At 66.1% G+C, this 56,502-nt stretch carries 55 protein-coding genes and 1 tRNA gene (2 of these 56 running past the window's edge); 31 read left to right on the top strand and 25 right to left on the bottom strand.

What is annotated here, in order from left to right:
* The 3 genes from ROY82_01965 to ROY82_01955 form a co-directional block, all read right to left on the bottom strand.
* Positions 1–1,133, bottom strand: the 5' portion of a protein-coding gene (locus ROY82_01965) for an ABC transporter substrate-binding protein (GenBank protein MDT3681232.1). The gene continues 427 nt to the left of window position 1, outside the view; the window shows 1,133 of its 1,560 coding nt (coding positions 1–1,133); it begins with the start codon at positions 1,131–1,133; its stop codon lies beyond the left edge, outside the window.
* Positions 1,134–1,240: 107 nt separating this feature from the next.
* Positions 1,241–1,714, bottom strand: coding sequence for a hypothetical protein (locus ROY82_01960; GenBank protein MDT3681231.1), 474 nt, complete (start codon positions 1,712–1,714; stop codon positions 1,241–1,243).
* 67 nt (positions 1,715–1,781) lie between these two features.
* On the bottom strand, positions 1,782–2,825 hold the full coding sequence (locus tag ROY82_01955; GenBank protein ID MDT3681230.1) for a DMT family transporter: 1,044 nt from the start codon (positions 2,823–2,825) through the stop codon (positions 1,782–1,784).
* Positions 2,826–3,068: 243 nt separating this feature from the next.
* On the opposite strand from ROY82_01955, the gene dapB reads away from it, so the two are divergent.
* On the top strand, positions 3,069–3,875 hold the full coding sequence (gene dapB / locus ROY82_01950) for a 4-hydroxy-tetrahydrodipicolinate reductase (GenBank protein ID MDT3681229.1): 807 nt from the start codon (positions 3,069–3,071) through the stop codon (positions 3,873–3,875).
* A 47-nt stretch (positions 3,876–3,922) separates the two neighbouring features.
* Here dapB and ROY82_01945 read toward each other — a convergent pair whose 3' ends face one another.
* The 4 genes from ROY82_01945 to ROY82_01930 all read right to left on the bottom strand — a co-directional run bounded on the left by ROY82_01945 (position 3,923) and on the right by ROY82_01930 (position 7,761).
* Positions 3,923–5,083, bottom strand: coding sequence for an ABC transporter permease (locus ROY82_01945; protein MDT3681228.1), 1,161 nt, complete (start codon positions 5,081–5,083; stop codon positions 3,923–3,925).
* Positions 5,080–6,249, bottom strand: coding sequence for an ABC transporter permease (locus ROY82_01940; GenBank protein MDT3681227.1), 1,170 nt, complete (start codon positions 6,247–6,249; stop codon positions 5,080–5,082). The genes ROY82_01945 and ROY82_01940 overlap by 4 nt, the downstream gene beginning before the upstream one ends.
* A 2-nt stretch (positions 6,250–6,251) precedes the next feature.
* Complete coding sequence (locus ROY82_01935) at positions 6,252–7,214, bottom strand: ABC transporter ATP-binding protein (protein MDT3681226.1); 963 nt, start codon at positions 7,212–7,214, stop codon at positions 6,252–6,254.
* 106 nt (positions 7,215–7,320) lie between these two features.
* Positions 7,321–7,761, bottom strand: coding sequence for a VOC family protein (locus ROY82_01930; GenBank protein MDT3681225.1), 441 nt, complete (start codon positions 7,759–7,761; stop codon positions 7,321–7,323).
* On the opposite strand from ROY82_01930, the gene ROY82_01925 reads away from it, so the two are divergent.
* On the top strand, positions 7,739–8,905 hold the full coding sequence (locus ROY82_01925) for a MurR/RpiR family transcriptional regulator (protein MDT3681224.1): 1,167 nt from the start codon (positions 7,739–7,741) through the stop codon (positions 8,903–8,905). The genes ROY82_01930 and ROY82_01925 overlap by 23 nt on opposite strands.
* 20 nt (positions 8,906–8,925) lie before the next feature.
* Here the strand turns inward: ROY82_01925 and ROY82_01920 are convergent, their stop codons facing one another.
* The 4 genes from ROY82_01920 to ROY82_01905 form a co-directional block, all read right to left on the bottom strand.
* Positions 8,926–9,651, bottom strand: coding sequence for a gamma-glutamyl-gamma-aminobutyrate hydrolase family protein (locus ROY82_01920; GenBank protein MDT3681223.1), 726 nt, complete (start codon positions 9,649–9,651; stop codon positions 8,926–8,928).
* A complete protein-coding gene (locus ROY82_01915) occupies positions 9,648–10,547 on the bottom strand; it encodes an ABC transporter permease (protein MDT3681222.1) in 900 nt (299 codons plus the stop codon). The genes ROY82_01920 and ROY82_01915 overlap by 4 nt, the downstream gene beginning before the upstream one ends.
* A complete protein-coding gene (locus tag ROY82_01910) occupies positions 10,544–11,551 on the bottom strand; it encodes an ABC transporter permease (GenBank protein MDT3681221.1) in 1,008 nt (335 codons plus the stop codon). Before ROY82_01910 ends, ROY82_01915 begins: the two co-directional genes overlap by 4 nt.
* 63 nt (positions 11,552–11,614) lie before the next feature.
* The gene (locus tag ROY82_01905; protein ID MDT3681220.1) at positions 11,615–13,126 is read right to left on the bottom strand and encodes an ABC transporter substrate-binding protein; all 1,512 of its coding nucleotides are present in this window, start codon (positions 13,124–13,126) and stop codon (positions 11,615–11,617) included.
* A 261-nt stretch (positions 13,127–13,387) separates the two neighbouring features.
* Here ROY82_01905 and ROY82_01900 point away from each other — a divergent pair, with 261 nt between their 5' ends.
* Positions 13,388–15,295, top strand: a complete 1,908-nt coding sequence (locus ROY82_01900; protein MDT3681219.1) for an HD domain-containing phosphohydrolase — start codon at positions 13,388–13,390, stop codon at positions 15,293–15,295.
* A 95-nt stretch (positions 15,296–15,390) separates the two neighbouring features.
* Here the strand turns inward: ROY82_01900 and ROY82_01895 are convergent, their stop codons facing one another.
* Complete coding sequence (locus ROY82_01895; protein MDT3681218.1) at positions 15,391–16,839, bottom strand: serine hydrolase domain-containing protein; 1,449 nt, start codon at positions 16,837–16,839, stop codon at positions 15,391–15,393.
* A gap of 161 nt (positions 16,840–17,000) precedes the next feature.
* Complete coding sequence (locus ROY82_01890; protein ID MDT3681217.1) at positions 17,001–17,186, bottom strand: hypothetical protein; 186 nt, start codon at positions 17,184–17,186, stop codon at positions 17,001–17,003.
* Positions 17,187–17,944: 758 nt separating this feature from the next.
* On the opposite strand from ROY82_01890, the gene ROY82_01885 reads away from it, so the two are divergent.
* On the top strand, positions 17,945–18,337 hold the full coding sequence (locus ROY82_01885) for a hypothetical protein (protein MDT3681216.1): 393 nt from the start codon (positions 17,945–17,947) through the stop codon (positions 18,335–18,337).
* Positions 18,338–18,362: 25 nt separating this feature from the next.
* Positions 18,363–18,851 (top strand): hypothetical protein, encoded by a 489-nt coding sequence (locus tag ROY82_01880; protein MDT3681215.1) that lies wholly within the window; start codon positions 18,363–18,365, stop codon positions 18,849–18,851.
* Positions 18,852–19,307: 456 nt separating this feature from the next.
* Here ROY82_01880 and ROY82_01875 read toward each other — a convergent pair whose 3' ends face one another.
* Positions 19,308–19,715: a hypothetical protein gene (locus tag ROY82_01875; protein ID MDT3681214.1), complete on the bottom strand. Its 408-nt coding sequence runs from the start codon at positions 19,713–19,715 to the stop codon at positions 19,308–19,310.
* A gap of 727 nt (positions 19,716–20,442) precedes the next feature.
* Here ROY82_01875 and ROY82_01870 point away from each other — a divergent pair.
* Both ROY82_01870 and ROY82_01865 read left to right on the top strand, forming a co-directional pair.
* Positions 20,443–22,317: a site-specific DNA-methyltransferase gene (locus ROY82_01870; GenBank protein MDT3681213.1), complete on the top strand. Its 1,875-nt coding sequence runs from the start codon at positions 20,443–20,445 to the stop codon at positions 22,315–22,317.
* A gap of 2 nt (positions 22,318–22,319) precedes the next feature.
* The gene (locus ROY82_01865) at positions 22,320–24,956 is read left to right on the top strand and encodes a DEAD/DEAH box helicase family protein (GenBank protein ID MDT3681212.1); all 2,637 of its coding nucleotides are present in this window, start codon (positions 22,320–22,322) and stop codon (positions 24,954–24,956) included.
* A 285-nt stretch (positions 24,957–25,241) separates the two neighbouring features.
* Here the strand turns inward: ROY82_01865 and ROY82_01860 are convergent, their stop codons facing one another.
* Positions 25,242–26,165 carry a toll/interleukin-1 receptor domain-containing protein gene (locus ROY82_01860; protein MDT3681211.1) on the bottom strand — a complete coding sequence of 308 codons (924 nt, stop codon included), beginning with the start codon at positions 26,163–26,165 and terminating at the stop codon, positions 25,242–25,244.
* 482 nt (positions 26,166–26,647) lie between these two features.
* Here ROY82_01860 and ROY82_01855 point away from each other — a divergent pair, with 482 nt between their 5' ends.
* From ROY82_01855 to ROY82_01840, 4 genes are all read left to right on the top strand, one after another.
* Positions 26,648–27,553 (top strand): ArdC family protein, encoded by a 906-nt coding sequence (locus ROY82_01855; GenBank protein ID MDT3681210.1) that lies wholly within the window; start codon positions 26,648–26,650, stop codon positions 27,551–27,553.
* A 119-nt stretch (positions 27,554–27,672) separates the two neighbouring features.
* Positions 27,673–28,011: a hypothetical protein gene (locus tag ROY82_01850; GenBank protein ID MDT3681209.1), complete on the top strand. Its 339-nt coding sequence runs from the start codon at positions 27,673–27,675 to the stop codon at positions 28,009–28,011.
* A complete protein-coding gene (locus ROY82_01845) occupies positions 28,008–28,463 on the top strand; it encodes a hypothetical protein (GenBank protein MDT3681208.1) in 456 nt (151 codons plus the stop codon). The genes ROY82_01850 and ROY82_01845 overlap by 4 nt, the downstream gene beginning before the upstream one ends.
* Before the next feature lie 20 nt (positions 28,464–28,483).
* Positions 28,484–29,146, top strand: coding sequence for a hypothetical protein (locus tag ROY82_01840; protein MDT3681207.1), 663 nt, complete (start codon positions 28,484–28,486; stop codon positions 29,144–29,146).
* A 17-nt stretch (positions 29,147–29,163) separates the two neighbouring features.
* On the opposite strand, the gene ROY82_01835 is transcribed toward ROY82_01840, so the two are convergent.
* Entirely contained in the window at positions 29,164–29,775 is a 612-nt protein-coding gene (locus tag ROY82_01835) for a hypothetical protein (GenBank protein MDT3681206.1), read from the bottom strand.
* Positions 29,776–30,214: 439 nt separating this feature from the next.
* On the opposite strand from ROY82_01835, the gene ROY82_01830 reads away from it, so the two are divergent.
* From ROY82_01830 to ROY82_01815, 4 genes are all read left to right on the top strand, one after another.
* Positions 30,215–30,412, top strand: a complete 198-nt coding sequence (locus ROY82_01830) for a helix-turn-helix domain-containing protein (protein ID MDT3681205.1) — start codon at positions 30,215–30,217, stop codon at positions 30,410–30,412.
* On the top strand, positions 30,409–32,172 hold the full coding sequence (locus ROY82_01825) for a YfjI family protein (GenBank protein MDT3681204.1): 1,764 nt from the start codon (positions 30,409–30,411) through the stop codon (positions 32,170–32,172). Before ROY82_01830 ends, ROY82_01825 begins: the two co-directional genes overlap by 4 nt.
* A gap of 105 nt (positions 32,173–32,277) precedes the next feature.
* Positions 32,278–32,754, top strand: coding sequence for a hypothetical protein (locus tag ROY82_01820; GenBank protein ID MDT3681203.1), 477 nt, complete (start codon positions 32,278–32,280; stop codon positions 32,752–32,754).
* Between the two features lie 88 nt (positions 32,755–32,842).
* On the top strand, positions 32,843–33,976 hold the full coding sequence (locus ROY82_01815; GenBank protein MDT3681202.1) for a site-specific integrase: 1,134 nt from the start codon (positions 32,843–32,845) through the stop codon (positions 33,974–33,976).
* A gap of 154 nt (positions 33,977–34,130) precedes the next feature.
* Here the strand turns inward: ROY82_01815 and ROY82_01810 are convergent.
* Positions 34,131–34,206 (bottom strand) — tRNA-Ala (locus tag ROY82_01810).
* 482 nt (positions 34,207–34,688) lie between these two features.
* Between ROY82_01810 and ROY82_01805 the strand changes: the two genes are divergently transcribed.
* Complete coding sequence (locus tag ROY82_01805; GenBank protein MDT3681201.1) at positions 34,689–36,023, top strand: hypothetical protein; 1,335 nt, start codon at positions 34,689–34,691, stop codon at positions 36,021–36,023.
* 146 nt (positions 36,024–36,169) lie between these two features.
* Here the strand turns inward: ROY82_01805 and rplS are convergent, their stop codons facing one another.
* Positions 36,170–36,583 (bottom strand): 50S ribosomal protein L19, encoded by a 414-nt coding sequence (gene rplS, locus ROY82_01800; GenBank protein MDT3681200.1) that lies wholly within the window; start codon positions 36,581–36,583, stop codon positions 36,170–36,172.
* A gap of 185 nt (positions 36,584–36,768) precedes the next feature.
* Complete coding sequence (locus ROY82_01795) at positions 36,769–37,236, bottom strand: TlpA disulfide reductase family protein (GenBank protein MDT3681199.1); 468 nt, start codon at positions 37,234–37,236, stop codon at positions 36,769–36,771.
* A 58-nt stretch (positions 37,237–37,294) separates the two neighbouring features.
* Between ROY82_01795 and ROY82_01790 the strand changes: the two genes are divergently transcribed.
* From ROY82_01790 to ROY82_01780, 3 genes are all read left to right on the top strand, one after another.
* The gene (locus ROY82_01790; protein ID MDT3681198.1) at positions 37,295–38,284 is read left to right on the top strand and encodes a VOC family protein; all 990 of its coding nucleotides are present in this window, start codon (positions 37,295–37,297) and stop codon (positions 38,282–38,284) included.
* Between the two features lie 75 nt (positions 38,285–38,359).
* Positions 38,360–40,027, top strand: coding sequence for a diguanylate cyclase (locus ROY82_01785; GenBank protein MDT3681197.1), 1,668 nt, complete (start codon positions 38,360–38,362; stop codon positions 40,025–40,027).
* A 7-nt stretch (positions 40,028–40,034) separates the two neighbouring features.
* Positions 40,035–41,123, top strand: coding sequence for a lysylphosphatidylglycerol synthase domain-containing protein (locus ROY82_01780; GenBank protein ID MDT3681196.1), 1,089 nt, complete (start codon positions 40,035–40,037; stop codon positions 41,121–41,123).
* Here ROY82_01780 and ROY82_01775 read toward each other — a convergent pair.
* The 3 genes from ROY82_01775 to ROY82_01765 are packed head-to-tail and all read right to left on the bottom strand — an operon-like array spanning position 41,120 to position 44,028.
* The gene (locus tag ROY82_01775; GenBank protein MDT3681195.1) at positions 41,120–42,184 is read right to left on the bottom strand and encodes an ABC transporter permease; all 1,065 of its coding nucleotides are present in this window, start codon (positions 42,182–42,184) and stop codon (positions 41,120–41,122) included. The genes ROY82_01780 and ROY82_01775 overlap by 4 nt on opposite strands.
* Complete coding sequence (locus ROY82_01770) at positions 42,181–42,963, bottom strand: ABC transporter ATP-binding protein (GenBank protein ID MDT3681194.1); 783 nt, start codon at positions 42,961–42,963, stop codon at positions 42,181–42,183. The genes ROY82_01775 and ROY82_01770 overlap by 4 nt, the downstream gene beginning before the upstream one ends.
* A gap of 21 nt (positions 42,964–42,984) precedes the next feature.
* The gene (locus tag ROY82_01765; protein ID MDT3681193.1) at positions 42,985–44,028 is read right to left on the bottom strand and encodes an NrtA/SsuA/CpmA family ABC transporter substrate-binding protein; all 1,044 of its coding nucleotides are present in this window, start codon (positions 44,026–44,028) and stop codon (positions 42,985–42,987) included.
* Between the two features lie 174 nt (positions 44,029–44,202).
* On the opposite strand from ROY82_01765, the gene ROY82_01760 reads away from it, so the two are divergent.
* The 12 genes from ROY82_01760 (at position 44,203) to tal (ending at position 54,149) form a co-directional block, all read left to right on the top strand.
* A complete protein-coding gene (locus ROY82_01760; GenBank protein MDT3681192.1) occupies positions 44,203–44,979 on the top strand; it encodes a cytochrome c biogenesis protein CcdA in 777 nt (258 codons plus the stop codon).
* Positions 44,976–45,671: a heme ABC exporter ATP-binding protein CcmA gene (gene ccmA / locus ROY82_01755; protein ID MDT3681191.1), complete on the top strand. Its 696-nt coding sequence runs from the start codon at positions 44,976–44,978 to the stop codon at positions 45,669–45,671. Before ROY82_01760 ends, ccmA begins: the two co-directional genes overlap by 4 nt.
* The gene (locus tag ROY82_01750) at positions 45,668–46,351 is read left to right on the top strand and encodes a heme exporter protein CcmB (protein MDT3681190.1); all 684 of its coding nucleotides are present in this window, start codon (positions 45,668–45,670) and stop codon (positions 46,349–46,351) included. Before ccmA ends, ROY82_01750 begins: the two co-directional genes overlap by 4 nt.
* Before the next feature lie 106 nt (positions 46,352–46,457).
* Positions 46,458–47,204 (top strand): cytochrome c biogenesis protein CcsA, encoded by a 747-nt coding sequence (gene ccsA, locus ROY82_01745; protein MDT3681189.1) that lies wholly within the window; start codon positions 46,458–46,460, stop codon positions 47,202–47,204.
* Positions 47,194–47,325 (top strand): hypothetical protein, encoded by a 132-nt coding sequence (locus tag ROY82_01740; GenBank protein ID MDT3681188.1) that lies wholly within the window; start codon positions 47,194–47,196, stop codon positions 47,323–47,325. Before ccsA ends, ROY82_01740 begins: the two co-directional genes overlap by 11 nt.
* Positions 47,322–47,750, top strand: coding sequence for a cytochrome c maturation protein CcmE (gene ccmE / locus ROY82_01735; protein MDT3681187.1), 429 nt, complete (start codon positions 47,322–47,324; stop codon positions 47,748–47,750). Before ROY82_01740 ends, ccmE begins: the two co-directional genes overlap by 4 nt.
* 15 nt (positions 47,751–47,765) lie before the next feature.
* On the top strand, positions 47,766–49,775 hold the full coding sequence (locus ROY82_01730) for a heme lyase CcmF/NrfE family subunit (GenBank protein ID MDT3681186.1): 2,010 nt from the start codon (positions 47,766–47,768) through the stop codon (positions 49,773–49,775).
* Positions 49,772–50,320, top strand: a complete 549-nt coding sequence (locus ROY82_01725; protein ID MDT3681185.1) for a TlpA disulfide reductase family protein — start codon at positions 49,772–49,774, stop codon at positions 50,318–50,320. Before ROY82_01730 ends, ROY82_01725 begins: the two co-directional genes overlap by 4 nt.
* Complete coding sequence (locus tag ROY82_01720) at positions 50,317–50,817, top strand: cytochrome c-type biogenesis protein CcmH (GenBank protein ID MDT3681184.1); 501 nt, start codon at positions 50,317–50,319, stop codon at positions 50,815–50,817. The genes ROY82_01725 and ROY82_01720 overlap by 4 nt, the downstream gene beginning before the upstream one ends.
* A complete protein-coding gene (locus tag ROY82_01715) occupies positions 50,817–52,349 on the top strand; it encodes a c-type cytochrome (protein MDT3681183.1) in 1,533 nt (510 codons plus the stop codon). The genes ROY82_01720 and ROY82_01715 overlap by 1 nt, the downstream gene beginning before the upstream one ends.
* Positions 52,346–52,945: a Rieske 2Fe-2S domain-containing protein gene (locus ROY82_01710; GenBank protein ID MDT3681182.1), complete on the top strand. Its 600-nt coding sequence runs from the start codon at positions 52,346–52,348 to the stop codon at positions 52,943–52,945. Before ROY82_01715 ends, ROY82_01710 begins: the two co-directional genes overlap by 4 nt.
* A gap of 73 nt (positions 52,946–53,018) precedes the next feature.
* Positions 53,019–54,149, top strand: a complete 1,131-nt coding sequence (gene tal / locus ROY82_01705; GenBank protein MDT3681181.1) for a transaldolase — start codon at positions 53,019–53,021, stop codon at positions 54,147–54,149.
* A gap of 22 nt (positions 54,150–54,171) precedes the next feature.
* Here tal and ROY82_01700 read toward each other — a convergent pair whose 3' ends face one another.
* The 3 genes in view from ROY82_01700 to ROY82_01690 are tightly spaced (at most 10 nt apart) and all read right to left on the bottom strand, a layout consistent with a single transcriptional unit that may run on beyond the window.
* Complete coding sequence (locus tag ROY82_01700) at positions 54,172–54,993, bottom strand: SURF1 family protein (protein MDT3681180.1); 822 nt, start codon at positions 54,991–54,993, stop codon at positions 54,172–54,174.
* A gap of 10 nt (positions 54,994–55,003) precedes the next feature.
* Positions 55,004–55,918, bottom strand: a complete 915-nt coding sequence (locus tag ROY82_01695) for a heme o synthase (protein MDT3681179.1) — start codon at positions 55,916–55,918, stop codon at positions 55,004–55,006.
* On the bottom strand, positions 55,915–56,502 hold the 3' portion of the coding sequence (locus ROY82_01690; GenBank protein ID MDT3681178.1) for a COX15/CtaA family protein. 384 nt of this gene lie beyond the right edge of the window; the window shows 588 of its 972 coding nt (coding positions 385–972); its start codon lies beyond the right edge, outside the window; the stop codon is at positions 55,915–55,917. The genes ROY82_01695 and ROY82_01690 overlap by 4 nt, the downstream gene beginning before the upstream one ends.

The raw sequence follows: 56,502 nt of genomic DNA, 5'->3' as shown, positions 1-56,502 counted from the left end.
ATGATGTCGCCGGCGGCCGCGAACGCGCCACGTGCGGAGTCGTACACGTAGCGCAGCTTGAGGCCCGTGACGCCCGCCTCGGCGAGCAGTTCCTTGGCCTTCGCCGGGTCGTAGGGGTAGAGGGTGCGGTAGTCGGTCGCCTCATCGTAGGCGTAGGGGAAGCCGGCGCCGAAGGGGCCCGAGCCGGCCTGGCCGAGGCCGCCCTGGGCCTGCTCGACGACCTGGTCGCGGTCGACCGCGTACATGATGGCCTGGCGCACGCGCGCGTCGTCGAGGCCGGGCGTGTTGGTGTTGATGAAGACGAAGTAGAGGGCGGGGATGGTGATGCCCGTCCAGGTGTTGATGTCCTTGTCGGCGGCCAGGCGCGGGAGATCGGCGGGCGGCATGTAGAAGCCCCACAGCAGGTCTGCCTCGCCGACCTCGAGCGCGGTGGAGCGCCCAACGTCTTGCGGCACGATGCGGAAGATGAGCTTGTCCAGCAGGGCGGGTTCCAGGTAGTAGTCGTCGTTGCGCACGATCTCGACGCGCTCGCCGCGCACCCAATCGGCGAACTTGAAGGGGCCGCTGCCGACGGGGGCGTTGTTGGCCGCGTTGGTGAGGGGGTCGGTGCCCTCGTAGAGGTGCTTCGGCAGCACGGGGGCGTCGAACACGGAGAGCAGGCTCAAGAGCGGCGCGTACGGTTCCTTGAGCGTGATGACCACGGTCTCGGCGTCCGGGGCCTCGATCGAGGCGATCTTGTCGTAGGCGGTCTTGAAGCGCCCGTGATTCGGGGCCTCTATCTCGACCATGGAGTAGACGACGTCGGCGCTGGTCACCGGGGTGCCGTCGTGGAAGTTCGCCTGCCGCAGCTTGAAGGTGTACGTGAGGTTGTCGTCCGACACGGTCCAGCTTTCGGCGAGGTCACCCTCGGGGCGGCCGCTAGCAGCAAGGCGTACCAGGCCGCTGAAGACGTTGGCGCCCACGGCGCCCACCGGGTAGCTGGTGCTGATGCCCGGGTTGAGGTGCTCGGGGTCGGATCCGAGAACGACGATGGCGGTGCCGCCCTTGACGGGCGTGTCCTGCGCCAGGGCCGGGGCGGCGAGCAGAAGCGCGGCGAGAACGAACAGCGCGCGCTTTGGGTTTAACCAGGGCATCGGGGGACCTACCTTTCGAGACGAGTGCGAGGTGGTGGGCTTTCTCACACAATCTAGCACCGGTGGCTCATGGCAGGTCCAGCGGCAAGGGCGGTCGAGAAGAACCCTCAGCGCCCCTTCAACCTGAAGACTTCGCGCCGGGGGTGATCTTCGATGTACGTGAACCACTCGGTCACGCTCAGGTCGCCGAGGTCGTTGTGCCTCACCGACGTGCTGGGATCGACGCCCAACCGAGCGAACTCCCGCGCGAGTTGGATGGACTCCTCGCGAGCACGGGCGAATCCGGCCTGAAGCTCGGCTAGCGTGCTGGCGGCCGGCATGCGGTAGCCGGCGTAGCGGTCCTCGACGAACGGTGCTCCCAGGGCCACACGCAGGCGGCTCTGGCTCCAACGCTCGATGCCCACCCAGTGGTTGAGCGCCTCGCGGTTGCCGGGTGTGTCGGTGGCGCGCATGATGCGCGGCAACAGCTCGTCGCGAGACGTCCCTAGGTTCACGGCCACCTGCTCGACAGTGAGCCCGCGTGCCCGGCGCTTGATGTAAGGCCTTAGGCCCGCCCCGATGAGCTTCTGGAGCAGGCTCATCGGCGGAGGGCCGGGGCCGACGGCGCGAGCGCACCTTCGCGCGCGCGGCCCGTGGGGCGTTCGTGCCTCATCGGCGGAGGGCAGGCGCCTGCGGGGCAGTAGCCTGCGGGGTAGTCGCCTGCGGCCCCTCAGCCGACGCCTGCACGGCGGGCAAGGGCTCTACCGCCGGCAAGGGCTCTACCGCCGGAAAGGCGCGGGGCAACGGCCTCGGCCGCTCGTCGAGCTTGACCAGCGTGACGCCTGCCAGGATGAGTAGCCCGCCGACGAGCTGCACCAGCCTTGGCAGCTCCGACAGGAGCAACCAGGCCCATAGGACGGCGAAGAGGACCTCGGAGAGGCCGACGAACGAGGCGAGCTTGGAACCCAGGCGTCGGCTCGCGAACACGCCCGTGAGGTAGGCGAAGGCGGCGGCGATCAGGCCCAGGCCGGCGACGTCCAGCCACCACGGCACGCCCACGCCGGCCAGCAACACGACGTCGGTGTTCCAGCGCATTGGCGTAAGCCCCACGGCGCCTGCGAGCAACAGGGCCAGTGCGCCGACGATCAGGCCCCCGGCCGCTACGACCAGCGGGGGCAGCCCGTGGCTGTTGTCGGCCGAGATAACGAAGAAGGTGGCCAACCCGAAGGCGGCAACGATGCCCCAGGACGCACCGACGAGGTCCACCGAAATGGCTCCGAACGCGTCGAGCACGAAGACGAGCCCGACGATCGCCAAGCCCGCACCCACGACCGTGAGCGGCCGTGGACGCTGACCGCGCCGCAACCACAGCCACCCGACGACCAGCACGGGTCCCAGGTACTCGAGGAGGAGTGCCACGGCCACGGAGAGGCGCTCGACGGCGAGGAAGTAGGCAAGCTGGCAACCCGCCACGGCGATCAACCCGAAGAGCAGCACGGTGGGCCAACCCCGCCGCAGCAGCTGCCAGCGGCCGCGCATGGTCAGGGCGGCGGGAACGACCAGCGCCAGGGCGCCGATGGCCACCCGCCACGTGACGGCCGCCGCCGGCGTCCAGCCGGACGCCAACAGGCCCTTGGCGAACGAGCCGGAGGTGCCGAACGCGGCGGCCGACGCGAGCGCCAGTAGTATTCCGAGCGGGAAGGATTGCTTCATCTGTTCCCTTAATCCTTAGCTGGACGCCACCCGTGGGAGCCGCGTCGTCTGGGAGGTGGGCGCCGAAGGGCGCTGTACGCCGCGCCTCGCTCACCAGCTTGCAACTCTACCCGTTACGGGCAAGCCGCCGTGTGTTAGCACGCGAAGCACGAGGCCGGGCGCGGGTACGAGATTCGGCGGCCGGCCTGGAAGTGGCCCATGGCCGCTAAGGGCAACGGACCCGGCCGCGTTAGTCTGAACTCCATGGACAAGATCAGAGTCTGCTTGGCAGGAGCCACCGGGTGGGCAGGCTCGGCCCTGGCGAGAGGGATGGCGAGAGCCGACGACATCGAGCTCGTGGCCGCGGTGTCGCGGTCGGCGGCCGGGAGGTCACTTGGCGAGGCGTTGGACGAGCCGGGACTGGCAGCAACCGTCTTTGCCAGTGCTGCCGAGGCGCTAAACGAACGCGCTTGCGACGTGTTCGTCGAGTACACCAAGCCCGAGGTGGCGAAGGCCAACGTCCTGGCCGCGCTGGCGCATGGGGCTCACGTGGTGGTCGGCACCTCGGGCCTGACGGACGAGGACTATGCCGAGATCGACGCGGCAGCCAGGGCCGCCGACCGCGGCGTTCTCGCGGTCGGCAACTTCTCCCTCACCGTCGTTCTACTGCAGAAGTTCGCCGAGACCGCCGCCAGGCTGATACCTCACTGGGAAGTCATCGATTACGCGGGGGCGGCCAAGGAGGACGCGCCCAGCGGTACTGCGCGCGAGCTCGCAGCGAGGCTTGGAGCCGCCGGCCGCAACGATCCTGCTATCCCGGTCAGCCGGACCGTGGGCGAGAGGGAGGCGCGTGGCGCGACGATAGGTGGCGCCCAGGTCCACTCGGTGCGCCTGCCCGGCTACACCGTGGGGGTCGAGGTGATATTCGGCCTGCCCGGCCAGCGACTGAGCATCCGACAGGACGCCGGAGCGTCTGCGGAGCCTTACGTCGACGGTGCGCTGTTGGCCGTTCGGCGGGTGGGGACCCTTCTGGGGCTGGCCCGAGGGTTGGACACCGTCATGGAGTTGTGAGCCGCGTCTAGCCGACCTTTTGTCGACACCCGAGCCGGAACCCTCGCTCAACCCTTGGTGAGCCCGACGCGAAGTCGCCACGCGGCCAGGGCGAACAGTACTGTGGCGAACGCAAGCAGGACGCCCACGTTGGGGAGCACGGTCGCTAAGTTGCCGCCCTGGCGCATGAGGACGTTCAGGGCGTCGACGGCCCACGCGTGGGGCACGGCGTTGGCGACGGACCGCATGGTCGGGCCGAAGAGCTCGAGCGGGAACATGCAGCCGCCCAGGGCCGCGAGCAGCAGGCCCGCCATGATCGCCACGCCGGACGCCTGCTGGCTGCTCGAGAACATGGCCCCGATCAGGGTGCCGGCGCCCGCCGCCACGGCGGCGAAGCAGAGGAGGATGACGAAGACCCCAAGCGGGTCGCCCCAGACCACGCCGACGAGGAGCGCCGAGGCGACCGCGATGTAGAGCCCCTGGAACAGCGTCACGAGGAAACGCCCGAAACCCTCGCCCAGCACTATGACGGCGGGGCTCGTGGGCGAAGCGAGCATGCGGTGGCTGACGCCCAGCCTGCGGCTGTCCACCAGGCTGGTGGCGCTGGTGAGCCCCGTGAGGAAGACGAAGAGGACGAGCTGGCTGGCGGCGGCGACGCCGAAGGCCGCGTAGCCGAACCCGGCAGGGCCTTCGTCAACGGAAGACACCCTCACGTTGACGGGCGGCACCCTGCGCGAGGCCTCGTCGATGGCGACGAAGGCCGACCCGATCGGCTCTTCGTAGCGCTTCGCAAGGTACGCCGCCGCCAGGGCCGGCGCACTAGCTTCGTCCAGCGCCGAGAGGACGTCGAAGCGGTAGCCCTCGCCCCCGCCTCCGGACCTGCCGTACAGCTCGGCCTGCGCCGTGAGTCCCTGTTCCAGGGTGGCGTCCAACTCAGCGGGCAGCGCCACGCCGACGACGAACCGGCCGCGCTCCACGCCGTCTCGCAGGGCGCCGGCGTCGTCCACGCGCGTCACGACCAGCCCTTCCTTCTCGGAGAGCGCTTCAAAGAACCTCTCGGCCACCTCGCCGGTGCCGACCACGCCGATGGTGGGCCGCGACTGGGCACCGAAGCTCATGCCGAGCACGAAGACCAGGCCGAGGGGCAGGAGCAGGGCGAAGAAGTAGTTGGAGCGGTCGCGGAAGAACCTGACGAGGTTCACTCGGCCCAGCGCGAAGACCTTGGTCATCGGTCCAGCCTCCGCCCCATGAGCGCCCAGCCGATACCGCCCGCCAGGGCCGCGAACGCGAGGATGGCGGCAACGTCGATGAGCACCCCCGCCGGACTGCCCGTGCCCGCGAGGTCGCCCAGCCCGCGCAGGAACCAGTAATGCGGCGACAGCCGGCTGAGGTACGAGAGCACCCCACCGCCCTCGGGCAGTGGCACGAAGACGCCGCCCAGGGCGCCCAGGACGACGGCGACGATAGCTTGCATGTTGCCGGCGGCCTCCGCGCTCCTGGCGACGCCCGCTACGGCCATCAGCACGCCGGCCGCGGCGGCCACCACACTCACGATCAGGAGCAGCACCCCGACGGGTTGGCCCCACTTGGCACCCATGATCGCCGTGCTCGCGCCCCACAGCACGAGCAGGCTGAGCACCCCGATCACGATGCTTCCCAACACCTTGCCCCCGATGATCGACCGCCGCTCGATCGGGGCGACGAGCAGCCTCGTCATGGTGCCGTCCTTCTCCTCGTCGAGGAGGCCCGCCACGCCCATCTGCACGATGAAGAAGACGAAGAACACGGCCATGCCGGCGGCGTAATAGGTGACCATGTCGAGCTGCCGCGCCGACGTGGGACGCTGGACCAACTGCACCGGCTGCGGCGCCGTGGCCAGCTGCGCTGCGATCAGGGGGCTCAACGCCACCCCGCCCTTCTCACCCACTGCCGCCACCGCCCATGAGGTGGCGCGCACCCTGGCGAGGTACGAGTCGGTGAGCGTCTCGGCCAGCCGGGCCGCGTAGTCGGCTCGGTTGGAGGTGACGACCAGAGCGGTGACCTCGGACCTGCCCAGGGCCCCCGAGAACCCGGCGGGCACCACCACAGCGGCCCCGACGTCTCCGGCACGCACGGCCTGGCGGGCCTCGTCCTCGTCCGATAAGCTCCGCCACGTGATCAGGCCGGCGTCCTGCGCCGCGCCGAGCACGGCACGCATTCCCGCCGAGGCGGCGCTTGCGTCCGCATCCACGTAGCCGATGACCGGCACGTTCGGGGTGCCCTGCGTAAGCGGGCCGATCAGGAGGTTGAAGACGAAGGCGATCGAGAGGGGTGCCAGCAGCCCGAAGATGAAGAAGGACCGATCCCGCAGCCGCTGCCGCAGGTCCTTGAGCGCGATGAGGAGGGCCGCCCGCACCGTCAGTCCCTGAGCGCCTTGCCCGTGAGCCTGAGGAATACCGCCTCGAGGTCCGGCTCGGTGACATCGATGCTGGAGACCGTCAGGCCGCGCTCGTCGAGGACGTGCATGAGCTTGGCCAAAAGGCGTGCGGCGCCGTTGGCGGTGACCTGCAGGCCGCCTTCGAGCACGTCCACGCGCGTCACGCCGGGAACGGTGCCCAGCCCCTCGGCGCCCGCCTGCAGGTCGCCCTCGGCGGTCACCCGCACCACGTCGTCGCCACCGATGATGGCGGCCAGCTCGCTCTTGGTGCCCTCGGCCACCAGTCGGCCCTCGTCCATGATGCCGATGCGGTCGCAGAGCCGCTCGGCCTCCTCCATGTAGTGAGTGGTGTATAGCACCGCCATGCCGCGCTCGGCGAGCCGCTCGACGCTCTCCATGATGGCGTTGCGAGATTGCGGGTCCACGCCTACCGTCGGCTCGTCGAGGATGAGCAGCTTGGGCGTGTGTATGAGTCCGGCAGCGATGTTGAGCCGCCGCTTCATGCCGCCCGAGTACTCCTTCACCAACTGGTTGGCGCGGTCGCTCAGGCCGACCATCTCCAATACCTCGTTGCCGCGAGCGCGCAACTCTGCGCCTCCGAGGGAGTACAGCCGCCCGAAGAAGTCGAGGTTCTCGCGCCCCGTCAGGTCGGGGTACAGGGCGAGCTCCTGTGGCACCAGGCCTATGCCGCTGCGACCCTCCACCGTGCGCGTGCCTACGGGTTGGCCGTCCAGTGTGACCGTGCCGCCGTCCTTCTTCAGGATGCCGGCGATCATCGAGATGCTAGTCGTCTTGCCGGCGCCGTTGGGGCCCAAGAGGCCATAGGTCTCCCCCGCGTGCACTTCGAAGCTCACGTCTTTCACGGCTTGAACGTTCCCGAAGCCGCGCCGCAACCGGCTGACCTCGAGCAGGGCCCGCGCGGGAACCGTAGGTGGCACTACCATTCATGCAGCTTAGACGCTCAACGCCCTGCCTGGATATCGCCCGTTCGTATGAGTTGCGGCCCTCTGGCCGGAGTAGGCCACGGATGGCGTCGTTCGCGCCCGGGAGCTACCGAGGTTCGTACGGATCCGTGGCCTGCAACAGCGACACGCCGATAGGGCCGGGGTTGTATGCAACTTCCCAAACGAAGCCGTCGGGATCGGTGAAATAGCCCGAGTAACCGCCCCAGTCGCGCTGCATTGCGGGCTTGAGGATGGCGCCGCCCGCCTCGACCGCCATAGCGAGCGCTGCGTCGACCGCTGCCGGAGATCCAACGTTGTGGGCGAGCGTGAAGGGCGACGCGCCTGGTCCCTCGCGTATGGCGCCGACCTCATCCTCGAATTCCTCCGCTCGCCAGAGTGACAGGACCAACGTTGGCGACAGGCGGATGAACAGGACCTCGCCCGACGCCTCGAAAGCGGGTTCCCAGCCGAGCCCGTCCACGTAGAAGGCCCGCGAGGCGCCGAGATCCGCCACCGCGAGCGTGATGAAGTTGACCCGAGCGTCCACGGGAACATTCTATTCGCGGTCGCGCCGCGGTCGGCTCCTGCTTCGACGCACCCGCGGGTGCGTCGAAGTTGCCACTCCCCTACGTGGATATTCCTTTAGGCTAGGCGGTATGGCGTCAAAGCCCAAGGCCGCTCGGGGCACATCGAAGAAACGCGGTGCAGCTCCCGGGCAACGAGGCGCGGAACAAGGTGCAGTTCCCGGGCGACCAGGTGACGGGCCCGATGCGGACGCCGCGGCCTCCGGTGCGGACGCCGCGGGCGCCGGTACGAACGCCGAAAACGCCGGCGCACCGACCGCCCATCAGTCTGCGGCCATACTCGACCGACTGGACCACACCGCCGAGGCCCTGACCCCCCAGGAGCGGCGGCTGGCTGCACACATGCTCGAGCACCTCGACCGCTGGGGCTACCTCTCGAGCACGGAGGTTGCTGCGGAGCTTGGTGTTCACCGCTCGACCATCGTGCGCTTCGCGCAGCACGTCGGTTTCCAGGGCTATCCAGAGCTTCAGGAGGCGGCGCGCGCCGCCTACCTGGAGGTGGTCTCGACACCTTCCGACCTGGTCCTCACCGATCCCGGCGCCGGCGGGAGCCGCCAGGTCCAGGCCGTGTACCACCGCGATCAAAGGAACCTGCAGCGCAGTTACGCCCACCTCGACCAGGATGCGCTCGAGGCCACCGCGGAGGGCCTGGCGAAGGGGCGACGGGTGGTCTTGTTCGGCCGGCGCTTCTCGTACCCGATAGCCCTGCATATGGCCTTGGTCCTGCGCACCATGCGCCAGCTGGTCGATGCGGCGCCTACGCCCGGTGGTGCCTCGGTCGACCAACTCTTCGACCTCGGTTCCGACGACTTCGTGCTCGTGGTCTCGCTCAGGCGCCATTCGCGCGAGGTGCAGCGGACACTTCGCTACCTGACCGCGGCGGGGGTGCCGGTGACGGTGCTGACCGATGCCAGCCCAGGCAACAACGTTCCACACGGCGCACGCATTCTCAGGGCCCACACCGGGAGCACTGGCGTGCTCGACTCGTACACGGCCCTCGTAAGCGTCAGCCACGTGCTGCTTACCTTGGTCGAGGCCGCCCTACCGGAGGCCTCGGAGAGGCTGGCCGCGGCCGAGCAGGCCTGGCAACACTTCAACCGGGACTGACGGGAGCGGCAGGGCCGCGCTCACGAACGAGCGGCGGCGGCCGCCACGAACGCCTCGAATATCCGGCGGAACGCGGGCTCTCGCTGCTCCAGCCACTCGGGGTGGAACTGTAGGCCGATGGCGAAGCCCTCGCTGGCCTCGATCGCCTCGACGAGCCCGTCGTCCGACCACGCCGCGACCCGCCAGCCGGGCGGCACTTCTTGTACGACCTGGCGGTGGAAGCTGTTCACGCGCGTTTCCTCGCCAAGCCAACCGGCCAGGCGCGACCCGGGCACGGTCCGAAGCCCATGCGTAGTAACGTCGCTCGGCTGGCTCTGGTAGTGGTCGGCGTCGCCCGCCTCGGCATCTAGGTTCCTGACGGGGGCGCCGCCGAGGGCCTCCAGCATCGTCTGGTGGCCGCGGCAGATCCCTAGGATGGGCAGGCGTTCGGCGCGGGCTGCTCGAACCAGCGCCACTTCGACATCGAAGCGAAGCGGGTTGGTCTGGCGCAGGCTGGGGTTGGGATTGTCGGCGAAGTACTGGCGCGGGAGGCTGCCGCCACCGCTCAAGAGCAGGCCATCGACGATGCTCACGACCTCGGCCGGAGGCGCCGCGGAGTCGGGGTGAGTCGGCAGAAGGAGTGGCAGGCCGCCCGCCTCCAGCACCGCTTCTGCGTAACGCGCGGTGAGTGAGAACCTGACCTCCGCTTGGTTGCGGCCTTCCGAGTGCTCCGCCATGTGGACGGTGATGCCGATGCGTGGCTTCATCGCTTGCCCCTTCGCTTCGGGTCGTAGATCTCCTGGAGGCGCTCGCCCAGGAGGTTGATCGCAAGTACCAGTATGAGAAGCGCTATGCCGGGGATCGTGCTGACCCACCAGGCGATGAACAGTACGTTCCTGCCGTCGGCGATCATCGAGCCCCAGGCCGGGATGTTGGGAGGGATGCCGACGCCGAGGAAGCTGAGCGAGGCCTCGAGCACCATGAAGTAGCCGACGCGTAGGGTCGCCAGCACCACCGTCGCGGGCAGCACGTTCGGCAGGACCTCCCTGAAAAGGGTACGCAGGCCGCGCTGGCCGAGTGCGCGCGATGCCTCCACGTACTCGAGCTGGGCCTGGTCCAGGGTCTGGCCGCGCGCCAGGCGGTAGAACTCCACCCAACCCTTGAGCGAGAGTGCTATCACCAGGTTCATGAAACCGGGCCCCAAGAACGCCATCATCCCGATGGCGAAAATCAGGTACGGGAACGCCAGGAGCAGCTCCGTCAGCCGCCCGGTGACGGCATCGAACCCGCCGCGGAAATAGCCGCCGAACGCGCCCAGGGCCGTACCGAACGTCGCGGTAATCGCCACCGTGATCATCCCGATCATGAGGCTGACTCGCGCGCCATAGATGGTGCGGCTCAAGATGTCGCGCCCGAGGGAGTCGGTACCGAACAGGTGCTCCAACGACGGGGGCCGCAGCCGTGCTCCGAGGGAGGTCGCGTCGGGCGCGTAAGGGGCGATCAGCGGCGCGAAGATGGCCATGACTATGTACAACGCCACCACCCCCATGCTGATCAGGCCCAGGGGCGTGCGCACTACCCGGCGCGCCAGCGCCAGCACGGCACCTAGCGGTCGGGGTCTGGGCGAGGCGGTGCCGGCGATCATCCGAGGGCTGCGCGTCATAACGCGATTCGGGGATTGAGAAGCGTGTAGAGGGCGTCGACCAGGAGGTTCACGCCCACGTACGTGAACGCGTACAGCATGACGGCAACCTGGACCACCACGTAATCACGGGCGAAGATGGAGCTGACCACTAGCCGGCCCATGCCGGGCCAGGCGAAAACCGTCTCGACGATCATGTTGCCCCCGAGCAGTTCACCGATCTGCAACCCGGCCACCGTGAGCGCGGGGATGAGGGCGTTCCTCAAGGCATGCTTGACGATGACGGCCATCTCGCGGAGCCCCTTGGCGCGCGCCGTGGTGACGTAGTCCTTATGCAGGGCCTCGATCATCGAGGCGCGCACCACGCGTGCCAGGACGGCGGAGAACACCACTCCGAGGGTCAGCGCGGGGAGGATCAGATGGGAGACGGCGTCACGGAAGGCGCGGAAGTCGCCCGCCAGTAGCGAGTCGATAAGTAGGAAGCCGGTACGGTGATCTACCATCAGCGTCGAACTGATGCGGCCGGACGTCGGCAAGAGGTGCGCCTCGACGGACAGCAGGAGGATCAGCAGCAAGCCGAACCAGAAGGCCGGCATGCTTACGCCTAGCAGCGCGCCCGACAAGACCGTGCGGTCCAGCCACGAGCCCTCTCGCAGCGCGCTGATGATCCCGACCGGCAGGGCGATGAGCATGGCGAAGAGGATGGAGGCGATGGTCAACTCGATCGTGGCCGGAAGCGTTTCGGCAATGAGCTTCACGACGGGTTGGTTCTTCACGAAGCTCATGCCGAAATCGCCCTGGACCAGACCGGTGAGGAACAACCACAGCTGGCGGTAGAGGGGCTCATCGAGGTTGAGCTGGTTCCTGAGGCTGTCTATCTGTTGCTGGGTGACCTGAGTGTCGCCCAGCATGATCTCTACCGGGTCGCCTGGCAGGAAGCGCAGGAAGAGGAACGCGATCACCGCCACCCCGATCGCGACCGGGATGGCGGAGAGCACTCGTTCTAGCAGTTTCAGCAGGCGCATTCGACTCCTTGGAACTTCAGTAAGGCGACGGCTCGGAGGTCTGTTGCGCCCTCCAACTAGATGCTACTTGACGTCGTACCCGGCCTCTTTCAGGAGTTCGCGCGCCTTCTCAGGATCGTACGGGTAAGGAGCGAGGTCGGCGTCGTAACCGAAGCCGCTGGGGAGGAACCCGGTGGCGAGGCGTTCACCGTAGCCCTGGTAGAGGTTCGTGAGGATGCTCTCCCAGTCGATGGCGTAGTTGATCGCCTTGCGGACGCGCACGTCGTCGAAGGGTGGCTTGGTGACGTCGAACTCCAGCTGGTAGGAGCGCGTGCCCAACGCCGTCATCACGGTGACGTTCGGCGCTCCGGTGAGGCGGGAAACCAGGTCGGGTGGGATGGCCTGAGCGATCTGGATCTCGCCTGACAACAGGGCCGCGATGCGCGTCGAGGGTTCCGGCATCATGCGGAACACGACGGTGGAAAGCTTGGGAGCGCCACGCCAGTGGCTGGGGTTGGCTTGGAGAACCACTTGAGAGTCGAGGCTGCCCCGCAGGAAGGTGAAGGCGCCGCTGCCGATGGGCGCGCTGGCGAAGCCGGCGTTGCCGACCTCGGTGATGTAGTCCTGCGGGACGATCTGGAAGTGCGTGAGCGCCTGAAGCAGCAGCTCCTGCGGGAAGGTCTTCTGGTAAACGAACCTGACGGTGAGGTCGTCGACCTTCTCGACGTGATCGAGCGGCCCGAGCAGCCCTGCGCGGGGGCTGCTGGCCCCGTCGATGGCGCCCTCGGTGAGGACCCGACCGAAGGTGAAGACGACGTCGTCGGCCGTCAGGGGCTCGCCGTTGGAGAAGGTGACTCCGGGAACGAGGTCGAACTCGAACGTAACGTCGTCCACCACGCGCCAGTCGGTCGCCAGACCAGGGCCGACCTGGCCCTCGCGCGAGGCAGTCGTCAGCGAATCGTAGATGTTCCTGAGCACGGCTTCGGTGTCGCGGTCCCGGTACATGGCGGGGTCGAACGTCACCAGCGCGTTGGTGCGCATGCCGACGACGACGCTGTCGCCGCCCTCGATGCTGACGCCGGCCATGTTCTCGCTGTTGTCGGCGGCAGGCGCCCAGCCCTTGACCTTGGTGGAAGCGGCCTCGATGGTCTGCAGCACGTATCCGAACGCCCAAGGCGCGTCGTTGAAGATCTGCCGCTGGGCCTCGTGATAGGCGTTGGCCCGCGTAGCGTCGTCAACGGTGGTGGAGGCGGTCTCGAACGCTTTGTCGACCAACTCGTTCGAGTACCCGGAGTAGTTCCCGCGAGCGGCGGTCCCGAACTTCGGGATGGCCAGGTCGAAGGGGTCGAAGTAGGCGCTGCCCCAGTCGGTCAAGTAGGCATCGCGGTTGTGCGCGAGGAGTTGTTCCTTGAGGACGGTCCACTCCCAAACGCGCGCCTGCACGTCGATGCCGATCTCTTGTAACTGTGCGGCGATGGCCTGGGCCTCGTCGGCCCGGTTGTTTTCACTGTCCAGCACGAACGACAACGACTTGGCATTGGCGCTGCCAATGACCGTTACCAGGGCTAGGATCGCGATCCACCTGAAACACTTCATACGGTTGCTCCTTCCGCCACTTGGGCGTCTTCGAGGTCGAACTATCAGTGAGCCATCGACGGGGTCCACAGGATTGTACACGTTCTGTTGTGAAAACATACGGCCCTGCAACAGTCGTTGTCAAGCGGTTCGCGTGGGGCGGCCTCGGTGCGGCTAGCTGCACGCCTGCTCACGGGTGTATGTATGCAGGATCGACGCAGTGGCGACCTGCAGTGAAACTTCGCGCGGAGGCTAGATGACCGCTTCACCTAGGATCGAACCGTGACGGGCGAGTTGATCATCACTCGGCTACCGGCCGCTACCTGGACGGTGGACACCGCTCTTTGCGTTACTTCGTGGCACGGCGGGAACCTGGCGACGCCCGAGTCGTTGCACGGGGCGTTTGCCGGCCGGGCACTTTCGGAGGTTCAACAGGCCTTGGGTCTCCCGCCCGGCTCGATCGAGATGCACAAGCAAGCGCTCGAGGGCATCAGCTCCGACTACATGATGAGCGTCTCGCAGCGTGAATATCTTGTGAACCTCTCCCCGCTGCGCGGTGGGGGCGACACGATCATCGGCGTGGTGGGGGTCGCGCTGGAGGTTACCGCCGCCCCGCAAGAAGCCGAGAAGCTGCTGAAGAAGGCCAACTTCGACCGCGTTCTATCGACGTTCTTGGGTCAGACGCTCAGGCAGAAGATCGACGATCGGTTCTACCAGCGCCTGATAGGAGCAGCCATCGAGATGGTGCCGGGGGCGGAAGCGGGTTCGTTCTGGGTGGTGGACGGTGGCAGGTTCAGAGCCGTTGCTGCCGTTGGCCTGGAGATCGAGGCCTTCGACGGTCTGCTCCTCAAGGCGGAAGAGTTAAGCCAGAAAGGAAGCGGCACGGGGGATCAGAGCCGCGTCCCTCCCTCAGCGAAAGATGCGCCGCGTGCGAACCTCAACGTTTCCGTGAACGTCGAGGGCAGGCCGGTCGCGTTCCTCAACATCAGCGGCTCTCGGGCTTCGGACGGCTTCGACGATGACGCCCGCGAGTTCGCGCAGCTGTTCGCCGATGTTCTCTCGGCGCTGTTCGAGCATGCCGACCTGCAGCGGACACTCGGCGAGGAGAGGCGAAGCCTGGAGCGGCTTCTTGCTGCTTACAAGGAGCTCGCCGAGTTCGGTGCGGAGATAGAGACCATCCACGACACCGATGCGCTCATCGAGCATGGGGCGAAGAGCCTCCTCCAGACCTTTCGGTTCGACACGGCCATGTTCAGCGAGATCCGCGGTGGCGAGGTCCATTTCACGCGCGTCTTGGGCAAGAACGCCGCCGAGATCGCCCGGATAATCCGAGCTCCTCAACCGTTGGGGGCCGGCGTCAACGGTCGGGTGGCCGCGACCGGGGAGCCCTTGGGCGTTGAGGACTACCCGTCGTGGCCGCTGAGCTTCAAACCTTATGCCGAGACGGGCGTGCGCTCCATGCTGGCGTTGCCGATCCGCAAGGGTGGACGAGTGGTCCACACGATAGCTTTCGCCACCATCGACCGTCACGCCTCGATAGACGACAACATGATCCGCATCGCCGGCGGCTTCGCAAAGCGCCTCGAGAACGCCTTCGAGCGCGCCCAGCACTTGGACGAGATCAGGTCGACCCGCGAAGCGACGTTCCGCTCGTTAGGCGTCGCCCTCGAGTTCCGCGACCTCGAGACCCGGGGACACACCGACAGGGTCGTCAAGCTGGCCAAGCATTTCGGGAAGGCGTTGGGCCTCAGCAGGGAGGAGAGTCAGGCGCTCGTCTGGGGAGCGTATCTGCACGACTTGGGCAAGATCGCTGTACCGGATGCGCTTCTTCTGAAGCCGGGTCGGCTGACGGAGGAGGAGTTCGAGGTCATCCGGAAGCACACCCTCTTCGGGGTCGACATGCTCAGGGATATCCCGTTCCTGCCCACCCAGACGCGGGAGCTCGTAAGGAGTCATCACGAGCGGTGGGATGGCAACGGTTATCCGGAAAGACTTGCGGGTAAGGAAATCCCGTTCCTGGCGAGGATGTTCAGCCTGGTGGATGTCTACGACGCCCTTAGGAGCAAGCGGCCGTACAAGCGAGCGTGGACTCAAGAGGAAGCCGTTGCCGAATTGGCGGCCCAGGCGGGCAAGCAGTTCGATCCCGAACTGACGACGCGGTTCCTCGAGGCGCTACCCGGGTTGACCTAGGCGCCACCTTCTTGGCGTCCAGGGCGCCGCTCCTCCGTGGAGCAACGGCCGCGCAACCCCGAGGCGCCGAGCGGCACCCCTTATGATCCGTGGCTTCAAAAGAGCAGCACCCTACTGCTCCCGCGGACGGCCACGGCGGAGAAGGTCTGCACCGCGAACGGCGCCACCGGCATAAGCTCGATGAAGAGCTCCAGACGACCCAACTCGGTAGGCACATGCCACCTGGCGCGGCACGGCTGCTCGCATACGGGCGGCTCGGCCTGACCCGCCGGGCGCACAGCGCCCAGGCTCACGAGCGCCTGCTGCAAGTAATCGACGCGCCTGGCCAGCGGGAAGTCCAGTTCCACGTTCTCCGCGAACACGGCTTGGAACCGCTCGATCAACGCTCCCGCGCCCAAGTGGCCAACGGAGCGGACGAGGTCCTCCAGGGTGGCAACAGCCGTCAGGGTCTCCCCCCAAGGCGCTGGGCTTTGGGCTGCCGGCCCTTCTTGCGCGACGAGACGCAGCATCACCTTCCGCGCCAGCGCCGGCGCCGCGGAGTGACTCCCGTTGGCCGAAGCGATGACCGCATGGCCCGACTCCTCGTGCCAGCACATGTACGCCGTGAAGCCCGGGTAACCGCCCGCGTGCGACACTAGCTTGCCGTGCTCGGCGTATCGCTCGATCTTGAGGCCGAAGCCGTAGCTGGTGGTCACCAGCCCGCCGAGCGGCGCCTCCGCCCGATCACTGCCGATCAAGCACTGTGTCTGCTGCGCCTCCAGTAGGTCTGCGGGCGTGAAACCGACCCCGCCCGGCACGTCTCGTTCCAGGAACAGGTTGGCCCACGCCGCCATGTCGTGGGCGCTGGAGTACAGCCCACCCATGGGAGAGAACGCTCCCGGCGTGGACTGCTCGTGCCACGCCCAGCCCCCCGGCCGGCCCGGAAGGAGCGGCTCGCGGTGATAACTCGGCACCACGGAGTCCGGCCCGTTGCCGGCGAACTTGGTGTCCTGAAGCGCCAGCGGCTCGATGATGCGTTGCTGCACGAACTGTCGGTAGTCCTGCCCGCTAACTCGCGTTATGACCTCGCCGAGCAAGGCATAGCCGAGGTTGGAGTACTCGTAGGCGCTGCCCGGGGCGAACATGAGCCTCAAACCGCCCTTCATCCAGGCGGCGAGCTGCTCACGGCCTATCGACTCCTGCCGGTCACCCCACGGGTTGTCGGTGGCCAGACCGCCCGACATGCTCATGAGGTGCCTTAGGCGCAGCACGGGCCAAGCCCCGTCCGCCTCTGTGGTCAACTCCGGCAGGTGTAGAGCGATCTCGTCGTCCAGACTCAACCGGCCGGCGCGGCGCAAGATGAGCAGCGCCAGGGCCGTGAAACTCTTGGTGCACGACGCGACGCGGAACAGAGAGCGTGGAGTGTAGCCGTCCTGCCCCCAAGGTTCGAAGCGCACGACCTCGCCGCGTTTGGCGATGGCGACCATGCCGCTCGGGCTGAAGCCGCTGCTCGCGTGATCGGCGATCAGCGCAGGTAGGTCGACTGCGACGTCTGGTTCCGGCATTCGCGCAGCATAGTTCAGGGCGGCACACGACGCTCAGGCGCCGGGCCACGTGACCCCGTCTTGCGTTCGGATGCCTTAGTAAGCGGGGTCTGGGTCGGGGTGACCGTCGTCGGGTGGTTCGGCGATGAGGATCTTCTGGTTCGGAGCCCTGGGGACCGGTCCTACGCGGACGGTTCACCCGTAGGTGCTTGGAAGCTTTGGAGCGTGTCGAAGCGCGAGTTGACGTCGGGGTGCTCGCGCTGGTGGGCGCGGCCGCGGCTGATACCAAGGGTTGCCGCGGAATCCCTGAGGCTGTGGTCGTGTTGCTCGCGGACGGCCCGAGGCATGTCGTCGATGGCCTGTTCCATGACGGCCGACCGGTAGGCGTCAATCAGGTCTTGGACGGCGTTGGAGCCGCTGATGGCATGGCGACCGGTTGCTACGACACCGGTTTCGCTCCCTTCGAGGGCGGATCGGAGAGCCGCGCGAGTATTTCGGACGTGAGTTCGACGTCGGTCTGCGGGTATTCGCTCTTGGTCTTGGCCTTGCTCGTGCTCATGGTCACCCCACATTCTGGTTCCTGCTGCTTGCGTTGCGGGCAATCTTGATTGAGCCGACCTTGTAGGCAATTGGCAAATTACACTGTCGGTGAGGGGTTCCCCGGCCATACCTGATCCATCTAAGGCGCTCATGCGAATTTCGTTGGCCCTTCTTATCGCCCTTCACCTTGCTGCCAAGTCGGAGCTGCGAAATCACCCTGGTATGGGTGGCCAGGACAAGCCACGCGAATCGGACGGTAGGGTCTGGAGGTAGGGACTTTCGCCACTTCTTGCCGCTGCCCTGTAGCTCCACCATTTCGCTAGGGATCAGGTCGCGAGGCCTGCCCGCGAGGACGCCATCGTTGGACGCTCCGCTCGCCGCCCTGCAGCCCGGTGAACCCGCGCAGATATTGGTTCACAGCAATCCAGGCTCCAGCCGTCATCCTCACGACAATGACTCCTCGGCAAGAACGGGAGGTGGTTGACGTCGCACGTTCAGCCGTTTCTTGGGCCAACTCTTGCCACACCCTAGTCTGACGGGGACAAGCCTGTCCGGAACGCAACCGTTATCTGCGCTGGAGGATCCTATGTGGCGTAGCCTGTTCGCGCTGTTCCTCGTCGCTCATGGCCTCATCCACGCCTCGTACCTCTCTCCGAGGCCGGCTGACGCCAAGACGTGGCCCTTCGAACTCGGCCACTCCTGGTTGCTCGCAGGCGGCGGGGGCAATCTTCGCGTCCTCGGGCTCATACTCGTAGTCATTACGGCGGTCGGCTTCGTACTGGCGGGCCTTGGCGTGCTCGGCGTGCCTTTCCTTCACGGTGCTTGGCTGGTGTTTGGGGGCGTCGCAGCTGGTGCCTCGCTCCTCTTGTTGGGCCTGTTCTGGCACCCGTGGCTGGTGCTGGGCATGGTCATCAGCCTTGGCATCTTGTTCAGCATCCTGTGGCAACGTTGGCCCTCGGCTGCGTTCGCCGGTTCATGACGGCGAGGTGATGATCATGACGCCCATGATCGTCTTTCTCGTATTCAGCCTGCTCGTCTTGCTCCTTTGCTGGCTGAAGCCTGATGCCGGTCGCCTCTTCGTCGGCCTCTACTTCCTGGTGATGGCGCTCGGCGTCAACGGCGTGCTGGTCTTGACCAACCCCGCGCAGTTCGTTGCGTTGGGCACGGACGCACCTGTCGTTCCGCTCTACCGCTGGGCGTTCGAGCACGTGGTAGTGCTCGCTCCGGCGCTTTTCGGCCTCCTGGCGGCTGCTTACGAGATCGGCGTTGGATTGCTCATCCTCAGTAAGGGCGAGCGCGTTCGGTGGGGTCTTTGGGGAGGCATCGTCTTCCTCCTGGGCATAACGCCACTGGGAGTGTGGACGCTCGCCAATCCGGTCTTGGCTCTGGCGCTCATCATGCTGTTGAGGAAGCGCTATGAGGGGAGCGTGTTGGACATGCTCCGGTCCCGCACCCCACGAGATACCCACGTTGCAGGTGTCCGACGGAGATAGCAGGAGGTCGCGACTTCCGGGTGCTCCGCGCCTTCGCTGTTCCGTGACCCCGTTCCCCGAAGCCGAGCACCGCAACCTTCGGCGTCGCCCAGATTAGCCGCCGTCTCATGCTGCCGTTTACCCAGCCCGGGTGCCTAAGCTGTTTCCGACCGTGCTTGAGGGTTTCGGAGGCAGTAAACCCGATCGCTAAGCCCCACAAAATAGCCCCGGCCTCTTGCCGGGGCTCCTCTTGCGTCTAGGACGCTAACTCTTGTGGTGGAGCCGAGGGGATTCGAACCCCTGACCTTCTGAATGCCATCTGCAAGCAGCACGTGACGGCCGAAACCGCCTGAGTCCAGAACGTGCTCCTGGACGCGGTTTCGGCGCCATGTGATGTTGCAATGAATCGCTGCGGCGCATCCGATATCGTCCGATAAGCTGTACATAAGCTGTACGGTCGACTTTGAAGGACCCCACCTACTTCTTCTTCCCTCGGCCCCTACTCTCGGCTTTTTCTGGCTCCCCAGTAGAGACCCTGACCGTGTACTGCGTCTTGTTGATGAGCCACACCCCAAGGGCGACGAAAGCAAGACCAACTGGTATCGAAGTTCTCACTGTGATGCCCAAAAAGCTTATGAACGGGATGCCGACTCTCGCCATGAGGTCCAGATCCGGGAAAATAGACCCCACCATCATCAACACACCGACAACGATCAGCCCTATCCCGGTCCAACCTCCACGCGCCGCGTTCGCCCGCTCACCCTTGACCACTTCTTCCCAAAGGGGTCCTTGAGCATCGGGAGGCAAGGCGGCGGAGCAGCCAGTTACTACAACTGCAAGCGACAGGACACCGCCAAGTAGGAGCGCCTTGTGATACTGCTTCATTGACAACATCTATGTGACCCTACCTTTGCATCTCTACGCGATGACTGCGTCGGCTGTCCCATGGTCCGCCTAACTAGGTTGTGAGCAGGCACTGCCACCATATCGGATGCCCCTCCGGGTCGTAGCCTGGAAAGTCCTTGAGCCGTACCAAAGGCTTAGGCTCCAGTGCTTCTGTCGAAGGCGATCCAACAAGCGCCGGCCTCTGTAAGGTCTCTTGCTGCTGACAAAACTGACGAAAGTAGGCTGGATCCGCAAAGAAGAATGCTTCAGGAATCCTCCCGCCCGGCATGCACTGACCCCAGAGATCTAGGGCGCCTAAAGCGAGTAGTACTCGCCCTAGGCGGGCGGCATGGGGTTTGAGACAACGACCGCTCGTGTGTGAATGGAAAGAGGTTCGTCACGTCTTGTCACGACGATGCGTCTAGGACGCCGACAACGGAACACTCAGCAATGCCGCAACCGGCTGCCGCCTAAGAACTTGGCAGAAGATTGCAGATGGGCATGGTGAGTGAGCTACGAACTCTACGTTCCTAAGGTTCCGTTACGGGCCCACGTGTGGCACGGCTGGCGATGACACTAAGAAGTTTTCCCCCGCTTGCAACGCCAGCGAGACTAGCCAGGAGTACATCCAGCCGATCGCGTCCATCGGTTTAGGACCGGCGAGGCGGGTTACCCTACATGACGCGCAAAGCAGTGTCATGGCCCGGCGGGCAGAAGGGGTGCGGTTGTGCCGGAGCTAGTCTTCAAAGGTAAAGAGTTCGTCTACAACCATCACCTAAGCGTGCCGTTCCGGCCGCTCGTGGTTCACGCCGATAAGGGCATAGGCAACGCCAGCCTCGATGACAACCTCATCATCAACGGCGACAACTTGCACGCTCTAAAAGCACTCCTTCCCATGTATGCCGGAAAGGTGGACTGCGTGTTCATCGACCCGCCATACAACACAGGCAAAGAGGGCTGGAGCTACAACGACAACGTCAACAGCCCCATGCTGCGTGAGTGGCTCAACAGCAACCCCATCACGATCGAGGACGGACTGCGCCACGACAAGTGGGCAGCAATGATGTATCCGCGCTTGAAACTCCTCCACGAACTCATTGCCGATACCGGCATCCTGTTCGTCACGATCGATGAGCACGAGGGGCATCGACTCGAACTTATCCTCGACGATATCTTCGGTTCTGAAAACAATCTCGGTCGCATCATTGCTCGCCTCAACCCGAAGGGTCGGCACTTAGACCAGTTCTTCGCCAAGACCCACGAGTACGTACTCATATTCGCCAAGGACGTGAGCGCAACCGAGCTAACTGGCATTCCCAAGACCGAGAAAATGCTCGCTGAATACAACGAAGAGGACGACAAGGGTCGCTACCGTCTACTAGAGCTGCGAAACCGCAACTCCGCCTTCAACCCCAAGACACGGCCAAACCTCTACTTCCCTCTGTACATAAATCCCCACACCGGCGAGGTGTCACCAAACCGCGACGAAGAGCACAGCGAGGAAGCCTTGCCGCTCGACTCAGCTGGAAATCCCACCTGCTGGACGTGGAGTATTCCAAAGATACGAAGCGAAAACCACTTAGTTGTCGGGCGTCAGTCATCACAAGGTGGCTGGCGGGTCTTTCGCAAGGACTATCTTGCAGATGAAGAAGGAAAGGAAACAAGGACGAAACCCAAGACCATTTGGTTGGACGCTGATCTCAACATGGACTTGGCCCGAAAAACTGTTACAGAAATCATGGGCGGGAACGTCTTTGACTTCCCAAAACCTGTTGCCTTGGTGGAGAAGCTTCTGCAGCTCCTTCCGAACCCAGAAGCGCTAGTTCTTGACTCATTTGCCGGATCAGGAACTACGGCCCATGCAGTCCTCGCTCAAAACGCGAAGGACCAGGGTAGCCGAAAGTTCATCCTGGTCGAAATGGAGGACTACGCCGATCAGCTGACTGCCGAGCGAGTCCGCCGGGTCATCAACGGCTACTCTTTTACCGGGACTCAGCGCGACGAACTACTTCGCGAGAAGATCACATGGACAAAGTTCCAACAAGCCAGCAGGCTGTTAGAGAAAGTAGAAGGGCTTGAGAACGCCTATGGCCCCAGCTATGACACGATCCGGAAGTCGGTGACTAACGGAGAGTTGGTTGTTACTGGGGAGAAAAAGGTCGAGGAGAAAGCAGAAGGTCTTGGCGGTACGTTTACCTACTGCACGCTTGGCGATCCTATCGACATGGACAGGCTGCTAACTGGTGAGAGCTTGCCCTCCTTTGAGGCGCTGGCGAGCGTGCTCTTCCACACTGCCACGAACACGCCACTGTCCTCAGAGACCATAGAGGCAGATGCGCTGGGTCAGCCGGGTCACGGCTACCTGGGCGAAGCCGCCGGGGTCCACGTATGGCTCATCTATCAGCCGGACCTGGAGTACCTGAAGTCGAGCGACGCCGCCCTCACCCTCGCCAAGGCAAGGAGCATAGCCGAGACACGCGAGGGTCGCCATGTCGTCTTCGCACCCGCGCGCTTCGTGTCCCAGAAGATGCTCAACGACGCAGACCTCCCCGTTGAGTTCGCCCCGCTCCCGTTCGCGCTCTACCGCGTCGAAAGGGAATAGCAGTGCTACGCGACCTGGACTATCAAGCGCGAGTCCTAACCGTCGTTGACGACTACCTGACGCACCTCATCGACGAGAAGAAACGCGCCGACCGCGTCCACGATCTAGCCAAGCAAGACCCAGACCTCGGCCTGGAAGTACCAGACCACGCCGAGAGAGCCTGGGAAGCCCTGAAACAGGCGGGCAAACTGCCGGCCACCCGCGCCAACATCCCCTTCTCGCCTCGCAAGGACGGCGTCGGGCGCAGCGTACCTAACGTGGTGCTCAAGGTGCCCACCGGCGGCGGTAAAACCTATCTTGCCACCGCCTCGCTATCTCGGATCATGGGCCGTTACCTCGGCCAGAACTCCGGCTTCGTGCTCTGGATCGTCCCGAACGAAGCTATCTACACGCAGACCCTAAAGCAGCTCAAGGACCGCGAGCACCCGTACCGGCAGATGCTGGACCGCTCAGCGGCGGGCCGCGTGAAGATCATGGAGAAGAACGATCCTCTCAACGCTCGCGACGTCGAGACGCACCTGTGCGTCATGGTCCTCATGCTGCAAGCCGCTAACCGCGAGACCAAGGACTCCCTCAAGATGTTCCAGGACCGCGGCGACGTCCACGGCTTCTTCCCCCCAGAAGGCGATCAAGCCGCGCACCAGGCCGCGCTCGACGCCACCCCGAACCTCGACGCCTACAGCTCAGCCGCAGGCTCCGGAAGCATGTGGCCGATGGTCAAGGACTCCCTCGGCAACGCGCTCCGGCTCATCCGCCCCGTCGTCGTTATGGACGAAGGGCACAGGGCCATCAGCGACCTCGCGTTCAGGACGCTCTACGGCTTCAACCCCTCCTTCGTCCTCGAACTAACCGCAACTCCCGTGGACGTCGCAGCGCGAGGCGGGAGAAACCCCCGCGAGGCGCGCTACGCCAACGTCCTCGTGGACGTCCTAGGAGTCGAGCTGCTGCGCGAGGGCATGATCAAGATGCCCCTCAACCTCGCCACCCTCCAAGATGCCGACTGGCGCAACACCCTAAACACTGCCCTCGAACGGCTCAACCGTCTACAAGAAGCAGCTCAAGAGCACCGAGCGAACGGCGGGAACTACATCCGCCCCATCATGCTCGTCCAAGTCGAACGCACCGGCCAAGACCAACGCGACGGCAACCACATCCACGCCCTCGACGTCAAAGAGTGGCTCGCGCAAGCCGGGCTCGACCCGGACGCCGAGATCGCCATCAAGACCGCCGACACCAACGACCTCAACAACCCTGAAAACCAAGACCTACTCGCGCCCACCAACCGCGTGCGCGTCATCATCACCAAGCAAGCGCTGCAAGAAGGTTGGGACAACCCCTTCGCCTACGTCCTCTGCTCGCTAGCAGCCAGCTCCAGCCTCAACAGCATGACCCAGCTCGTCGGCCGCATACTCAGGCAGCCTCACGCCGAGAAGACCAACGTCAAAGCCCTTGACGAGTGCTACGTCTACGCCCACCACGCCTCCACCGCAGACGTCGTCCAAGCTGTCAAGACCGGCCTGGAAGAAGGCGGCCTCGGCGACTTGGTAAGAGAAGTCCGCCAGGAGGACGAAACGGGCAGCACGACAAAGGGTCCCCGCAACATCCCACGCCGCGCTGAGTTCCGAACCACCGAGATCTACCTACCCCGAGTCCTCAAGATCGAGCGCGGCAAAGCCCGCCTGCTCGACTACGACACGGACATCCTCTATCAGATCGACTGGACCGACCTCGACGTAAGACCTCTTGTCGCTCGCATACCAACGAACTTCCAGGCGGCCGAGAGCCAGCTGCAACGCATCACCCTCACCGAAGGCCAAGAACGCATCGTCGCCGAGAGGGTCGAAGCTAACAAGAACGTGCACGCCCTCGACCCCGCCTACCTGGTCAGGCTCACCTCCGACATCGTGCAGAACGCCTGGATAGCCCGCGACATCGTCGGCAAACTCTTGGACGGTCTCAGGGCGTGCGGTTTCACCGACGAACGCCTCGGCCAGCTCTCCAGTCTCATCCTCAGTGAACTCCGCAAGTACCTCGCCGAGAAGCGCGACGAGAAAGCCGAACAACTATTCCGCCACGAGGTCTCCTGTGGCAACGTGCAGTTCCGCCTCCGCGCCGACGGCGCCACCTGGCGCATGCCGACTACCTCCGTCACAACCGAGCCCGAGAACGCCCCGCAAGTCGTAGGGCTCGACGGTGGCCCCCTGCAGAAGAGCCTCTTCGCTCCTCAGTACGCCGCCGACTTCAACCCTGACGAGCGCGACGTAGCCGTCTACCTTGACGCCGAAGAAACCCTCAACTGGTGGCACCGCAACGTCGCCCGTAACCAGTACTACGTGCAGGGCTGGCGGCGCGGCAAGATCTACCCCGACTTCATCTTCGCCGCACGACCCGATGGAACCGCTAACCGCATCACCGTACTAGAAACCAAAGGCGACCACCTCGGGGGTAACGACGACACCACCTACAAGGCGGCCGTGCTCGATCTGCTCACTGGCGCTTTCCAGTGGGACAGGACCGTCCCAGCCGGACAGATGGAACTACTCACCGACGACGGAACAACCGTCCAGTGCGAACTGGTGCTGATGGACGACTGGCGAACCAAGTTGCCCGCTCTCATAGCAGTGGACCCGAGTAGGTAAGTGTGTGCTTTGACCTTTGCACATACCCATCTTGTCGGCTTTGACGTGTAGACAAGGAAGCGCAGGTGGCTGCAACTACCTAAGTGGCCGCCTGAGAGTTGCGTTGCCGGGCTCCCAGGAGTAGAAGGACAGAAACACCCTTCTCCAAGATACATCTCGCACGGACAGAGGCTTCGTCGGGCACGTGGAACGAGCGCACGCACTGAGTCTGCCTGTGAGCAACAACTGCGGAACTTGCCGCCTATCGCTACCTACCGTTACATGCCGAATAGGACGCGCTGTTTCCTAGTCGAAGGTAATCTCGTTAGCCAACTTCTGGACTTGCGCCTCGTGTTCCTCTCGCTTCCGCTGCTCCTGCTCTTGCGCCAGTTTGCGGCGCTCCTCAAGGCGTCGCAGGCCAGCGTTTGCTTGCTCAACGGCAAGGACAAGCGTATCCCGATGGTATCGCCTTACCTCGTCCATAGTGGTCCCATCAAGGAGCACCTTGTCTCCTACCACTCGCGCGATACCAGGACGATGCATAGAAGTCCAGCGCGGGGGGCGGTTCCAAGCCTCCACGAAGAGCCGTGACCACTCGACTGAGGGCGCCCTCGAAAGTCGGAACGGAACTCTGTAAAGTCCACTTCCGGGACTTCCATCGAGCGTCGGTTGGGTTACCTCATCCACGATAACGCCGACGATGCGCATGGGCTCATCTGCGTTAGCCGGCTGCGAGGGAGCCGTGCGCTGACTTCCATCTGGCCGCTTCTGAACGACCACAGGCGGGGCTTGCTGGCGGGTACCGAGGATCGTTGCTAGCAAGTCCGAATAACCGGTTTCAGCGGCGCCACTTCGCATATCAACGAAGTACTTCCCTCGAAGCCACGACGGTGCGCTCTCGGCCCACTCGCCTATACGCAGTAAGGGAATGAACTTCCTGTGCTGCCTGTCGGCCATTACCTCTGCCGTCATGATGTCGCCCTCGTATCCGACGCCACCCTGACGAGAGTCGGACTTAGCCTTGTATGTGGGGGTGCACACGATGAGGACAAAGTCGTTGGTTCTGACTGCCTCTTCCATGAACTGAGGCAACTGGTCACCCGGCGCCAGATGCCACTGGTCCAGAGTGACGTCAACACCATCTCCTCGGAACCGGGTAGCCAAGTCACGAACCCACGAACGCAACTCTTCCGACTCCCAGGCATACGAAATGAACGCCTTAGGTGGCATAGGCCTATCGTACCCACTCCCCAGGTCAGATGCTTGTCTGTGTATATAGCTGGGCGTGAAAGGTGCAGCAAAACCAGACCGGGCGGAAAAGGCCGACTTCTGTCGCCGCCAAAGGCCGCCTGGCTGTACTGCCTTCTGAGAAGTACCCCCTCCTCCTGGTCCGGGTAGCCCCCCAACACTTGAGTATCCGCGGGGTTGTTAGACCCCCCTCCCCCTGTCAGCTTCGTGTCGCGATCGAAATAGGAAACTCGAAACCTAGCAGCGCCGGCACTAGCGCCGCCATCACTCAGTTGCATCCCACCCGAGAACCCGCCTAACGGCGGGCTTTCTCATGCCACAGGCATGAACCCCAACGCCCACCACAGACTGAAAGGAGCAGCAGACTTGTAGACCGTCGCCCCTCTCCAGCCACCAGCCAGCAACCACAAGACCGCCCCGATCTTCTAACGAAGGTCGGGGCTTTTCTCGTTTAGGAGCACGCCATGACCACCACCGCCAAGCAGGACAACAAACAGGCAGCTCTCGACATTCTCCACAAGGGAGTCACCGACCTCATGACCAGCGACGGCTGGAAGAGAGCCCTGCAGTTCCGCCAGCGCTTCCACAACTACAGCTACATGAACACCCTCCTGATCCTCGCCCAGCGCCCCGACGCGCAGCTCGTCGCCGGGTACCGCACCTGGCAGGCCAGCAACCGCTTCGTCCGCAAAGGCGAGAAGGGCATCGCAATCCTCGCGCCGCTACTCGTCCGCGATCCTGACGACCACGACCAGCTCAACCTCGTCGGCTTCAAGACCGTCTACGTCTTCGACCTCGCCCAGACCGACGGCGAACCCATCCCACAACGCGACAGCCCCCGCCTGCTCACGGACACGCCAGAAGCTCAGGTAAAGCTCGCCGGACTCCACTTCCGCCTCGCCATGTTCTGCGCCAGCAAAGGCGTCCGCGTCAGCTGGGACTTCCAGCACGAACACGCCCTCGGCGTCTACCGGCCAGCCGACAAGCACATCGCCATCCGGCCGGGCCTCAGCCACACCCAAGCCTTCAAGACCCTATGCCACGAGGCGGCGCACATGCTCCTGCACAGCGGCAGCGAGAACCGCCACGGCGCCGAGCTGGAGGCCGAAACAACCGCCTTCCTCGTAGCCAACGCAATCGGCATCGACACCAGCACCTACTCCTTCGCCTACCTCGCCAGCTGGACCGACAGCCTCGAAGACCTCATCCAAGCCGGAGACCGAGCCAGCAAAGCCGCCGACCAGATCCTCGAACAACTGACGGCCGACCCCGACGCCGCCAGCACCGAGCCAAAAGCGGAACCCACCAACCCGTCCACGTCCTCCGGGCAGGCGTCCAAACGCCCGCCACTCACCTTCGTCAGCAGTTGACCAGCAGAAAGGAGCACCAGCCTGACCAACTCACCAACTGGAGCCGCCTACAACCCGAACTCCCACTAGCGCCAGCGATCCACTAAGGTCCTGGCGCTCCTTCGCTTTAGGAGCCAGACATGACCCTCCCGCAACTCTTCCGCGCCCTCATCCACGCCCTCACCACCTGCCCTGAAGGCCACCAGGTCGACGCGCTACTAGCCGACCTCGCCGCCAGGACCGCCCTGACCCTCCACGAGACCAAGGCCGACAGCCTCAAGCTCGCCTGCCTCACCATCACCAACCCCGAACCGCTCATCGCCGTCGACCGCCTCCTGCACCACTACGGCTTCACCCTCACGGCTTCACTCCACCAAGACGCCGCACGCCTCATCAGCATCAAGCGGTTCCACGCCCCCATCACCGACCTCGAAGGCCGCGTACGCGCCACCAGCACGAAAGGAGAGCTAGCCGCATGACCCTCACTCTCACTGACCTACTGAGCGAGAAGCCCGACATTCCTTGGTGCTACACCTGCCAAGGCGACGGCTACCTCGTCTACGTCGGCGGCCCCGGCTACTACAGCACCTACCACGGCAACTACCTCCCCACCGAACGCCAAGAACCCTGCGACGACTGTCACGGGACCGGCCGCAACGACGACGGCAGCAGCCCCACCAACGCCGTCCGGCAACACCTACGAGCCCTCACCCCCAGCCAACGCCTCCACCTACAGCGCCTCACACAAGGCCACAAGCTCCCCGTCACTCCCGCCAACTATCAGGCGCTCGAAGACCTACTTAGCGAGGTCGAGAACGAACTCAGCAGCAAGCACCCCATCACCGTCGAACTAGAGGCGGCGCTAAACAACGCCCAGCTGCTCGAACCCACCACACCGCCCACGGGCCACCGCAGGCCGCGCATCTACTAACCGCCCCTGAAAGGAGCGCCATGAACGACAACATCGACTGGCACAACCTGCTCCAACGCCTCGCCGAACCGTTCGACGCCAGCGAGATCAAGTACCGCGCCGGAGCCACCAACCGCGACAAGACCAAAGCCATCGCCCTCGCCTACGCCGACCCACGCGCCTACGAAGACCGCCTCAACCTACTCGTGCCCGGAGAGTGGCACGTCCAGTTCACCCCCTGGGGCGAACACCGACTCATCTGCCACCTCACCATCCTCGACGTCACCAGAAGCAGCACCGGCGAAAGCGGCGACAGCAACCCCGACATCGCCGGCACCAGCGCCGAAGCGCAAGCCTTCAAGCGAGCCTGCACCAAGTTCGGGCTCGGCCGCTACCTCTACTCGCTACCCACCCAGTGGGTCGACTACGACGCCAACACCAAGCAGCTCAAGGGATCACCCACGCTCGCAGCACCGCAGCGTGCGCCCCAGAGCCGGGAGCTGGTAAGCGACGCCATCGGCCCGAAACGCGCCGCCCTCATGCAGAAGGAGCTTGCCAAGCTCGGCGTAGCGCGACGAGACCAACTCGCTTACGCCACGAGCGTGCTCGGTAGAGAAGTACCCGACCTCGCCGCCCTTGAGGAGCGCGAAGCTCGCATCGTCTGGTCAGCCGCCCGTGAACTGCAAGACCCACGAGCCGCCTGACTTCTCTGCCGCCTTACTCAGTGGCTTGGACGGGTTAGGTCACGCAGCGTTGCTTCGTACTCCTCGCGCACGGCCGCGCCCAGCTTCGCTAGATCGCCGTGCATAGTCACCAGTTCACGTAGAACGTCCGCAAAGACAGCAGCGCCGTCCTCAGAACCTTCGGTGATGTGATCCGTCGCCAGGTCATACCGAGCCCGAGTCAACAGGCCCAGCGAAAGAGCATGCTCCAGGACAGCCAACCTCCAGGCTACGGCCCGCATGCGCCGATTCAGGACCAACTCGACCTGGTCGGTCAGGTCGCTGTATGGACGCACCACGTCCACCCAACGCTTCACTGTCGAGTAGGGCACACCGTACTCGCGAGCCGTATCACTGATCGACTGCGCACCCAACAAGACCTTGGTTGCAGCCTCGACCACCGTGGCTTCGTCATGGCGCAGTCGGTGCATCGGCGTTCCGGCCAACTCGGTAAACGTCTTCCGACACTTTTTGCAGCGGAAGCGCTGCACGCGGCGCTCCGTGACTCCAAAGCGTTGGATGTTTCCTTGACCGGTCACCTCGAAGTAAGAGCAAGCCGGGTTGAGGCAGGCCTGACCTGAAGGCTGGATGTACTCGAAGTCGCCCGCCACAAGCCACTCTTGCTCGCGCAGGCCGAGCTGTCAACACGGAACGCGAACTTTCAACAGGGAACGCGAAAACAAGCTCTGAGCAGCCCCGACTAACCTTGAAGAACGCGCGGCCACGAGCCTCGCACCCTTCGCTCCCCACCCGACAGAACCCAACGCAGCCGCAGCCCACCCAACTCGGGTCGCACGAGAGGACTTCATCAGGCCGCCACGAAGCCATATCAGACATAGCTCGTCAGCAACTAACCACCTCGCCAGGCGGGACTCTGAGCCCAGCACCACGGACAAATGAGCCCCGCCGCCCCTCACGAAGCGCCCTCACCTCTACTGGTAGGGCGTCACGCCGCGATCCCCGAACCACTTGAAGCCGAAGGGGCGTGGGCCAGAAGCCACCCCTACATCAACCGCGACCTCCGCCCACGAGGAGGCGCTAGGAGTTCTTGTGCAAGACCGCAACACGAAGCCCCTTCTCAGCCCCGACGAGTTCCGCTACGCGCTTGGCGGCGCCATCGGCCGCGGCAACGTCTACGAACTTCTCCGAGCGGGACGCATCCGGCACATCAAGGTCGGCCGCAAGATCCTCATCCCGCACCGCGAGGTCGAGGCGTTCATCGAGCGCGAAGCCGCCACCAGCGCATGACAGCCCCATCCGCCACCCTCCAGCGCATCGACGGCAAGCTGACCGCCCTCGCGCAGCGCCCGGCCGCCGCCCCCGGACGCGTCGACCAGCTCACCGCCGAGTACCGCCACCTCAGCCTCTTCGACTGGCCTGCGGACGGCGAACAGCGTCTCGCCAGCCTCGAAGCTGAGCTTGACGCTGCCCTGACCGCAGACGCCGACCAGCTCCACGATGGAGCCTGCTGCCCCGATGACGCCGAGGAGCCCGAGGCCACTTGGCCGCAGCCGTTGCCCCTGACCGAGGCTGAGGTCGCGCCCGGCATGCCGCCTGACCTCCTGCCAGAGCCGCTACGCGCCTGGTTGGTCGACGAGGCCGAGCGCATGAGCGTGCCTGTCGAGATGATCGCCATCCCAGCCGTCGTGTCGCTAGGAGCCGTCGCCGGGCGCAACATCGGCCTCTACCCCAAGCGCTACGACACCTGGCAGGTCGTCCCCAACCTCTGGGGTGCCGTCATCGCGCCGCCTAGCTCCATGAAGTCCCCCGCCCTGCAAGAGGGCACGCGCCACATCGAACGGCTCGCCGCAGACGCCATAGCCGCCTACGAAGCCGACCGCCACGTGCGCGACGCCAAGGTCTCCATCCAAGAGGCCAAGCTGTCGAAGCTCTACAAGGAGGCGGCAGGCCCGTCGCCCGCGATCACGCTCACCGAGCAGATCGCCGCCGCCAGCCAGGAGATCGAGGCGTTGCAGCGCCCGGTGAAGCGCTACACCACTAACGACCCCACCGTAGAGATGGCAACCGAGCTGCTCCGCACCAACGAACGGGGCCTGCTGGTCATTCGCGACGAACTGGTGGGCTTGCTCGTTTCATGCGACAAGCCTGGCCGTGAAGGCGACCGCGAGTTTTTCCTTGAGGCATTCAACTCCAAGGCGAACTACACCGTCGACCGCATCGGCCGCGGCACCATCCATGTGCCCGCCCTCACGCTAAGCATCGTTGGCGGCGTGCAGCCCGGGAAGATGGAGGCCTACGTGTTGGGCGCCGTCTCCGGCGGCAGGCAGTCCGACGGCCTGCTGCAGCGCTTCCAGCTCGCCGTCTACCCGGAGCCGCTGACCGACTACGTGCACGTCGACCGCCCCGTCGACCCCACCGTACGGGAGGGCGTGCAACGCCTCTTCCAGGCGCTCGCCGACCTCGACCCGGCCGCCCATCCAGAACTAGAACGTCAACTGGGCCGGTTGCCCGGCCTACGCTTCACCCCTGAGGCGCAGGAGGAGTTCGACGCCTGGTTCACTGCGCACATGCGACGCCTCCGCTCACGCGAGCTGAGCGACACGCCAGCCTTCCAGGCTCACCTAGGTAAGTACCAAGCGCTCGTCGGCAAGCTAGCGCTTCTGTTCCACCTGATCGACAGCGTCGACGACGTCGAGCTGCGGCCGGTGAGCGCCGCAGCACTGCGCTTGGCGATCCGCTGGACTGAGTACCTGGAGGCGCACGCGCGCAAGCTCTATGCCCCCGAGTTGACGCGCACGACGGAGAACGTGCGCCAGCTCGCTCACCGTCTCATCGCCGGCGAGCTGGAGGACGGCTGCTCCGTGCGGGACATCTACCGGCGCGGCTGGCGCGGACTCAAGACCAAAGCCAGCGTCCAGCAGGCCGTCGAGCACCTGGCCGGACGCGGCTGGCTGCGCCTCGAAGGCAGTCCCTCCGGCACCGGCCGCCCCACCGAGATCATCCGCACCAACCCACTGCTCGACTTCGCAGCCGACCTCGACCTCTAGCCACACACCCCAGCTGCCACCGACAGAACCGACGAAACCCTCCGCAGCCGGATGGGGTTTTGTCAGCTCTGTCAGTGGCCGTTCACCTCTAAGGAGACAGACAGCATGACCCACGCCATCCGCCCCTCCATCGACCGCTCGCGCGAGTTCATCGACTACAGCGGCAGCGTCTTCAAGCACCTCACCGACGCCAATGTCCGGATCGCCAACTGGAAGAGCCGCCTCCCCCGTGCCGCCTTCCACATTCAGGAGGAGCTACGCGTCCCACCCACAACCCCAGGCCTTGCCGACCTCCTCACCACGTTCTGGCAGGACCTGGATGCACTCACATGCAGCCCGCTAGTCGAGGAGACCTTCGGCGTAGACCTGACCGGCGTGCCAGATGACGCCATACGGCTCATAGCGTTCTACGCGCTGACCACCCTGCTGCCCGGCCAACGACCGGATAACCCCCTTATGACCCCGAGCATGCTCAACACCAAGATCCTCGTGGCCCTTGGTCTAGGTCTTCTTCAGGACGGGCGTCGAGACGAGGCGCTAGAGATTCTGGCGGAAGCAGTGAAGCACGTGCCCGTCATCTAGTAGCTCCCTACAACCCGACCTTCGACTTCACCGAGCCCAGCCCCCGGCTGGGCTCTTCTCATTCCCCCACTTTCTAAGGAGCGCCCGCATGGCACGACGCCGCGCGAAGGGCGATGGCAGCATCACCCGCCGCAAGAACGGCCTTTGGCAGGCCGCCACCACCATCGGCTACGACGAGAACGGCAAGCAGCTGCGCAAGACCGTCTACGGCAAGACCAAGGAGGAGGTGCGCAAGAAACTCGAGGATCTGCGCCAGCAAGCCAGCAGCACTGGCATCCCCATCGAGGACCCCACGCTAGGCGCTTACCTGGAGCGCTGGCTGACCGAGAAGGCGCGCCAGGTGAAGCCGCGCACCGTGGAGTCTTACCGCTACACGGTCGAGAAGTACATCGCCCCCAAGCTCGGCCGCGTGAGGCTCGGCAAGCTCACGCCGCTACGCATCCAGGCGGCGCTCGGCGAGATCGCCGACGAGGTAAGCCCCCACACGAGCAACTACTGCCGAAGCACCCTGCGCACGGCGCTCGACCAGGCCGTCAAGTGGCAGCTCCTGCCGCGCAACCCAGCCGCGGCGGTCGACACCGTCCGCGCCGAGAAGCGCGAGATGACGCTATGGACCACCGAGCAGGTCGGCCGCATCCTAGCGCACTCCGAACGGCACCGCCTCCACGCCCTCTTCTACCTGGCCATCACCTCTGGCCTACGCATAGGCGAGCTACTTGCCCTCACCTGGAGCGACCTGAAGGGCAGCACCCTCCACGTCCGGCGCAACCTCACCAAGCAGGATGGTCGCCTCACCCTCGCCAGCACCAAGACCACCAAGGGCCAGCGCCTGGTGGCGCTCGCAGCTGACACGCTGGAGGTCCTCGCGGAACACCGGCAGCGCCAGGACGCCGAGTTAGAACTGGCAGGCGAAGGCTGGGCGAACCCGGGTCACATGTTCACGACCGAGATCGGCACCTTCCTCGACCAGCGCAACGTGCTGCGGGTCTGGCACCGGCTGCAGGACCAGGCCGGTGTCCCACGCGCTCGCCTCCACGACGCTCGCCACCTCCACGTCTCGCTCCTGGTCCGGCACGGCCTCGACGCCAGCACCATCGCCGACCGTGTCGGACACACCAACCCCGCCTTCACGCTGCGTCAGTACACACACCTCTTCGAGGAGCAACGCCTAGCAGCCGCAGTGCCGCTCGCGAAACTCCTTGCCCCGGTTGACCAGACGTAACCAACGGCTCGGCACCCGTACGGCGCGTTTCGTGGCGGAAGCGCGCGAGGAGCACGTGGGTTCATAAGCTGTACATAAGCTGTACGAGGCCTGTAACGACAGAACCCCGGCGCTTGGCCGGGGTTCGTGGTTGCGTCTAGGACGCAATTTCTTGTGGTGGAGCCGAGGGGATTCGAACCCCTGACCTTCTGAATGCCATTCAGACGCGCTCCCAACTGCGCCACGGCCCCACGGGATGTTCTCGCTCCCAGCCACAGGCCGGGAGGGCGAACGCAAGTGTACAGACGGCGGCCATGGGGTGTCAACTTCGCTGCGCTTTGACGGTGGGTTGGCTCGGGCATGCGACGAGACCGATTCGGGCGCGCACTAGTTGGTCCGGACGCCCCGGGTCGTCACGACTCGGCAACGCCTTCTCCCCCAACCGTCGCAACGCCCAGCCGCGCCCTACTCGCGTCAGGGAGGGCTGGAATTAGCTGTAGTAAGACCTTTGTAAGAGATTTCCCAGGATAATCGCCGCATGACTCTAGGCCGGGAAAACTCTTCGAAGCCCCCGGTCGCGCCCGCCTCCTACGGCAAACCGGCTTACCGCGATGCCGTATCCGTCGCTCCGAAACCGACCTCGGACGCCGTGCGGGCTCCACGGCTTGCTGAGCTCTTGATACCGCTGACCCCGGCCATCGACGCCGCCGAAGGGTTGCCTCAGGCGCATGCCATGCGCACGGCCCTGACCGCGGTTAAGCTCGGCAACGCCATCGGTCTCGAGCGCACGGCGCTGCGGGACGTCTACTTCGCGGCGCTCCTCAAGGATCTCGGCGCCACCAGCGCCCGCTCCGTTGCAGCGCACACTTACGGGCCCGGCATCAACGGCTTCTACCACGCGCTCCACCATGCCGACCTGACCACCTTGCGGGGTTCGTTCGCCCTGGCCTGGCCGCTTCTAAGGGCGAGCACGCCGTGGCGCGGACGCGTAGCAGGCTTCGTCGATATCCTCATCGGGCAGGCTCGTGGGCCGATGGCCATCGAGCGCCGCCGAAGCCGCACCGGCGCGTCCATCGCGCTCGACATGGGCTTCAACCGGGGCACGGCCGAGGCGATCCTCTCGCAGAACGAGCGCTGGGACGGCCGCAGCAGGCCCGAGGCCTACGCCGGCGACGCCATCTCACTGTACGGGCGCGTTCTCAACACCTCCCAAGCCCTGGTCAGCGCCTGGTTCGAGGGTGGAGCGGGGCACGCGGTCGGGGAACTCAAACGGCTTAGCGGCAACCGGCTCGACCCGAGCCTCGTCGAGCACTCACTGCGACTCCTCGAAGACGAGCGGTTCGTGGAGCAGCTTGGCGCGCACGATATCGAGACACTGCTTCTGGAAGTCGAGCCCGACGGTTACGGCTACGCCTCGGCCTCGCGGGTAGACCGGCTCTTCACCGGCTTCGGGCGTTTCATCGACGCCAAATCGCCTTGGACCTACCGTCATTCCGAGCGCGTTCGCGAACTCGCCGTTGGTGCGGCGGTGCAACTCGACCGGCCGTACCATCTGGGAGCTACGGCCATGCGGCGCCTGAAGCGAGCGGCCCTCCTACACGACGTGGCCCTTCTGGCCACGCCCAGTGAAGTGTTGGATAGTCGCAAGTCTTTCTCCGACACCGAACTCGAGTTACTGCGCTCCACGCACCCGATATCCAAGGAAACCATCGTGCGGGTCCTCGACCTGGCCGACCTCGCCCCCGTTACCGAAACCTACACGGGTACGGAGCCACCCTCCCTGCTCGACGCGCCGGGTAGCACCCTTAGCGCACAGCAGCGCGAGGAACTGACGGCCATCCTGCTCGGTTTGGCCGACAAGTTCGAGGCGCTCACGGCACCGCGCCCGCACCGCGAGCGGCGCTCTTTCGACGACGCCCTCGGGGCACTGCGGTCGGAGGCGGAGAAGGCCGGCGCCATGCACCGCGCGGCCCTCGTCGGGCTCGAGCGCTTCCTAGCCACGCCGACCGCAGCGGCCGTGCTTGCGCCGCGCACGTTCGACCCGAACGCCATAGTGGTCGTCGAATAATCAGGGCACCCGCATCCGGCCCCGATCCAGATCGCACACGATCTGAAGCGGTCACAATCCAGATCCGCCCAAGACCCGGAACCGGCACAAGAAAGCGCCCCTCCGCCATAAAGCGAGGGGCGCTTCGATGATCTCCGGTCCGGGGGCTACCCCTTGTCGGCCTTCGCCGCGCGCGCAACGGCGCGGTCGCGCTCCTGCCGGGCCACGTCGGTCTTGAGCCGCGAAGCCTTGCCGCGCAGTTCGCGCAAGTAGTACAGCTTGGCCCGCCGCGTGCGGCCACGCTTCACCACGTCGATCTTCTCGATCAGGGGCGAGTTCACGGGGAAAACGCGCTCGACGCCCTCGCCGAACGACACCTTGCGCACCGTGATGGTGCTGCGTGCACCCTTGCCGTTCTTGCGGGCGATGACCACGCCTTCGAAGGCCTGGACGCGGGTGCGGTTGCCTTCGACGACCTTGTAGTCGACGCGGATCGTGTCACCCGTATCGAACTCAGGGAGGTCGGTGCGCACGTAGGGTTGCTCGATAGAGCGCAGGATGGCGCCTTTGTTGTACTTCATCGTCGTCTCCAGGTAGTTGACCGTGACGGTCCAACTGCGCGCCGCGGCGCCTGGGCGCCCGCAGCGGACGCGTTTCGAAGGGTGCCGGTCGAAAAAACCGCGAGGGTCACCGGCCTCCGTGCGTCAAGCCTTGCCATGTTAGCCCAACGACGCGGCTTAGTTCAATAGCCGACGTCTACCGCCCCTTAGCCGTCGCCCTGCGCCCCTTGCCCCTCTGTCAGTTCCTCGAGCAGGTACTCGAGCCTGGTGCGCGCGTTGTCCTGTGAACCGAAGACGGACCGTGCCAACTCGCCTTCAGCGTCGAACACGTACCAGTGCGGCGTGCCCTCGATCTTCCAGGCACGCGCCAGGTCGCCCGAGAGGTCGAGGGCGACGGGCATCTCCACGCGCGCGAACTCCTCGGCGAAACGCACCAGCGTCGGCACCACCTGATCTCGCGGCAACTCCCGGTGACCATGGGATGTGTGGACGAGCATGGTCCTGATGCGTTCCCCGTGTTCCTTCTGCATGCGCTTCATGAAGGGCACGCCGCGGGCCACGCAGGCCGCGCACTCGAGGTTGAAGAACATGACGAGGGTAGGCAGGCGACCGTCGGCCTCGCTGGGCGAGGGCGCGGTTCCGCCCGAAACGAACTCCGTAGGCCACGGCGTCATGCCCCAACGTTACGGGCGGCGGCCCGCGGGGCGCGTGCTCCTTGCTACGCTCTACTGCATGTCATTCGCAACTTCAGGCCTTCACCACGTGACGGCCATCGCCACCAGGCCCCAGGCCAACGTCGAGTTCTACGTGAGGCTGCTAGGCCAACGGCTCGTGAAGCGCACCGTCAACTACGACGACCCGCAGACCTGGCACCTCTACTTCGGCGGCCCCCTAGGCCAGCCAGGCACGGTGATGACGTTCTTCTCGTGGCCTGGTGCGGGTCCGGCCGTCCGTGGCGCTGGCGAGACCACGGCCGTGGCCTACCGTGTTCCTGCGGGCGCCCTGGACGCGTGGCGGCAGCGGCTGGACGACCACCAGTTGGCGCACTCCTCGTTCGAGCGCTTCGGCGAACGGGTTCTGGCGTTCGCGGACCCCGATGGGACGCCCCTGGAACTGGTCGAGGCATCGAACGGGGGCCCGCTCCTGAACTGGCCCGGGGCCCCCTTGCCTGGCGGCCTGGCGCCGCAGGGCCTTCATGCCGTAACGCTCTCGGCGCCCCGCTTGGATGCGACGGTGACCGCCTTGGAACGAGCACTGGGCATGCAGGTGATCGCAAGCGACGAAGCCGGCACCGCGCGTCGCGTGCGCCTAGGGCCAAAGCCGGCGGCCGACCCACTCTCCTACCCACCGGGCGGTTACCTGGATCTGCTCGAGGTGCCGTCTGCCCTTCAGGGTCGCCTCGGGTCCGGGGCCATTCACCACGTCGCGCTGAGGGCGTCGGCCACCGGTCTCGAGGAGGCACGCGAGGCGCTCCTGAGCGCGGGCCTCACTCCCACGCCCGTCAAGAACCGCCTCTACTTCAAGTCGGTATACTTCAAGGAGCCTGGAGGAGCCATCCTCGAGGTGGCCACCGACGAACCTGGTTTCACGGTCGACGAACCGGCCGACGAGCTTGGCCTGGCCTTCAAGCTGCCGGAGTGGCTCGAGAGCGAACGTGATTTCCTGCGCGCCAGGTTGCCGGTGACCGCAAGCCCGGAGTACGCGGACCGCTGGAATCAGTAGGGGGCGTCCTAACCAGCGGGCTCCGCGGTCGGTGATGATGGTTCTTGCGTAGAAATCGGAGGAAAGTTACCGCTAATGGCGCAGGAAGTCGGTTCACCGCTTGCCCGGCTGCTAGGCCTGGCAGAGGCGGCAGAAGTAGCCAGTCACGAGTTCCGTTACGACGATGCCTTGCGCTTCGGTTACGAAGCGCTCGTGCTCGTCGGGCTCGATCCCAAGGCCTCCCCCGCGACGTGGGATCAGAGCGCTCTGCTGCTCGGCGACGCGGAGCTGAACCCGGTTGCGCGAATCACCACCGCCATGGCGATCTGCGCTTTCCGCCAAGCGGACTACATGGAGGCTCTGTACCTCGCCCAGTTGGAGCTGTACCTCCGCAGGCAGCTCGATGACGAGACGGGTACGGCCTTTGCCCTACTGGGGCTTGGCTGGTGTCATCAGGCGGCCGGACTCTACGAGCAGGCTCTCACCCACCAGTTCGAAGCGCTGGACGCCCTCGAGAAGGTCAGGCCCGAGGCGGTGGCCGGGCCCCTCAACGGGATAGCCCGCATCTACCTGGACTTGGCCCAGGTCGACCTGGCGCTGGAGTACGCAAGGCGCGGACTCGCCGCGGCCCCCACGTCACCGACCGCGCAGCGCGACAGGTCCACCGCGCTTCGCATCATCGGCCAGGCACTTCAGGCCAAGGGAGACTTCGCGGCGGCACGTGCAGCCTTCCAGGAGTGCTACGAGCGCTCGGACGCGTACGGCCAGCGCCTGGCCGTCATCAGCCTCGGTGACCTCTGCCTGGCGGAGGGCCTGCTGGACGAGGCGCAGCAGCACTTCGAGGAGTGTCTCGTCCGCGCGTCTCCCGAGATGCGCGAGCGGGTCCAGTGCACTGCCCTGCTCGGCCTGGGACGAGTGTTCATAGCTCACGGGGAACCCGAGCGGGCTCTCGCACCGTTGGCGGAGGCAGTGGCCAGAACCACCGCCAGCGGCGCGCCGGTCGAGACGGCGGCAGCACACTACGCCATGAGCGAGGCCCTGGAGGGCCTCGGCAGGTGGGAACAGGCGTTGGAGCACTTCAAGCGCTTCCACGAAGTGAACGACCGTACCCTGCGGCAACTCTCCGACCGGCGCACGCAAGTGTTACAGGTGCAGCTCGATGTCGAGCGCGTCCGCAAGGACCGAGAGATAGACCGGTTGCGCAACGTCGAGCTTGCGCGGGCCTACGCCGACCTCAACGAGCTCCATAAGCAACTTGAGGCGCAAGCGGCGCGGCTCGAGCGCCTGAGCCGAACCGACGCGCTCACTGGCGTTCCGAATCGCCGCGCGTTCGACGAGCGGTTGACCGTGGAGTTGCAGCGCTCCAGGCGCGGGGACCTGCCCGTCAGCCTGTTGATGATCGACGTAGACGACTTCAAGCTCGTGAACGACACCTTCTCGCACGCCGTCGGCGACGAGGTCCTATGCGCAGTTGCCGACATCCTGGTGGCCTGCACCAGGGAGGTCGACCTGGTGGCCAGGATCGGGGGCGAGGAGTTCGTCGTCCTGCTCGCGGAGACCGGTGCGGACGGCGCCGAGCACGTTGCCAGGAAGATCGTCACCGCCATCCCCAGGCTCGAGGTGGAGTCGGCCGAGGTCCACGTCACCGCGAGCGTGGGCGTAGCCACCTGCGAACCTTTCGACGACGAGTCGTCGATCTTCAAGCGCGCAGACTACAACCTCTACGAGGCCAAGAGGCTCGGCAAGAACCGCGTGAACGCGTAAGCGCCCCATGATCCGTGCGGTAGCGATCGCCAGCCTGCTCGGAGTCGCGGGGATAATCGCGTCGTTCTGGCTCCTCGGTGAGGACCTGAGCACGGCACTAAGCGTACCGGCCTGGGCGTACCTCATCGGCCTGGGTCTTGCGGCCGCCAACTACCTTAGCGGCGCGATCAGACTGGTGCTTCTCGCGCGCCACCTTCGCGAGAACCTGACGCTCTTCGGCGCGCTACGCGCCTACGCCATGGGCTTGTCCACTGCCGCGCTCACGCCCGGCAGCACGGGCCAGGCTCCAGCCGCGGCTCTCACGCTCGTCGCGGGTGGGATGAAGGCCGCCGAGGCCTGGACCATCAACATCCGCGTGTGGACCCTCGACCTCATCTTCCTCGCGTGGTCCCTACCGCTCAGCATCCTGCTGCTCGGGCGCTCCACGACGCTCCTCGGCAGCGCCACGCCGGAGATCGTGGCGGCCGTCTGGTTCGCGGGTTCCGTCCTGTTGGTCGCCGTGCTTCTGTTGAGGCTGAACTGGCTCACCAGAACCCTCAGCTGGGTGATGCGGTTGCCGGGGCTGAGGCGCTGGCGGCTGAGGCTGGACGACTTCCTCCTTCGCATCGACCAGGCCAACCGCAGCTTGCGCCACGCCGGGTGGCGACTCACTGGAGCCCTCAACCTACTTACCTTCTCCGTCTACTTCACCACCTACTTCACTTTCTTCGTGGTGGTCGCGGCCGTGCGCCCGAACGCACCGCTACTGGTGACCATGGCTAGCGCCCAGGTCCCGTCCGTCGCGGCATCGTTCTTCCCGACACCGGGGGGCACTGGCCTGCTCGAGGTCGGGACCGCCAGCCTGATGCGTCTCAGCACCAAGGAGTCGGCGAAGAAAACCGCACCCTTGGCGGCGCAAGTACCCGACGTGCCGGCCGAAGGGTTTCAGCGCGCTCCCGGTACGGCCGGGGTGCTCGTTCCCACGGACGACGAAGCCAAGGCCAGGGCCCCGGTCGCGGCGGCGATCCTCGCCTGGAGGATCCTCACCTACTACCTGCGCATGTTCGTCGGGCCGCTGCTGGGCGGCAGCCTTATCCGCCGCCGGGCGAACGGCTAGCGCCTCCAGGGCATCGCCAAGCGTTCGACCAGCTGCAAAAGTGCCGTGAGGCCCACCCCCAGCGCCATGACGACGAGGAGGGCGGCGTACATCTTGGGCGTGCTGAGGACCTGCCAGTGGTAATAGACGAGGTAACCGACGCCCGTCTTGGCGCGCACGAACTCGACCGCGACAATCACGACGAGCGCGGTGCCCAGCGCCAGCCGCAGTCCGTTGAAGACGATGGGCAAGGCACCCGGCAGGATGACGTGCCTGAGCATCTGCCACCTGTTGGCGCCGAAGTTGCCGCCCGCTTGGATGAGCACCTTGTCTATCCCTTGCACGCCGGCCATGGTCGAGAGCGCGACGAGGAAGAAGGCCGAGATGGCCACGACGGTCACCTTCGGGCCCTCACCGAACGGGTCCGGGAACACCAGCATGAGGATCGGGAAGATGGCGATCTTGGGCAACACGTAGACGGCCGACATGGTGGCGTCGAGCATCGTCCGGACCGTGCGGTTCAGGCCCATGACGATGCCCACGAGCAGCGCGGGAATGGCTCCGATCGTGAAACCGACGATGACCCGAGAGAGCGTGGCCCAGACGTGGCTCTCCGCGAAGAGCGCCGCCACGCCGGGCCAACCCGCCTCGGCCAGGCGTGACGGGATCAGCCAGGGCCGCCCGAGCAACGAGGTGCCCGAGAAGCGGTCGTAGTTGACGGTCAGGTCCCAGAGCGCGCCCGCGATGCGCGAGGGCGGCGGGAACCAGCGCGGGTTCAGCACCCCACTCGTGCTCAACCATTCCCAAGACAGCAACACCAGGATGGGAAAGAGCCAGGCCAGCGCCTTCTCATAAGGCCCTTGGTACCTGAACGGTAGGCGCCGGGCCGCCGTCTCCGACACCATCACCAGCAGCACGAACGCCACCCCGAACACGGCCCACCACCAGCCGGTCCACAGGTCGAGGAGGCTGGCGGCGGCGAAGACCGCGACCATGCCCGCGAGTGGGAGCAGCCATTCTGCATGACTGGGCCGCCGGGCCATGCCGCGGGGCTTCACGGCCCCCTTGACGGGAGCCTTCACGCCTGCGCCTCCATGGCGCGCCTTACCTCGTCGCGCAGGTCCTCCCAGATCGCTCCCGTGAGCGAAGCGAACCGTGCGGTGGCGGTCGTGGCGAGGTCGCGTGGCCTGGGGAGGTCTATCAGGAACTCCGACTTGTTGGTACCCGGATGCGCCGTCATCAGGAGGACGCGATCACCCAACAACACCGCCTCTTCGATGGAGTGGGTGACGTACAGCACGGTCTTGTGCGTCTCCTCCCAGATGCGCATGAGCTCCTCTTGCAGCACGGCGCGCGTCTGCGCGTCGAGCGCTCCGAGGGGCTCGTCCATGAGGAGGACCTCGGGGTCGTTGGCCAGGGCCCTGGCGATCGACACCCGCTGCTTCATGCCACCCGAGATCTGCGACGGGTAGTACCTCGCGAAGCGCTTCAGGCCGACCTTGCCCAGCCAGCGCTCGGCCACCTCGTAGCGCTCGGCCCTGCCTATGCCGCGCATCTGCAGGCCGAACGCCACGTTGTCGATGACCGTCTTCCAGGGGAACACGGCGTACTCCTGGAAGACCACGTTGTTGAGGGGCCGCCGCGGGTCGTCGCCCGGCACGACGCGGGCTTCGCCGGAAGTCAGCTCGTCGAGGCCCGCCAGGATGCGAAGGAACGTCGACTTGCCGCAGCCCGAGGGTCCCACCAAGCAGACAAACTCTCCGTCCGCCACGGTCAGATCGAACCCCTCGAGGGCCGTGACGGTACCGGCCTTCGAGGGGTAGGTCTTACCGGCGTTGCGGGCGACGATCTTGTCGCTCATCGGCCTGTTATGGCGCGTTCCTCACGGCTGGTAGGTACCTGCTACCTCCACGGCCCAGTCGGCGAACTCGGTGGTGACGACCTTGCTGAGGTCGATGGGCGTGTCGTAGTCGGTGCGCCCGTTCTCGCGGTGCACGCGTTCGACGTCGGCGAGGCCCTCGACCGGGATGGTGAGGTTCGGGTCGTAGACCACGGGGGTGCCCTTGCGGATGGCTTCCTCGGTGGAGTTCACGTAGTGCAGGTAGGCCGCGATGTTCTCCGGTGCAAGGTAATCGTCGCCCTGCATCAGGCGGGCGGCGTCGAGCAGCGCGAGCGCGAAGCGCTTGGCCGCCTCCGGGCGCTCGGTGAGGAACTTGCCGGAACCGACGAAGGCCACCGTCATGAGGCCAGGGACCAGGTCCGTGGCGATCGGCACGGCGGTGCCGGCCGCCTCGACCTGGTCGGCGTAGGGGGAACCGAGGAGGGCCGCGTCGATCGAGCCGTTCTCGAACGCGGCCGGGATGTCGGCGTTACCCAGCGAGACGATCTCCACGTCACGGATCGTGAGCCCGGCCGGTTCCAGGGCCTTGGCGGTCAGGTACTCGCCGCCACTGCCGGGACCGCCGGCGAAGGCGACCGTGCGGCCCTTGAGGTCGGCGGCGCTGGTCACGGCGCCGGAGTCGTAGAGGTCCTTGCGCACGAGTACCTTGGTCGGGCTGTTGACGAACGGTTCCAGCCCGCCCGGGGCGAAGACGCGCACGTCGATGCCCTGGTTCCAGCCGTTCCAAAGCGACGTGACGATGGCGATGCCACCCACGTCGATCTGCCCTTGCTCCAGGAACGCGATGGCCTCGGTGCCGGAGGCGACCGACTCGAGGTCGACGTTCAGGCCGTACTTCTCGAACAAGCCGCGATCCTTGGCCACGTACATGGTCGCGAACTTGAGGATGGGCACGAAGGCCGCCCTTACCGACTGGGCGGGCTCCAACGGAGCCACCCCATGCGTGTCCTGAGCGTTGGCGAAACTCAGGAAAAGCGTCACCGCCAAGAACGCCACGCCCAACGCCTTGCTTGTCCGTCCGGTCATCCTCGCCTCCAGGTGGGACCGCGGTGCTGAGCGTACGGTCCGGGGGAAATCAGGCGCACATGTTACCGCCTCGGGCGCCCGGGTGCCCGCCAGGGAACAATGTCCTCCCGGAGGCGCGGGCTTGTCACGTATCATTGTTGGATTAGTCATGGCTGCACCCTTCTCCCCCACCCCGTGTACACCGTCCGAGGCGCCGGGGCGCCCGGCCACGCCGGGGCGCGCGGCCACGCCGGCGGTACTGCCATGGTGACGCCGGGCATCGGCGTGGCGTTCATCGCCGGCGTCTTCTCCTTCCTGTCGCCCTGCGTGCTCCCCCTCGTGCCGACGTACCTGGCGTACGTCGGTGGCAGTGCTGAGGCGAAGCGGGTCGTGCTGGTGCGCAACGCGCTGGCCTTCATAGCCGGCTTCTCACTGGTCTTCATAGCCCTCGGGGCAGGCGCCAGCGCCCTCGGCTCGGTGCTGCGCTCCAACCAGCGCGTGCTCATGCTGGTGGGCGGCGCCCTCGTCATCCTCTTCGGGCTCGTGATGCTGGGCGTCATCAAGCTGCCGTGGCTCTACCGCGACACGCGCGTGCAGTACAGCGGCGAGACCAAGTCGCCGTTCGGCGCGTTGGTCCTCGGCATGGCCTTCGCGGCCGGCTGGACCCCCTGCATCGGCCCCATCCTCGGCGCCATCCTCACGATGGCGAGCGCCACGGGAACCCTCGCGAGCGGCGTCGGCCTCCTCGCCGTATATGCCCTGGGGCTCGGCGTGCCCTTCCTGCTGGCGGCGCTGCTCCTCGACCCGTTCATGCGCTTCTCCAAGGGCTTCCGGCGTTACCTGCCCTGGGTGGAGCGCGGCGCGGGTGTCATCCTCCTCATCGCCGGGGTCCTCATGATCACGGGGACCTACACGGCGCTGAACGCCATGCTCATCAACGTGACGCCCACCTGGCTCCTAGACCGCCTATGAGCATCGAGGAGCCGTTGGCCATCGAGCTGGTGAACGTCACCCGCCGCATGGGTCGCGACTTCGTGCTGCGCGGCGTCAACCTCGAGATCGCCGCGGGCAGGTTGGTCGTCCTGCGCGGCGCCAACGGCACCGGCAAGACGACCCTGTTGCGGCTACTCGCCACGAGGCTGCGCCCCACCAGCGGCGAGGCGCGCGTCTTCGGCCTCGCACTACCCAAGGCGGGTGCGATGGCCCGGGCGCGGCTGGGGCTCCTGAGCGTCTTGGGCGGCAGCTTCCCCATGCTCGACGCGCGGGAGAACCTGGACCTCGCCCTCGACCTCACGCCCGGCGCCCACGCGGCCACCCAGCAGGAGGTGGGGGCGGTGCTGGAGCAGGTGGGCATCGACCACGCGGCGAACAAGCTCGTCCGCACCTACTCGAGCGGCATGAAGAAGCGCCTGGGTCTGGCCAGGCTGCTCCTGTTGGATCCCGACCTCTGGCTCCTCGACGAGCCGTACGCGGCCCTCGACGACTCGGGAAAGGACCTCGTCGACGGCTGTGTGGCCGCCGCCAGGGCGCGCGGGCGCACGGTGCTCATGGCGTCTCACGAGTCCGACCGCGACCGCCTAGGGCCGGACGCCGTCCTCGAACTGCGAGGCGGCGTAGTGCGCATGGCCGAGACCGCGCCCGGGGGCCCGGCGGCGGGCGCATGACCGACCTGGTAGCGGTCCTGGCGGTCGCCCGCAAGGACTTCTTGCAGGAGCTGCGCTCTCGCGCCACTACCGTAGCCACCCTGTTCTTCTCCGCCATCACCCTCGTGATGATGGCCTTCGGCCTCGGCCGCGAACCGACGCTCATGGCCAGCGCCGCGCCGGGCGTGCTCTGGGTCGCGCTCGCGTTCGCCGGCGTCATCGCTTCGGCGCAGAGCTTCCAGGCCGACCTCGAGGAGGGGGCCCTCGAGCAACTCCTCCTGCTGCCCGTATCGCGGGCGTCCTTGTACCTCGGTAAGCTCCTCGCCAGTTGGGCGTACCTGAGCGCGCTTGGGGTCGTGATGTTGCCCCTGGCGTTCGGGCTCTACGGCGCCAGCGCGCCACCCGGAACGTGGTGGGTCCTCATCCTGACGGTGCTGCTGGGCACGCTCGGGTTCGCCGTCATCGCCACCTTCTACGCCGGTCTCACGGCCAACCTGCAGGCCCGCGAGGCGTTGCTGCCGGTCCTCATGTTTCCCGTCGTGGTGCCAGTCATGCTGGGCGCCGTACGTGCCACGGAGGCGGCCCTGCTCGGCAGCGCCGAAGTCGGGTTGGCGTCCTCCTGGCTGCAACTGTTGGCCGGCTTCGACCTCGTGTACCTCGTGGTCTGCAGCAACATCTTCCACTTCGTGGTCGACGACTGAGTGAAGGGTGTGGGCAGACGCCGAAAACGTTCCTTGGAACGCATCCCGCACCGAAGGGGTCGTAAACTATCCAAGACCGGGGCGTGGGCCCCATAGGAGCGAGACGATGACAGACACGACCACGGGCGCCAAGCGCCCTCTCTGGCTGACGGTTTGGGGGGTGTTCAGCCTATTGCTCTTCGCCTTCGGCATGTTCGCCGCCCTCGTCATCAGCCCGATCGACGAAAATCAGGGTCAACTGATCCGCGTGATGTACGCCCACGTGCCGGTGGCCTGGATAGGCTTCGTGGCGGTCGGGATCTCGGCCGTCTGGGGCATGCTCTACCTGTGGCGCGGCCGGCGGCTGGACGACGTCCGTTCGGTGGCTAACGCCGAGGCCGGGCTCCTGTTCTCCGCCCTCACCATCGTGGGGGGCATGACCTACAGCAAGCCGACCCTCAACACCTTCTGGACGTGGGACGCCAAGCTGACGCTCACGGCGCTCATGCTCGCCCTCATCGTCGGGTACTTCATCGTGCGGGGGCTCATCGAGGAGCCGCAGCGCAGGGGCAGGGTCAGCGCCGTGATCATGATCATCGTGCTGGCGAGCCTGCCGTTCAACTACCTGGCAGCGGAATGGTTCCGGACCCTGCACCCGGCCAAGAGCATCAACCTAGACGGCAGCGGCGTGCACATGGACGCCACCATGCTGCGTGTCCTACTCGTCAACGTAGCGGCCGCGGCTTCCGTGTTCGTCTACTTCATCTCGGAGCGCATCCGCATCGGGCGCATGGCGCTGGCAACGGACGAGGCGGCCGACGCGGCGCAGGTCGCCGAAACCAGGGGCCCGCGGGAGGTCGTCAGTGTTCGCTAACCTCACTCACTGGCAGTGGGTCACCATCGCCTGGCTCGAACTCTTCATCGCCTACGGCGCCTATCTCGGCTACCTTGCCTGGCGTCAGCGCCAGGCGAGGCGCGCGGGCGGCAAGGGATGAAGCGCATCGTCTACGCGCTACTGGGCGTCGCCGTCCTGGCGGTCGCCGGGTTCCTCATCTCCAGGGCACTGCAGTCCTCACTCGTCTACTTCATATTGCCCAGCGAGTACGCGCGCGACGCCGCCACGTTCGAAGGCAAGCGCGTGCGCCTGGGCGGCTTCGTGCAGCCCGGAAGCGTCGCCTTCGACGACGCCAAGCTGCACCTGACGTTCCAGATCAGCGACGGCCTCAAGGATTACCCGGTGCAGTACGACGGCGCGCCCCCGGACCTGTTCCAGGAGAACGGCGGCGTGGTCATCGAGGGTCGCTTCCACGACAACGTCTTCGTGGGCGACAACCTGCTCGTCAAACACAGCAACGACTACCACCCGCCTGCGGAGGGCGAGCCCATCGACGTCGAAGCCCTCAAAGACTCGCTCCGCTGAACCGGGAGAACCCACATGCTCGAGCTTCACTTAGGACCGCTGGGTAGCGCCAGCGTCTTCATCGCCTTCGGGCTGGCCCTCTACGGCGCCGTCGCCGGCATCGTCGGCGCGTCGCGCCGCGACGCCCGGCTCCAGACGTCAGCGCGCCTGGCCGCCGTGGCCGGCTTCGTGGTCGCCACGGCCGCGGTCGCCGTCATGCAGGCGGCCCTCCTGGGCAACGACTTCAGCGTGCAGTACGTGGCCAACCACTCGCGCATCGCTTCGCCCGTCTGGGTGAAGGTCGTGACGATGTGGGCGGCGCTCGAGGGCTCAATACTCCTTTGGGCCTGGCTCCTCACCGGTTACACGGCGCTGCTGGCCGTGACCGCCCCCTTGAGCGTGCTGCGTCCGTGGGCCATCTCCATCATGCAGGCCGTCCAGGTCTTCTTCCTCGGCGTCCTGGCGTTCGCGGCCAACCCCTTCGTCGTCATGGCCGTGCCGCCCCTCGACGGCCCCGGGCCCAACGAGCTGCTGCAGAACCACTGGATGATGGCCGTGCACCCCCTGCTCATGTACCTGGGCTTCGTGGGTCTCACGGTGCCGTTCGCGTACGCCATGGCCGCGCTCATAACGCGCCGGCCGGGCACGGAGTGGATGGCGCAGACGCGCCGCTGGACCCTCACGGGCTGGGGCTTCCTCTCCGCGGCCATCGTGGCCGGGGGTTGGTGGAGTTACGAGGTGCTCGGCTGGGGCGGTTACTGGGCGTGGGACCCGGTCGAGAACGTGAGCTTCATGCCGTGGCTGACGGCCACGGCGTTCATACACAGCGTGCAGGTGCAGGAGCGCCGCCGCATGCTCAAGCCGTGGAACGTGCTGCTCATCATCGCCACGTTCTCGCTCTCGATCCTCGGCACCTTCCTCACGCGCTCGGGCGTCGTGTCGTCGGTGCACGCGTTCGGGGACGGCCCCGTCGGACCCGCGTTCCTCGCCTTCTTCTTGCTGGTGACGCTGGTGGCGTTCGGGCTGCTGGCGCTGCGCTGGGACGACGTGAGAGACCGCGGCGAACTTGACTCGGTCGTCAGCCGCGAGGGGGGCTTCCTGGGCGTCAACATCCTCTTCGTGGCGCTCACGGCGGCCGTGCTGCTCGGCACGCTGTTCCCGCTCATCGTCGAGGCCCTGTCGGGTGACAAGGTGACGGTGGGTCCCCCGTTCTTCGATCAAGTGACGCTGCCCCTATGGATGCTCGTTTTCTTGCTGATGGGCATCGGGCCCTTGCTCCCCTGGCGCCGGGCCGAACAGCAGCGGCTGAGCAGGAACCTCATCTGGCTGACCGCCGCGCTGGTGGTGTCGGGGGCACTTGCTTGGTTGCTCGGGGTGCACAAGGTCTACCCCGCGCTCACGGTCGCCTTGGCGGGCTACAACCTCATGAGCCTCGCCCTGCTGCTGAGCGGCGCCCTGGTGCCGCGCTTCAGGCTCTCCAAGCAGAAGAACCCGCTGAAGATCCTCCGCGCCTACGCCCTCGAGAGCCGCCGGCGCGTGGGCAGCATGATCGTGCACCTGGCGGTCGTTATCGTGGCGGTCGGCGTGGCGTTCAGCTCCGGCTACCGCATCGACGAGCAGATCAAGCTCGACTACGGCGCCAGCGCCGAGTTCTCCGGTTACACCCTCACCGCCGTCGACCGCTTCATGGAGCGCACGCCCCAACGCATCAGCGCCGGCGCCGTCATCGACGTCACCAGGAACGGCAGGCAGGTCGCCACGCTCAGGCCGCGCCTGAACCTGTTCGGCGAGGCCGGACGCACCGTCCCGACCCCCGCCGTCCTCTACACGCCCACGCACGACCTCTACCTGAACCTCAACAGCACCGTCACGCCTACCAGCACCTTCGTGGTCTTGCGGGCCGTGAAGAGCCCGCTCGTCACCTGGATCTGGGTAGGCGGGATCATCTTGGCCCTCGGCACGATTTACAGCCTCGGTGGTAGCGGCCGCCGGGTCCCCGCCCGCGTGACCGCCGGCGACGAGGCCGGCGACAGGGCCACCACGTGAAGTTACGCCGGCTACTGTTGGTGGTCGCCTCGCTCGCGCTACTTGGTGCACTCTTCGCCTTCGGGCTATTGCGCGGCAGCCCGGACCGCGACATCGCCTCCGTCCTCATCGACAGACCCGCACCCAGCTTCAGCCTTCCCCTCTACGACCGCTATCAACCCGATTACGGCGCGAGCTTCGACCTGGGCGACCACCTGGGCAAGCCGATGGTCATCAACTTCTGGGCATCCTGGTGCCTCCCCTGTTACGAGGAGGCCCCGGTGCTCCAGCAGGCCTGGTTGACCTACCAGCCCAGGGGCGTGCAGTTCCTGGGGATCCAGACACAGGACAAGGACAAGCGCGACGAGGGCCGCAGTTTCATCGGCCGCTTCGGCCTCACCTTCCCCAACGCGTTCGACAACGACAGCGTCGTCAGCGTCGACTGGGGCCTCTACGGCGTGCCCGAGACGTTCTTCGTGGACGCGCAGGGCAACATCAGGGCCAAGCACGTCGGGCCCGTGACTGCCGAGGTGCTGGCCACGCAGGTGGAGGCGTTGCTCCGATGATCGCTCACCGTCGGCTGCGCTCGGCCCTGATAGCCGGCGTCGTGGCCTTGTTCGCCCTAGCGCTTGCCCAAGACGTGGAGGTGGGCTCTCGCACGTTCGACATCGCCCGCAACCTCAGGTGCCCCGTGTGCGTTTCGGAGAGCGTGGCCGACTCCAGCGCCCAGATAGCGCAGCAGATGCGCAGCGTCATCGAGGAGAAGGTGGCCGCGGGCGAGACCGACCAGCAGATCTACGAGTTCTTCCAGGCCCGCTACGGCGACTGGATCCTGCTCGATCCGCCCAAGCGCGGCATCCACCTGCTCGTGTGGCTGTTGCCCGTGATCGTCGCGCTGGTGGCAGTGGCCGTGGTCGTCACGTTCGCCAGGCGCTGGCTGGCCGCCTCGCGCGTGCCGGTGAACGCGACGGAGGACGAGCTCGAGCGGGTGAGGCGACTCCTCGCCGACGGCGGCGGGCCGGCGTCGACGGCCGGCCCGGACGGCCGGAGCGGAGAAGGTTGATGCTCACGACCATCTTGATCGGCGTCTTGGTGCTGATCGCCTTCTTCTACGTCGCCCTGCCGTTGGTGGCGCCGGGCCAGGCAGACCCGCTGCCCGACGACCGCGACCCCGTCCTGGTCGATCTCAACGAGGAGAAGGCTGCGCTGCTGCGCGCGATCAAAGAGCTCGACGCGCGTGTCGACCTGCCACTTGCAAGGCGGCAAGAGTTGCACGCCCGGTACGAGGCCAAGGCTGCCAAGGTGCTCACGGCGATAGACGAGCGGCAGCGCGCCCTCGCGGGTAAGCCCGCCAAGGGCCGTGTGGCTACGAGGCGACGCGTCCCGGTGGGAGCGCTGGCCGTGCTAGGGGCGTTCTTGGTGCTTGCCGCGGCGCTGCCCACCTACGTCCTGCCACGCGTGTCCGACTCGGACACCATCACGACCACGGACGTCGACGCGGCCAGGCAACTGCAGGCGGCACAGCGAGCGGCCAAGGACGATCCAACGGCCGCCAACCTTCTCGCGCTGGGTGACACGTACCTCGGGCTGCAACGGCTCGACGACGCCGAACAGGCCTATGAGCGCATCGTCGCGGAGGTCAGCCCGGTTCCCGCGGCGGCGTACAAGCGTCTTGCCATCTTGTACCTGCAGCGAGACCTGGCGCAGGCGCAAGACTGGCTGGAACAAGCGCGGACCGCCGACCCTAACGACCCGGAGACCCTTTACCTCCTGGGCGAGGTGGCGTTCGCCCGCGGCGACCTGGAGCTAGCGCTCGACGCGTACGAGGACTTCGCCGCCACGCCCGAGGGCGCCGCCGAACCCGCAACGCAGGCGCGGCTCGACCTCATGCGGGCGCTGCTGCCGCTCCAGGCGGCGGCTCAGGCCGAGCCCACGCAGGCCAACCTGATGGCGCTCGGCGACGCCTATTGGGACGCCGGCGAGCCCCAACGCGCGGTGGAGAACTACTTCAGGGTCCTCACGGAGCTGGACGCCAACCAGCCGCGTGCACTGGCTCGCACCGGACAGCTGCTGTACGCGGCCGGCCGGCCCGCGGATGCCGTCGGCGCGATAGAGCGGGCGGCAGATGCCGCAGGGGGTCTGGAACACCTCCTACCGGACAGTGTCATGACGCTGGCCGACGCCTACGCCCAGACGGGCGCCTGGGACCGAGCGGCCACCACGTACGACGCCTACGCGGCGCTCGTCGGGCCCACCGAGGGCGCCGCGGCTGCCGCGCTCGCCGAGGCCGCAAGGCAGCAGGCGAGCGGGGGCGAGGCCTCCCAGGCGCCCGAGGCGGCGGCGCTCCCCGTCATCGGCCGCCAGGTGTTCTCGGCCAACTGCACGGTGTGTCACGGCCCGAACGGCGAGGGTGGCGTTGGCGCCACGCTGGCGGGGAACCCCAGGGCCAGCAACGAGGCCAACGTTCGCGACGCCGTGCGTTTCGGTCGCGGCTTGATGCCGGCTTTCATGGCGGAGCTTCAACCCGACGAGATCGACGCGGTGGTCGCGTACGTCACCCAGGTCCTGTCGAAGAGCCAGGCGAGCCGCGAATGACCGACCCGGGCGCTCCGGCCGATCCCGAGCGCCGGGAACTGCTCAAGTGGCTCTGGCGCATCCCCGTCATCGCGGTGGCGGTGGGCGGCGGCCTGGGCCTCTACGAGGCCATCAAGGTCCACTTCCTCAAGAGAAGCGCCGCCGCCGAGCCGGTCTTCGCCCCCCGGCCACCAACCAGGGTGGCCGCCCTGACGGCGTTCGGCAACGTTTGGGACGCGGTCGCGTTCGAACTTCCGAGTGCGGACCCGACCGTCAACGGCATTCCCGCACTGGTGGTGCGCCTACCTGGGCCGATACCCGGCGACCTCGCCGTCGAGAGCGGCGTAGCCACCGTCAGCGCCTACCTGGCCGGCTTCAGCCGCGTTTGCACGCACCAACACTGCACGGTGGTGCTCAACACCGACCCAGAGGCCATCGCCATCGGCTTCAACTACAACACCGACTCGCCCGCCTTCACCTGCCCCTGCCACCTGAGCGTGTTCGATCCCATGCAGGCCGGCAAGGCCGTCAGCGGCCCGGCCGTGCTGCCGCTGCCCCGCCTGAGGCTCGAGCAAGAGGACGGCGCCGTGTTCGCTACGGGCATCGAGAACGACTGAGTGACTTATCATCGGGTCGTCTAGCGGAGCGCGGCGGCGTCAGCGCTGCCGACTGCCCGCGAGGAGGTAGGACATGAACCCTCTACTACGCCTGAAAGAGTTCGGACAGACCATCTACTTGGACGAGTTCCGCCGCTCCTGGCTGAAGAACGGCAAGCTCAAGGGCCTCATCGACGATGACGGCCTCGCCGGCGTCACGTCCAACCCGTCGATCTTCCACAAGGCGATCGTCGACAGCAACGACTACGACGACGCCATCGCGGACCACGCGCGCAAGGGCGCCGACGCGAAGGCGACGTACGAGGACCTGACGATCTCGGACATCTCCGAAGCAGCCGACCTCTTCCGCCCGATGTTCGACGCCTCTGGCGGACTGGACGGCATGGTCTCACTGGAGGTGTCTCCGGAGCTTGCCCACGACGAGGACGGCACGGTGAAGGAGGCCCACCACCTCTGGAAGAGGCTGGATCGTCCCAACATCTTCATCAAGGTGCCGGCCACCGACGCGGGGGTCCCGGCTATCCGTCGCCTCATCGCCGACGGCGTGAACGTGAACGTCACCCTCCTGTTCGGCCTGCCGCGCTACCGCCAGGTGGCGGACGCGTTCCTGACGGGACTGGAGGAACGGCTGAAGGCGGGTAAGAGCGTGAACGTCATGTCGGTGGCGAGCTTCTTCTTGAGCCGCATCGACGTCATGATCGACCCGAAGCTGGACGCCCTGGCCAGCCAGCCCGTGCCGCAAGCCACCGCGGCTCACCAGTTGCGCGGCACTGCCGCGATCTCCAGCGCCAAGCGCGCTTACGTCATCTACGAGGAACTGTTCGGCGCCGGCAGCGAACGCTTCGCCAGGCTCGCCAAGGCGGGTGCGCGTCCACAGCGCCTGCTATGGGCAAGCACCAGCACGAAGGATCCCAGCTACTCGGACGTCAAGTACGTCGAGCCGCTCATCGGACCCGATACCATCAACACGCTCCCGCTCAAGACCATCGACGACTACAGGGACCACGGCAACCCCGCGGCGCGCATCAAAGAAGGCGCCGATGACGCGCTGGCCATGCTGCAGGCGCTCACGGGGGTGGGCGTCAACCTCGAAACGGTCGTGGCGAAGCTCGAGGACGAGGGCGTGGCCAAGTTCATCAAGGCGAACGACGAGCTCCTGGCCGCCATAGAAGCCAGCCTCAAGGCGGCCCCGACCCGCGCCTGACGAGCCTGTCGGCAGTAAGGCCTTACGACCGGCGTCGCGAGCTTTCAGCGCGACGCCGGTTCTGTTTGAGGGTGGAGCGGATCAGGAAGAAGTAGCCGACGATGCCGACGAGGGCCATGCCGAACCACTGGATGGCGTAGCCGAGGTGAGGCCCCTCGTCGGTCTCGGGCAAGGGCAGCGGCTGGGGCAGCGTCCTGGGAGAGACGGGCTGCACCTGACGTAGGATCAGGTAGGCGGGCACGAGTTCGTAGGGCATCTGCGGGGCCAGGCGCGTCACGTCGACGTAATAGCTCTGCACCAGGGGGCCGGTAGGCGGATCGTGGGCCGCCAGCCCGGCCAGCGGCCCCGTGGGGGGCGATTGCGGCGCGTGCAACTCACCCACCAGCGTGACGGTGCCCGCGGGCGGCAGGGCGGCCGTCACGGGCACGGCGTCCTCGTCGTACGGTACCCAACCGCGTTCGACGAGGATGGCGCTTCCCTCCCACACCCCGGCGGAAGCGTCCAGCACCAGCGGCGTCAGCAAGTTGAAGCCGGGCATGCCGCCCAAGGAGCGGCCACGAAGGAGCACCTCGTGAGCGGGGTCGTAGACGCCGGTAGCGCTCACCGGCAGGAACTCCCGTGGCGCCTCGCCCGGCTTCAGCGCGGTCGCCAGCGCTTCGGGGGGCAAATGTGAACGTGCGTCGATGGTGGCGTTCACCTGGCGCCGATGGTCCAAGCGCCGCAACTGCCAGAAACCCAGGTTCACGAACGACACGACCAGCACGAGGGCCAAGACATGCCCCGCTATCCAGCGCGGGCGGAGCAGCAAGGGTCCTACGCCGCGGGTGTCTTCGCCAGCGCTCACGGCGGCCGGCTCAGAAGATGACCCGGTCGAGCGCCATCGCGAGGAAGACGAGCGCCAGGTAGCTCATCGAGTACAGGTAGAGGGGCAGCGCCGTCTGGCGCTCCACGGAGCGCCCGGAGCGGACGACCAGGAACACCCGCGCCATGCGCACGACGAGCACCACGTTGAGGAGCAAGGCGGCCACGAGGTACGCCGGGCTGAACTCACGCAAGAAGAACGGCAGCAGCGTGAGCACTACCGTCAGCACCGTGTAGAAGATCATCTGCATCACGGTGGCGCGCTCGCCGATAACGGATGGCGCCATGGGTACCCCGACGTTCGCGTAGTCCTTCTTGACCATCAGCGCAAGGGCCCAGAAATGAACGGGGGTCCATACGAACACGACCGCGAACAAGATCCAGGCCAGGAGGCTCAGGTCGTTGGTTACCGCCGCCCAGCCCACGAGTGGTGGGATGGAGCCCGCCGCGCCACCGATGACGATGTTCTGCCACGTGCTGCGCTTCAGCCACATGGTGTAGATGAGCACGTAGAAGGCGATACCGGCCCAGCTCAGGAGCGCCGCCAACATGTTGGACGTCAGGGCGATGATCACGAACGAGAGAACGGTAAGCGCGACGGCGAAGACGAGCGCGTTGCGCGGCGTAACCGAACCCCTGACCAGCGGCCGCTTGGCGGTGCGCTTCATGTTCACGTCGATGTCGGCATCGTAGACCATGTTGTACACGCCCGCCGCTCCGGCCGACATGTAACCGCCCACCAGGATGCCCAACAGCGCCAGCCAGTCGGGCATGCCCTTCGCGGCTATGAACATGGCGCCCACCGTGGTCAGGAGTAACAGCGAGATGACCTTCGGCTTGGTCAGGATGAGGTAGTCACGGACGGTGGCGCGCGCCGGCCCGGTGGCGGGGGTATCTGCTTCGTTCACGTTCTTGCGCTCTCCAGTACTGCGCCACGTTTGGCGCTCGACCCGAGCGCCGCGGAGCGCCCGCCTAGAAGCTGAACCGTCGTCGCCGACAGCAGGGCGTAAGCCGTGACCGCCAGCGCGAGGTGGATGAGCTGCAGCACCGCGGGTGCGAGCAGCGCTAGGTTAAGGATACCCACTGCGACCTGGGTGAGGTACACGCCGAGGAGCGCTTTGGAGGTGCGCCTGGCGGCGGGCACCGCCTTCAGCCACCACGCCATCCCCAGGGCGACGAAGAGATAGGTCCCCACGGTTATCGCTATGAGCGGATGCAATAGGCGAAGGCGGATGAGGAGGTGCGAGCTCGGGTCGAGATCGGCGCGTAGCCCGGCGGCGAGCGATTCGGGTGGAAAGATGGTGTTGCCCATCGCCGCGATCCCGCCCGTGAACATGAGGAGCAGCATGAGGCCAAGGCCCAGCCCGGTCACGCTCGCCAGACTGCCTTGCGCGCGTAAGCGCAAGGGGTACGCCGGCGGTTCTCGGCCGGCGTAGACGACCGTGGCGGCGAGGGCCCCGATCAACAGCAGGGAGTTGACGAGGTGGGAAGC

Source organism: Truepera sp. (genome assembly GCA_032027045.1).
Classification (GTDB): domain Bacteria; phylum Deinococcota; class Deinococci; order Deinococcales; family Trueperaceae; genus JAAYYF01.
This window is presented reverse-complemented; position numbering and strand designations above follow the sequence as displayed.

What these genes read in the sequence shown, in the direction of transcription:
- ROY82_01880 (MDT3681215.1), top strand. Translation starts at nt 18,363, where the DNA reads ATGATCGTCTTTCTCGTATTCAGCCTGCTCGTCTTGCTCCTTTGCTGG.
- ccmE (MDT3681187.1), top strand. Translation starts at nt 47,322, where the DNA reads ATGAAGCGCATCGTCTACGCGCTACTGGGCGTCGCCGTCCTGGCGGTC.
- ROY82_01805 (MDT3681201.1), top strand. Translation starts at nt 34,689, where the DNA reads ATGCGCACGGCCCTGACCGCGGTTAAGCTCGGCAACGCCATCGGTCTC.
- ROY82_01825 (MDT3681204.1), top strand. Translation starts at nt 30,409, where the DNA reads ATGACAGCCCCATCCGCCACCCTCCAGCGCATCGACGGCAAGCTGACC.
- ROY82_01895 (MDT3681218.1), bottom strand. Translation starts at nt 16,839, where the DNA reads ATGCCGGAACCAGACGTCGCAGTCGACCTACCTGCGCTGATCGCCGAT.
- ccsA (MDT3681189.1), top strand. Translation starts at nt 46,458, where the DNA reads ATGACAGACACGACCACGGGCGCCAAGCGCCCTCTCTGGCTGACGGTT.
- ROY82_01765 (MDT3681193.1), bottom strand. Translation starts at nt 44,028, where the DNA reads ATGACCGGACGGACAAGCAAGGCGTTGGGCGTGGCGTTCTTGGCGGTG.
- ccmA (MDT3681191.1), top strand. Translation starts at nt 44,976, where the DNA reads ATGAGCATCGAGGAGCCGTTGGCCATCGAGCTGGTGAACGTCACCCGC.
- ROY82_01905 (MDT3681220.1), bottom strand. Translation starts at nt 13,126, where the DNA reads ATGAAGTGTTTCAGGTGGATCGCGATCCTAGCCCTGGTAACGGTCATT.
- ROY82_01710 (MDT3681182.1), top strand. Translation starts at nt 52,346, where the DNA reads ATGACCGACCCGGGCGCTCCGGCCGATCCCGAGCGCCGGGAACTGCTC.
- ROY82_01885 (MDT3681216.1), top strand. Translation starts at nt 17,945, where the DNA reads ATGTGGCGTAGCCTGTTCGCGCTGTTCCTCGTCGCTCATGGCCTCATC.
- ROY82_01785 (MDT3681197.1), top strand. Translation starts at nt 38,360, where the DNA reads ATGGCGCAGGAAGTCGGTTCACCGCTTGCCCGGCTGCTAGGCCTGGCA.
- ROY82_01955 (MDT3681230.1), bottom strand. Translation starts at nt 2,825, where the DNA reads ATGAAGCAATCCTTCCCGCTCGGAATACTACTGGCGCTCGCGTCGGCC.
- ROY82_01890 (MDT3681217.1), bottom strand. Translation starts at nt 17,186, where the DNA reads ATGGAACAGGCCATCGACGACATGCCTCGGGCCGTCCGCGAGCAACAC.
- ROY82_01795 (MDT3681199.1), bottom strand. Translation starts at nt 37,236, where the DNA reads ATGACGCCGTGGCCTACGGAGTTCGTTTCGGGCGGAACCGCGCCCTCG.
- ROY82_01845 (MDT3681208.1), top strand. Translation starts at nt 28,008, where the DNA reads ATGACCCTCACTCTCACTGACCTACTGAGCGAGAAGCCCGACATTCCT.
- ROY82_01780 (MDT3681196.1), top strand. Translation starts at nt 40,035, where the DNA reads ATGATCCGTGCGGTAGCGATCGCCAGCCTGCTCGGAGTCGCGGGGATA.
- ROY82_01910 (MDT3681221.1), bottom strand. Translation starts at nt 11,551, where the DNA reads ATGCGCCTGCTGAAACTGCTAGAACGAGTGCTCTCCGCCATCCCGGTC.
- ROY82_01945 (MDT3681228.1), bottom strand. Translation starts at nt 5,083, where the DNA reads ATGACCAAGGTCTTCGCGCTGGGCCGAGTGAACCTCGTCAGGTTCTTC.
- ROY82_01960 (MDT3681231.1), bottom strand. Translation starts at nt 1,714, where the DNA reads ATGAGCCTGCTCCAGAAGCTCATCGGGGCGGGCCTAAGGCCTTACATC.
- ROY82_01750 (MDT3681190.1), top strand. Translation starts at nt 45,668, where the DNA reads ATGACCGACCTGGTAGCGGTCCTGGCGGTCGCCCGCAAGGACTTCTTG.
- ROY82_01935 (MDT3681226.1), bottom strand. Translation starts at nt 7,214, where the DNA reads ATGGTAGTGCCACCTACGGTTCCCGCGCGGGCCCTGCTCGAGGTCAGC.
- ROY82_01850 (MDT3681209.1), top strand. Translation starts at nt 27,673, where the DNA reads ATGACCCTCCCGCAACTCTTCCGCGCCCTCATCCACGCCCTCACCACC.
- ROY82_01815 (MDT3681202.1), top strand. Translation starts at nt 32,843, where the DNA reads ATGGCACGACGCCGCGCGAAGGGCGATGGCAGCATCACCCGCCGCAAG.
- ROY82_01925 (MDT3681224.1), top strand. Translation starts at nt 7,739, where the DNA reads ATGAAGTTGACCCGAGCGTCCACGGGAACATTCTATTCGCGGTCGCGC.
- ROY82_01875 (MDT3681214.1), bottom strand. Translation starts at nt 19,715, where the DNA reads ATGAAGCAGTATCACAAGGCGCTCCTACTTGGCGGTGTCCTGTCGCTT.
- ROY82_01715 (MDT3681183.1), top strand. Translation starts at nt 50,817, where the DNA reads ATGCTCACGACCATCTTGATCGGCGTCTTGGTGCTGATCGCCTTCTTC.
- ROY82_01790 (MDT3681198.1), top strand. Translation starts at nt 37,295, where the DNA reads ATGTCATTCGCAACTTCAGGCCTTCACCACGTGACGGCCATCGCCACC.
- ROY82_01915 (MDT3681222.1), bottom strand. Translation starts at nt 10,547, where the DNA reads ATGACGCGCAGCCCTCGGATGATCGCCGGCACCGCCTCGCCCAGACCC.
- dapB (MDT3681229.1), top strand. Translation starts at nt 3,069, where the DNA reads ATGGACAAGATCAGAGTCTGCTTGGCAGGAGCCACCGGGTGGGCAGGC.
- ROY82_01730 (MDT3681186.1), top strand. Translation starts at nt 47,766, where the DNA reads ATGCTCGAGCTTCACTTAGGACCGCTGGGTAGCGCCAGCGTCTTCATC.
- ROY82_01855 (MDT3681210.1), top strand. Translation starts at nt 26,648, where the DNA reads ATGACCACCACCGCCAAGCAGGACAACAAACAGGCAGCTCTCGACATT.
- ROY82_01770 (MDT3681194.1), bottom strand. Translation starts at nt 42,963, where the DNA reads ATGAGCGACAAGATCGTCGCCCGCAACGCCGGTAAGACCTACCCCTCG.
- ROY82_01720 (MDT3681184.1), top strand. Translation starts at nt 50,317, where the DNA reads ATGATCGCTCACCGTCGGCTGCGCTCGGCCCTGATAGCCGGCGTCGTG.
- ROY82_01920 (MDT3681223.1), bottom strand. Translation starts at nt 9,651, where the DNA reads ATGAAGCCACGCATCGGCATCACCGTCCACATGGCGGAGCACTCGGAA.
- ROY82_01820 (MDT3681203.1), top strand. Translation starts at nt 32,278, where the DNA reads ATGACCCACGCCATCCGCCCCTCCATCGACCGCTCGCGCGAGTTCATC.
- ROY82_01860 (MDT3681211.1), bottom strand. Translation starts at nt 26,165, where the DNA reads ATGCCACCTAAGGCGTTCATTTCGTATGCCTGGGAGTCGGAAGAGTTG.
- ROY82_01840 (MDT3681207.1), top strand. Translation starts at nt 28,484, where the DNA reads ATGAACGACAACATCGACTGGCACAACCTGCTCCAACGCCTCGCCGAA.
- rplS (MDT3681200.1), bottom strand. Translation starts at nt 36,583, where the DNA reads ATGAAGTACAACAAAGGCGCCATCCTGCGCTCTATCGAGCAACCCTAC.
- tal (MDT3681181.1), top strand. Translation starts at nt 53,019, where the DNA reads ATGAACCCTCTACTACGCCTGAAAGAGTTCGGACAGACCATCTACTTG.